Source organism: Lentzea sp., assembly GCF_035525475.1.
Taxonomy (GTDB): Bacteria; Actinomycetota; Actinomycetes; order Mycobacteriales; family Pseudonocardiaceae; genus Lentzea.
On the sequence record NZ_DATLEC010000136.1, the window covers coordinates 1 to 42,165 of the forward strand.

At 70.1% G+C, this 42,165-nt stretch carries 44 protein-coding genes; 19 read left to right on the forward strand and 25 right to left on the reverse strand.

The features are described from left to right. Nucleotides 1-285 precede the first annotated feature (285 nt). The 3 genes from VM306_RS22635 to VM306_RS22645 all read left to right on the forward strand — a co-directional run bounded on the left by VM306_RS22635 (nucleotide 286) and on the right by VM306_RS22645 (nucleotide 3,040). Nucleotides 286-1,158 (forward strand): helix-turn-helix transcriptional regulator, encoded by an 873-nt coding sequence (locus VM306_RS22635; RefSeq protein WP_325518294.1) that lies wholly within the window; start codon nucleotides 286-288, stop codon nucleotides 1,156-1,158. A gap of 84 nt (nucleotides 1,159-1,242) precedes the next feature. Next, nucleotides 1,243-1,863 carry a 2OG-Fe dioxygenase family protein gene (locus tag VM306_RS22640; RefSeq protein ID WP_325518296.1) on the forward strand — a complete coding sequence of 207 codons (621 nt, stop codon included), beginning with the start codon at nucleotides 1,243-1,245 and terminating at the stop codon, nucleotides 1,861-1,863. A 94-nt stretch (nucleotides 1,864-1,957) separates the two neighbouring features. After that, nucleotides 1,958-3,040, forward strand: coding sequence for a serine hydrolase domain-containing protein (locus VM306_RS22645; RefSeq protein ID WP_325518298.1), 1,083 nt, complete (start codon nucleotides 1,958-1,960; stop codon nucleotides 3,038-3,040). On the opposite strand, the gene VM306_RS22650 is transcribed toward VM306_RS22645, so the two are convergent. Both VM306_RS22650 and VM306_RS22655 read right to left on the reverse strand, forming a co-directional pair. Next, nucleotides 3,037-3,153: a helix-turn-helix domain-containing protein gene (locus VM306_RS22650; protein WP_325518300.1), complete on the reverse strand. Its 117-nt coding sequence runs from the start codon at nucleotides 3,151-3,153 to the stop codon at nucleotides 3,037-3,039. The genes VM306_RS22645 and VM306_RS22650 overlap by 4 nt on opposite strands. A gap of 33 nt (nucleotides 3,154-3,186) precedes the next feature. Continuing rightward, on the reverse strand, nucleotides 3,187-3,714 hold the full coding sequence (locus VM306_RS22655; protein WP_325518302.1) for a hypothetical protein: 528 nt from the start codon (nucleotides 3,712-3,714) through the stop codon (nucleotides 3,187-3,189). A 26-nt stretch (nucleotides 3,715-3,740) separates the two neighbouring features. Here VM306_RS22655 and VM306_RS22660 point away from each other — a divergent pair, with 26 nt between their 5' ends. From VM306_RS22660 to VM306_RS22685, 6 genes are all read left to right on the forward strand, one after another. Further along, the gene (locus VM306_RS22660) at nucleotides 3,741-3,887 is read left to right on the forward strand and encodes a hypothetical protein (RefSeq protein WP_325518304.1); all 147 of its coding nucleotides are present in this window, start codon (nucleotides 3,741-3,743) and stop codon (nucleotides 3,885-3,887) included. Between the two features lie 214 nt (nucleotides 3,888-4,101). Beyond that, complete coding sequence (locus tag VM306_RS22665) at nucleotides 4,102-4,227, forward strand: hypothetical protein (RefSeq protein WP_325518306.1); 126 nt, start codon at nucleotides 4,102-4,104, stop codon at nucleotides 4,225-4,227. 616 nt (nucleotides 4,228-4,843) lie between these two features. Further along, nucleotides 4,844-7,204 (forward strand): nitrate- and nitrite sensing domain-containing protein, encoded by a 2,361-nt coding sequence (locus tag VM306_RS22670; protein WP_325518308.1) that lies wholly within the window; start codon nucleotides 4,844-4,846, stop codon nucleotides 7,202-7,204. 40 nt (nucleotides 7,205-7,244) lie between these two features. After that, nucleotides 7,245-7,682 carry a roadblock/LC7 domain-containing protein gene (locus tag VM306_RS22675; RefSeq protein WP_090048835.1) on the forward strand — a complete coding sequence of 146 codons (438 nt, stop codon included), beginning with the start codon at nucleotides 7,245-7,247 and terminating at the stop codon, nucleotides 7,680-7,682. Beyond that, nucleotides 7,679-8,059: a DUF742 domain-containing protein gene (locus VM306_RS22680; RefSeq protein WP_325518312.1), complete on the forward strand. Its 381-nt coding sequence runs from the start codon at nucleotides 7,679-7,681 to the stop codon at nucleotides 8,057-8,059. The genes VM306_RS22675 and VM306_RS22680 overlap by 4 nt, the downstream gene beginning before the upstream one ends. After that, nucleotides 8,040-8,636, forward strand: a complete 597-nt coding sequence (locus tag VM306_RS22685; RefSeq protein WP_325518314.1) for an ATP/GTP-binding protein — start codon at nucleotides 8,040-8,042, stop codon at nucleotides 8,634-8,636. The genes VM306_RS22680 and VM306_RS22685 overlap by 20 nt, the downstream gene beginning before the upstream one ends. Nucleotides 8,637-8,685: 49 nt before the next feature. Here VM306_RS22685 and VM306_RS22690 read toward each other — a convergent pair whose 3' ends face one another. From VM306_RS22690 to VM306_RS22710, 5 genes are all read right to left on the reverse strand, one after another. Next, nucleotides 8,686-10,050 (reverse strand): tryptophanase, encoded by a 1,365-nt coding sequence (locus VM306_RS22690; RefSeq protein WP_325518316.1) that lies wholly within the window; start codon nucleotides 10,048-10,050, stop codon nucleotides 8,686-8,688. A 16-nt stretch (nucleotides 10,051-10,066) separates the two neighbouring features. Next, nucleotides 10,067-11,203, reverse strand: coding sequence for a tryptophan dimethylallyltransferase family protein (locus VM306_RS22695; RefSeq protein WP_414672434.1), 1,137 nt, complete (start codon nucleotides 11,201-11,203; stop codon nucleotides 10,067-10,069). A gap of 336 nt (nucleotides 11,204-11,539) precedes the next feature. Beyond that, nucleotides 11,540-12,496: a lysyl oxidase family protein gene (locus tag VM306_RS22700; RefSeq protein ID WP_325518318.1), complete on the reverse strand. Its 957-nt coding sequence runs from the start codon at nucleotides 12,494-12,496 to the stop codon at nucleotides 11,540-11,542. Beyond that, nucleotides 12,472-13,806: an NAD(P)/FAD-dependent oxidoreductase gene (locus tag VM306_RS22705; RefSeq protein WP_325518320.1), complete on the reverse strand. Its 1,335-nt coding sequence runs from the start codon at nucleotides 13,804-13,806 to the stop codon at nucleotides 12,472-12,474. The genes VM306_RS22700 and VM306_RS22705 overlap by 25 nt, the downstream gene beginning before the upstream one ends. After that, a complete protein-coding gene (locus VM306_RS22710) occupies nucleotides 13,806-14,627 on the reverse strand; it encodes a glycosyltransferase (RefSeq protein WP_325518323.1) in 822 nt (273 codons plus the stop codon). Before VM306_RS22710 ends, VM306_RS22705 begins: the two co-directional genes overlap by 1 nt. 367 nt (nucleotides 14,628-14,994) lie before the next feature. Here VM306_RS22710 and VM306_RS22715 point away from each other — a divergent pair, with 367 nt between their 5' ends. Continuing rightward, a complete protein-coding gene (locus tag VM306_RS22715) occupies nucleotides 14,995-16,305 on the forward strand; it encodes a sugar transferase (RefSeq protein ID WP_325518325.1) in 1,311 nt (436 codons plus the stop codon). Beyond that, entirely contained in the window at nucleotides 16,284-17,519 is a 1,236-nt protein-coding gene (locus VM306_RS22720) for a putative glycoside hydrolase family 15 protein (protein WP_414672435.1), read from the forward strand. Before VM306_RS22715 ends, VM306_RS22720 begins: the two co-directional genes overlap by 22 nt. Here the strand turns inward: VM306_RS22720 and VM306_RS22725 are convergent. Genes VM306_RS22725 through VM306_RS22765 form a run of 9 tightly spaced genes read right to left on the reverse strand, consistent with a single transcriptional unit; the run spans nucleotide 17,500 to nucleotide 27,076 of the window. Next, nucleotides 17,500-18,597: a glycosyltransferase family 4 protein gene (locus VM306_RS22725; protein ID WP_325518329.1), complete on the reverse strand. Its 1,098-nt coding sequence runs from the start codon at nucleotides 18,595-18,597 to the stop codon at nucleotides 17,500-17,502. The genes VM306_RS22720 and VM306_RS22725 overlap by 20 nt on opposite strands. Beyond that, on the reverse strand, nucleotides 18,594-19,652 hold the full coding sequence (locus VM306_RS22730; protein ID WP_325518331.1) for a glycosyltransferase: 1,059 nt from the start codon (nucleotides 19,650-19,652) through the stop codon (nucleotides 18,594-18,596). The genes VM306_RS22725 and VM306_RS22730 overlap by 4 nt, the downstream gene beginning before the upstream one ends. Next, nucleotides 19,649-21,049, reverse strand: a complete 1,401-nt coding sequence (locus tag VM306_RS22735) for an oligosaccharide flippase family protein (protein WP_325518333.1) — start codon at nucleotides 21,047-21,049, stop codon at nucleotides 19,649-19,651. The genes VM306_RS22730 and VM306_RS22735 overlap by 4 nt, the downstream gene beginning before the upstream one ends. Further along, nucleotides 21,046-22,287 carry a glycosyltransferase 87 family protein gene (locus tag VM306_RS22740; protein ID WP_325518382.1) on the reverse strand — a complete coding sequence of 414 codons (1,242 nt, stop codon included), beginning with the start codon at nucleotides 22,285-22,287 and terminating at the stop codon, nucleotides 21,046-21,048. Before VM306_RS22740 ends, VM306_RS22735 begins: the two co-directional genes overlap by 4 nt. 5 nt (nucleotides 22,288-22,292) lie before the next feature. Then, on the reverse strand, nucleotides 22,293-23,132 hold the full coding sequence (locus VM306_RS22745; RefSeq protein ID WP_325518335.1) for a hypothetical protein: 840 nt from the start codon (nucleotides 23,130-23,132) through the stop codon (nucleotides 22,293-22,295). Further along, on the reverse strand, nucleotides 23,129-24,169 hold the full coding sequence (locus tag VM306_RS22750; protein ID WP_325518337.1) for a glycosyltransferase: 1,041 nt from the start codon (nucleotides 24,167-24,169) through the stop codon (nucleotides 23,129-23,131). The genes VM306_RS22745 and VM306_RS22750 overlap by 4 nt, the downstream gene beginning before the upstream one ends. After that, nucleotides 24,151-25,317 (reverse strand): O-antigen ligase family protein, encoded by a 1,167-nt coding sequence (locus tag VM306_RS22755; RefSeq protein ID WP_325518339.1) that lies wholly within the window; start codon nucleotides 25,315-25,317, stop codon nucleotides 24,151-24,153. Before VM306_RS22755 ends, VM306_RS22750 begins: the two co-directional genes overlap by 19 nt. After that, nucleotides 25,308-26,252, reverse strand: a complete 945-nt coding sequence (locus tag VM306_RS22760) for a polysaccharide deacetylase family protein (RefSeq protein WP_325518341.1) — start codon at nucleotides 26,250-26,252, stop codon at nucleotides 25,308-25,310. The genes VM306_RS22755 and VM306_RS22760 overlap by 10 nt, the downstream gene beginning before the upstream one ends. Next, the gene (locus tag VM306_RS22765) at nucleotides 26,249-27,076 is read right to left on the reverse strand and encodes a hypothetical protein (RefSeq protein ID WP_325518343.1); all 828 of its coding nucleotides are present in this window, start codon (nucleotides 27,074-27,076) and stop codon (nucleotides 26,249-26,251) included. The genes VM306_RS22760 and VM306_RS22765 overlap by 4 nt, the downstream gene beginning before the upstream one ends. Before the next feature lie 176 nt (nucleotides 27,077-27,252). Between VM306_RS22765 and wecB the strand changes: the two genes are divergently transcribed. Further along, a complete protein-coding gene (gene wecB, locus VM306_RS22770) occupies nucleotides 27,253-28,359 on the forward strand; it encodes a non-hydrolyzing UDP-N-acetylglucosamine 2-epimerase (protein ID WP_325518345.1) in 1,107 nt (368 codons plus the stop codon). A 46-nt stretch (nucleotides 28,360-28,405) separates the two neighbouring features. Here wecB and VM306_RS22775 read toward each other — a convergent pair whose 3' ends face one another. Both VM306_RS22775 and VM306_RS22780 read right to left on the reverse strand, forming a co-directional pair. Beyond that, entirely contained in the window at nucleotides 28,406-28,726 is a 321-nt protein-coding gene (locus VM306_RS22775) for a hypothetical protein (RefSeq protein ID WP_325518347.1), read from the reverse strand. Nucleotides 28,727-28,794: 68 nt separating this feature from the next. After that, nucleotides 28,795-29,448, reverse strand: coding sequence for a Crp/Fnr family transcriptional regulator (locus VM306_RS22780; protein ID WP_325518349.1), 654 nt, complete (start codon nucleotides 29,446-29,448; stop codon nucleotides 28,795-28,797). 223 nt (nucleotides 29,449-29,671) lie between these two features. Between VM306_RS22780 and VM306_RS22785 the strand changes: the two genes are divergently transcribed. The 4 genes from VM306_RS22785 to VM306_RS22800 all read left to right on the forward strand — a co-directional run bounded on the left by VM306_RS22785 (nucleotide 29,672) and on the right by VM306_RS22800 (nucleotide 32,943). Beyond that, nucleotides 29,672-29,833, forward strand: a complete 162-nt coding sequence (locus VM306_RS22785) for a hypothetical protein (RefSeq protein ID WP_325518351.1) — start codon at nucleotides 29,672-29,674, stop codon at nucleotides 29,831-29,833. A 61-nt stretch (nucleotides 29,834-29,894) separates the two neighbouring features. Beyond that, nucleotides 29,895-30,833 (forward strand): TlpA family protein disulfide reductase, encoded by a 939-nt coding sequence (locus tag VM306_RS22790; protein WP_325518354.1) that lies wholly within the window; start codon nucleotides 29,895-29,897, stop codon nucleotides 30,831-30,833. Then, nucleotides 30,830-32,611: an ABC transporter ATP-binding protein gene (locus VM306_RS22795; RefSeq protein WP_325518356.1), complete on the forward strand. Its 1,782-nt coding sequence runs from the start codon at nucleotides 30,830-30,832 to the stop codon at nucleotides 32,609-32,611. Before VM306_RS22790 ends, VM306_RS22795 begins: the two co-directional genes overlap by 4 nt. Then, a complete protein-coding gene (locus VM306_RS22800) occupies nucleotides 32,611-32,943 on the forward strand; it encodes a S26 family signal peptidase (RefSeq protein ID WP_325518358.1) in 333 nt (110 codons plus the stop codon). The genes VM306_RS22795 and VM306_RS22800 overlap by 1 nt, the downstream gene beginning before the upstream one ends. On the opposite strand, the gene VM306_RS22805 is transcribed toward VM306_RS22800, so the two are convergent. The 3 genes from VM306_RS22805 to VM306_RS22815 form a co-directional block, all read right to left on the reverse strand. After that, nucleotides 32,875-33,174, reverse strand: coding sequence for a helix-turn-helix transcriptional regulator (locus tag VM306_RS22805; RefSeq protein WP_325518360.1), 300 nt, complete (start codon nucleotides 33,172-33,174; stop codon nucleotides 32,875-32,877). The two genes, VM306_RS22800 and VM306_RS22805, sit on opposite strands and share 69 nt — an antisense overlap. Before the next feature lie 131 nt (nucleotides 33,175-33,305). Further along, complete coding sequence (locus VM306_RS22810; RefSeq protein WP_325518362.1) at nucleotides 33,306-34,679, reverse strand: 5'-methylthioadenosine/S-adenosylhomocysteine nucleosidase; 1,374 nt, start codon at nucleotides 34,677-34,679, stop codon at nucleotides 33,306-33,308. An 80-nt stretch (nucleotides 34,680-34,759) separates the two neighbouring features. After that, nucleotides 34,760-35,866 (reverse strand): TIR domain-containing protein, encoded by a 1,107-nt coding sequence (locus tag VM306_RS22815; protein WP_325518364.1) that lies wholly within the window; start codon nucleotides 35,864-35,866, stop codon nucleotides 34,760-34,762. 105 nt (nucleotides 35,867-35,971) lie between these two features. Here VM306_RS22815 and VM306_RS22820 point away from each other — a divergent pair, with 105 nt between their 5' ends. Beyond that, the gene (locus VM306_RS22820; protein ID WP_414672436.1) at nucleotides 35,972-36,508 is read left to right on the forward strand and encodes a GNAT family N-acetyltransferase; all 537 of its coding nucleotides are present in this window, start codon (nucleotides 35,972-35,974) and stop codon (nucleotides 36,506-36,508) included. Here the strand turns inward: VM306_RS22820 and VM306_RS22825 are convergent. Both VM306_RS22825 and VM306_RS22830 read right to left on the reverse strand, forming a co-directional pair. Then, nucleotides 36,447-37,604 (reverse strand): hypothetical protein, encoded by a 1,158-nt coding sequence (locus VM306_RS22825; protein ID WP_325518368.1) that lies wholly within the window; start codon nucleotides 37,602-37,604, stop codon nucleotides 36,447-36,449. The two genes, VM306_RS22820 and VM306_RS22825, sit on opposite strands and share 62 nt — an antisense overlap. 4 nt (nucleotides 37,605-37,608) lie before the next feature. Then, nucleotides 37,609-38,679 (reverse strand): helix-turn-helix transcriptional regulator, encoded by a 1,071-nt coding sequence (locus VM306_RS22830; RefSeq protein ID WP_325518370.1) that lies wholly within the window; start codon nucleotides 38,677-38,679, stop codon nucleotides 37,609-37,611. Nucleotides 38,680-39,055: 376 nt separating this feature from the next. Between VM306_RS22830 and VM306_RS22835 the strand changes: the two genes are divergently transcribed. After that, nucleotides 39,056-39,529, forward strand: a complete 474-nt coding sequence (locus VM306_RS22835; RefSeq protein ID WP_325518372.1) for a hypothetical protein — start codon at nucleotides 39,056-39,058, stop codon at nucleotides 39,527-39,529. Nucleotides 39,530-39,556: 27 nt separating this feature from the next. Here the strand turns inward: VM306_RS22835 and map are convergent, their stop codons facing one another. Further along, nucleotides 39,557-40,339 (reverse strand): type I methionyl aminopeptidase, encoded by a 783-nt coding sequence (map, locus tag VM306_RS22840; protein ID WP_325518374.1) that lies wholly within the window; start codon nucleotides 40,337-40,339, stop codon nucleotides 39,557-39,559. Between the two features lie 122 nt (nucleotides 40,340-40,461). Between map and VM306_RS22845 the strand changes: the two genes are divergently transcribed. Continuing rightward, nucleotides 40,462-41,022: an EF-hand domain-containing protein gene (locus VM306_RS22845; protein WP_325518376.1), complete on the forward strand. Its 561-nt coding sequence runs from the start codon at nucleotides 40,462-40,464 to the stop codon at nucleotides 41,020-41,022. Between the two features lie 73 nt (nucleotides 41,023-41,095). Here the strand turns inward: VM306_RS22845 and VM306_RS22850 are convergent. Next, nucleotides 41,096-42,165: tannase/feruloyl esterase family alpha/beta hydrolase (locus VM306_RS22850; protein WP_325518378.1), on the reverse strand; the 1,070-nt coding region annotated here is incomplete at its 5' end.

The following is a 42,165-nucleotide window of genomic DNA, read 5'->3' on the forward strand; positions in this document are numbered from 1 at the left end:
ACTGGTCGAACAGCTCGTACATCACCCGCCTCAGGTTGCCCTTGGCGGCGTTGGTCCTCGTGGTGGAGTCTTCGATGTCGATCGCGAAGATCACCCGACTTCGGGGTGGTGTAAGAGGTGGGCCGTCCATGCCATCCCCCCGCTGGGATCGCAGCTCGGCCGCGCCGTTCGCGTGCCTGGCTCGCACGCTCAGTTTGAGTGGTAGGTCTCGCGCCCCGCAATTCCCCAGTGCATCCTGGGATTCCCAACTTGGGACCTGGGACAGACCTCGGGGAGGACGGGATCATGACGTCGGTCCAAGGACCAGTCAGACCGCGCAAGCTGCTCGGAGCGGAGCTCCGGAGACTGCGGGAAGAGGCTGGGTTGACGCTGGAGGAACTTGCCGACCTTCTGATGATCTCGAAGTCGAAGCTGTCCAGACTGGAAAATGCCCAGGGCAACCCGACTGCTCGGGACGTGCGTGATTTCATCCGACATTTCGGTATCGAAGGTTCGGTGAAAGCCGAACAGTTCTTGCGCTGGACGAGGGCGGCGAGCAAGAAGGAATGGTGGCACAGCTATCTGCCCGCGATCAAAGGTGGTCTCGATCTCCACGTCGCGATGGAGGCTGAAGCGGCTGTGATCCGGGTGTACACGATTCCTGTGCTTCCGGTTCTGTTGCAGGTCCCTGCGTACACGCGAGCCTTGTACGAGCGGATGGAGCCTTGGCACACGGTCGAGGAGTTTCAGAGGCTTCTCGAGGTGCGGCACAAGCGGCGTCTCGCATTGGAGCACCGCGATGGCATGGCCCGGCTGAAACTCGTGGCGGTGACCCATGAGTCGAGCATCCGGCAGATGGTGGGCAGCTCGGCGATCATGCGCGAGCAGCTCGATCACCTGATCGAGCGGTCAACTTTGTCGAACGTAGAGCTCAGGGTTTTACCTTTCGCGAGCACTCCACCGTTCACCAGCACGTGCATGTGGGCCTACTTCGAGTTCGACGACTCCGAGGGTGATGTGGTCCATGTCGAAACGCACGCGAGCTTCGGCTCGATAGAGACGGCCGAACAGGTTGCCAACTACCGTGCACACCACGACGAGCTGATGCAGAGCTCTCTCAGTCCCGATGAGACGCGGCAACTGATCGAATCCGTGAGGGATGCGGCCTTCGTGGGGTGACCCCTACCCGACACAACGATGAATGTCCGCATGACTCAATCGCACACCGGGGTACGCCAGGAGCTTTCGGTCAAAGGTTTCGTCTTGACGAACGACCGCGAGCTCGGCATGGTCGAGGCGTTTCGCGAGAAGTTCCACCACAGCTACTTCACCGATGAGCACCTCCGCAGCTATCCGAACGACGTGCCGGCTGACAGGCTTCGTGCGCGCGATGTGCTGCGTTACGACCGGTCGGATGGACAAATCGCCGTCTGCGGTCACGATGACATCGGGATCGAGGGGCGTGGTGAACACGCCGGCCGCCGCGAGTTCGTTCGCACCGACCTCGCGGGTGACGAGCACTTCGTCGAATGGGTGAAGGCGATTCTCTCCGTCGTGCCGGAGCGGGAGCAGCAGGCCCGGGGAACCTTCGGTGTCAACCTCTTCCGCACGCGCTCCAAGGTCGTGACCCGCCCGCATCGCGACGGCGAGCAGTTCATCATCGTCTACGTCGTCGACAAGCAGTGCGAAGGCGGCGAAACCAGGCTGCACGACGCTTCCGGCGGCGTCGTCTACCAGGGCACGCTCGAACCGGGCGACCTCATCATCTTCAAGGATTCCGACTTCCTGCACAGCGTGACCGAGCTCGAGGCGAAAGACGGCGAACCCCGCCGAGACGCCCTGGTCTGCACGGTGAACTACCCCGGCACATATCCATTGGCATAGAGGGTTCGGGGCCGGCTCACTGGGGCCGGCCCCACCCCGCACGTGGGGGCTGACCTGATGGCCACGCCCCCGCGGCCACGGCACCGTAGCGATCATGAGATCCCTCCTGATCGCGGCTGTGGTCGCCGTGACCCCCTTACCCCCGCTGAACCCCCAAGCCCTCCAGGCGGCCATCTCCGACCTGGACCACCCCGCGGCCACGTCGGCACAGCTGCGCGTCTCGGGGACGGCCGGCAGGTGGTACGGCACGGCAGGCACCGCGGACCAGTCGCAACGACAGATCCGCCCGGACGACAGGTTCCGGATCGGCAGCGTCACCAAGGTGTTCGTGGCGACGGTGGTGCTGCAGCTGGCCGCCGAACGCAAGATCGACCTCGACGAGCCGGTCCAGCACTACCTCCCTGGCGTGCTCCCACCGAACCTCGAGCCGGTGACCACGGAGCAGTTGCTCAACCACACCAGCGGCATTCCGTCCGAGGTGGACATGCCGGACCTGAGCACACCGGAGAAGGTCCTCGAGCACCGGTACGACCGGTGGGCGCCGGGAGAGCGCGCGGAACACATTCCGGACACCAAGGCCAAGTTCACGCCCGGCACGATGCAGGAGTACCGCGGGATCAACTACGTGCTCGCCGCGATGCTGGTCGAGAAGGTCACCGGCCACGACTACGGCCGGGAGGTCGAGAAGCGGATCGTGTGGCCGCTCGGCCTCGGCAGGACCTACGTGCCGGGTCGCAACGAGACCGCGATCCGCGGGGCGCACGTGCACGGGTACCTCGACGTGCCGGGGCAGGGGCTGGTCGACGTCAGCGACATCAACACGTCCAGGTCCTACGGCGAGGGTGACATGGTCTCCACGACCGGTGACCTCACGACGTTCGCCAAGGCGTTGTTCGGTGGCGAGCTGGTGCCGGAAACCCTGCTGGAGAAGATGTTCACCGTGCCGGACGTGTCCATGGTGGACGGTCGGCCTGCGGCGTACGGGGTCGGGCTGCAGACGTTCACCCTCAACGGTGTCACGGTGTGGGGCAAGACGGGGGAGCAGTACGGCTACAACGCGGGGTTGTTCTCCACTCGGGACCAGCAGCGGCGCATCGCCTACTCGTTCACGCCCACGGCTCGTGACACCGCGCAGCAGCAGATGACGTTGCGGATCGCCAACGCCGCCACGAGCTAATCGCGCAGCTTGATGCCGTACTGCGCCATCTTGCGGTAGATCGTCGCGCGGCCGATGCCCAGTTCGGCGGACGCCTTGGCGATCGTGGCACCCGGCGCGGTCAGGCAGCGCACGATCTCGTCGCGTTCCAGGGGCCTGCGCCCTGCTCAGCCGGTGGCCGCCAGCGCGAAGCCGGTGAGTCTCGGTGCCAGCGCCGAGGCCGCCCACGCCGGCAGCGCGCCGACGTTCGAGACGACCACGCAGGTGTCGTCCTTACCGAAATCCGGGGTCCACGGCCGCAGCCAGCCGCCGACCTCGTCCGGGGCGGGGGTGCGGGCGGTGAGCAGGCGTTCGCGGGGGTGGACCGTGCGGCGGGCGAGGGTCGCCAGCGCCGTCTTGCCCACTCCCGGCCCACCCACGACGGCGACCACGCGGTCCTGGCGCATGACCTCGGCCGCCGTGGTCCACGCCGCCGACAACCGGGGCGGTTCGGTCCTGTCCGCGCAGACGCGGAACACCTCGCCGCGCGGGGGCGGGCGCGCCTTGCGGCCCGTCGCCCTGGCCGGCATCAACGCCGCGGTGGTGCCCGCCGCGGCCTGGGCCGGCGCCAGCAGCAGGTCCGACGACTGCTCGGACCAGGTCGTGAGGTTCACGCTGCCCGCCAGCGCGCCGGACACCGGGTCGAGCACGGGCACCGCCGCACACGTGTACCCGCAGGCCGGTGCAGCAGTGCTCGTCGGCGCGCACCAGTGACGCCGGGCTCACAGCCTGCCACGCGGCGGCCAAGGCGGCGCGGCGGATGCGGCCGGGGGACCGGTGCGTGCTGATCGGCGTCGGCGGCCTCGGGCACATCGGGGGCAGGCCCTGACGGCGGCCGAGGTCGTCGTGGTCGACCGCAATCCCGATGCCGTGGAGCTCGCTTCCTCGATCGACGCCGACCACGTCGTCATCGCGGACGGTTCGCACGTTTCATCCGTTCTCGATCCAACCGGTGGTCACGGTGCGGAAACCGTCATTGATTCGCGGCCGGGATCAACCTCATCGACAATCTCGTGGGGTCCTGCAACAACCTTTGCGAGCTGATGGTGCCGACGGCTCAGGGGAAGGTGGCGCTCCACACGCGGAAGTACCCGCTGGAGTGGTTCCAGGGCGCCCTCGACGACCTGGACAACGGCCGGGTGCGGGGGCACGCGATCCTCACGCCCTGACGTGGCGCAAGCCGCTCGAGCAGTTCCCGCGATGGCCGGTCCACGGTCGGATCGGCCCTCGTCAGCGCGTTCCGGCGGTGCCGTGGGGGAGGGGAGAGGAAGTTGTGATAGAACATTCCACGGACGCTCCTCATGATCGTCGCGACCGGTTCCGCAGCCGCCGTGGTGATGATCACCTTTGAGGAATGGCCGCTTTATCACGTTCGCTCTGAGCAGTCGAGAGACCGGCGTCTTTAGCAAACTGCCGGTGACGGAAAGCAACGCCCGGTCGCACTCCGTCCTGCTCGGACGACTTCGCACGCCCGTGTCACGGGCTCGGTGCAATAGTTGCTACGTTTCTGGTGTTCACTTCGATAAACACCGCTCACGCGCATCTACCTGGGAAAGCGCCGTCCTGTCCACTCGCACAGGACTCAACTCGGGAACGGGGGTGTTGCACAGAGCATCTGACTGAGTACTCTGCTCACACCCCCTCAAGATCATCGCTGTTGATCATGCTCATCGAGCGGTGCTATCTTTCCGTCGCCAATTCGGGTGGTCGTGGAGCGTTGTGAAGCTGAAGAACGTGCCGGACACGAATTACAAGACAATTCGTTCTCGGCTCACTGGTGTCGTGGTGGTTCCCAGCATCGTCCTGTTGGTGATGTGGGCGCTGTTCTCGTCGTACACGGTGTTCGAGGGGCTGTACCTCCAGCTGGTCGCCGCCGGCGTGCGGGACGCCTCCATCCCGGCCGTGCAGTCGCTCGCCTCGGTGCAGAAGGAACGCGAGCTGAGCATGACGAGCCTCAGCAAGCCGGGCTCCGGGACCGCCGCGCTGGTGAAGCAGCAGCAGGAGACCGACGCGGACGTCGCGACGATGAAGACGGCGTTCACCGAGCTCGCGTCCCAGGCGCCGCAGGAGGTCGTCGACGGGATCAACAAGCTCAACGCGCTGCTCGACCAGCTGCCTGAGCAGCGCGAGCGGCTCGAGTCGGGCACGGCGCTCAAGCCGGAGATCTACCGGTACTACAACAGCGTCCTCGACGCCGGTGCCGTGCTGTTCAGCACGCAGGCCCGCATCGTGCCGGACGCCGAGACGGTGCAGAGCGCGCTCGTCGGTTCCCAGTACTTCCTGGCCACCGACTCGATGTCGCGCTCCAGCTCGATCGCCGCCGGCGCGCTGGCGACGGGCAGGTTCACGCCGGAGGAGCACCGCGAGTTCGTCACCCTCGTCGGTGGCTACCGGTCGTACCTCTCCTCCATCGAGCCCTACTCCCTGCCGAACGTGCGCGAGCACTACAAGCAGCTCGTCGGCAGCGCGCAGTGGCAGCAGCTCGTGAACCTCGAGAACCGCCTGCTGCAGAACGCGGAACGGCCGATCGGCAACTCCGTCACCCTGGCCGACTGGGAGTCGGCGAGCCGCGCGGTGTCGGCGGAGTTGACCACGATGGTGCAGGAGCAGTCGACCGGCGCCGTCAACATCGCCATGACCAACGGCGAGAACAAGTTCACCCAGGTGCTGATCGGCAGCCTGATCGCCCTCGTCGCGGTGATCATCGGAATCTTCCTCGCCGTGCGCATCTCCAGCCGGTTGGTCAACAAGGCGTTGATCGTCCGGCTCACCAACCTGAAGAGCGACTCGCTCAAGCTCGCCCACGAGCGGCTGCCGAACATCGTCGAGCGGCTGCGCGAGGGCAAGCACGTCGACGTGGCGACCGAGGTCCCCGCGCTCGACTACGGCAACGACGAGATCGGCCAGGTGGCCGACGCGTTCAACGCCGCGCAGTACACCGCGGTCGCCGCGGCCGTGAAGGAGAGCCAGACGCGTGAGGGCGTGAACCGGGTCTTCCTCGACATCGCCCGCCGCAACCAGGGTCTCGTGCACCGCCAGCTCAAGATCCTCGACAAGCTGGAGCGCGAGGAGGAGAACCCCGACCACCTCGACGCGTTCTTCCAGCTCGACCACCTCGCCACCCGCGCGCGGCGCAACGCCGAGAACCTGATCATCCTGACCGGTGAGCAGCCGGGACGGCAGTGGCGCAAGCCCGTCCGCATGCTCGACGTGGTGCGCGCGGCCGTCGCGGAGACCGAGCAGTACGCCCGCGTCAAGGTGAACCCGGTGCCCGAGGTGGCGCTGGTCGGTGCCGCCGTCGCGGACGCGATCCACCTGATCGCCGAGCTCGTCGACAACGCGACCTCGTTCTCCTCGCCGCGCTCGCAGGTCGAGGTGCACAGCAGCGAGGTGCCGCAGGGCCTCGTGATCGAGATCGAGGACCACGGTCTCGGCATCAAGCCGGAGGACCGCGAGCAGCACAACGAGATGCTGGCCGCCCCGCCGGACTTCGAGGCGATGAGGCTGCGCGGCGAGTCCCGCCTGGGCCTGTTCGTCGTCGCACGGCTGGCCGCCCGCCGCGGCGTCCACGTCGAGCTGCGCGACTGCCCGTCCGGCGGGACGATCGCCCTCGTGCTCATCCCGTCCGACCTGATCGTCGGCGAGGTCGGTGCCGTGGACCCGGCGGAGTCGACGCAGATGCCCAAGCCGACGTTCCGCCAGCAGACGCTGCAGCAGGCCTCGCACCCGACGCTGCAGGGCGACCTGGTGCAGGAGGACTCGTCCAGGCCGACGGAGACCTTCGCCCTGGACGAGTTCTGGGCAGGCGCGGGTGTGGGAAAAGGCCACGGCGCGGTTCAGCCGCGCGAGCCGGAGATCAGCGGTCGTCTCGAGCTGCCGCAGGACGAAGGCCACCAGGCAGCGGCGTGGCCCGCAGACGACCAGGCGGAAGGCGTCGAGACGCGTAAGGACACCAGGCCCGAGCTGCCGCGCAGGAGGCGGCAGCAGCACCTCGTTCCCCAGCTGGCCAACGACGAGGTCCGGCCGATGCCCGACCTCGCGGAGTTCAACGCGGAGGAACGGGCGGAACGAACTCGCGACGGCATGTCGGCCTTCCAGCGGGGCACGCGCAACGCCCGCCAGGCGGACGACGTCGTGGAACCGTGATTTGAACGTGGGACGACTGAACACCGAAAGGGCTACTTCAGTGGACGACAAGACCGGCGGGCACCCCGAGCTCAACTGGCTGCTGGACGACCTCGTCTCCAGAGTGATCGGCGCACGCCACGCCGTGGTTCTGTCCGCGGACGGCCTGCTGCTCGCCCGATCTCCTGAACTGTCCAAGGACGACTCCGATCACCTCTCGGCGATGGCGTCGGCGTTCCAGAGCCTCGCCAGGGGCACCGGACGGCACTTCGGCGGCGGACAGGTCCGGCAGACCATCGTGGAGATGGAGCGCGCTCACCTCTTCGTCACCGCGGCGGGCCAGGGTGCCTGCCTCGCGGTGGTCGGGGACGAGGACGCGGACATGGGCATGATCGCCTACGAGATGAACATGCTGGTGAAGCGGGTGGGCAGCTACCTGTCCTCCGCGCCGAGGACAGCCGCGTCACCGAGGCTCCCCAACGCGCTCGGCCTGTCATGAGCCAGCACTCGGCGGACTGGTGGTACGACGAGGCGGCGGGCCCACTGGTCCGCCCCTACGCGATGACGAGCGGTCGCACCAGACCCAAGCCGGCAGGCGACGAACTGACGCTCACGACCCAGGTCAGGGCTCTCCGCACGACCTCGGACCAGGGCTCGCTGCTCGTGGAGCACCTCGAGATCATCAAGCTGTGCCGGAAACCGCTTTCAGTCGCGGAGGTCGCGGCCTACCTGAACGCGCCGCTGGTCGTCGTGAAGGTGTTGCTGAGCGACCTCATCCAGCGCGGTGACGTCATCACGCGTGACCCGTCGCGGACCGCGGTCCCGATGGACCTGAACCTACTCCAGAAGGTGCTCGATGGTGTCCGTGCAATCTGAGGGGCGGCGCGAGGAACTGCTCGTCCCCTCGTCGGTCAAGATCGTCGTCGCCGGCGGTTTCGGCGTCGGCAAGACCACGATGGTCGGCGCGGTCAGCGAGATCACCCCGCTGCGGACCGAGGAGCTGCTCACCGAGGCCGGCGAGGAGATCGACGACCTCGCCGGCGTCGAGGGCAAGAACACGACCACGGTCGCACTGGACTTCGGGCGCATCACGATCAACCCGGAGCTCGTGCTGTACCTGTTCGGCACGCCGGGCCAGGACCGCTTCTGGTTCATGTGGGACGAGCTGTCCGTCGGCTCGATCGGCGCGGTCGTGCTGGTCGACACCCGCAGGCTCGACGCGGGCTTCGGCGCCATCGACTTCTTCGAGCGCAGGGGCATCCCGTTCGTGGTGGCCGTGAACTGCTTCCAGGGCAGCCACAGCTACACGGCGGACGAGATGCGCCAAGCGCTCGACGTCGCGGACACCGTGCCGCTGGTGCTCTGCGACGCCCGCGACCGCGAGTCGTGCAAGGCCGTGCTGGCCCGCGTGATCGAGCACGCGATGAACCGGCTCGACGCGATGGCCGGCTAGGCAGGACAGGGCGAGGCCGGGCCCCCAGGGCTACCGGCCTCGCGGTGTCTCAGGCCTCGCGAACCTGTTCGAGCCTGCACCGGAACGGCCGCAGCATGACCGGTGCCTCGACCAGCCGGTAGCCGGGAACCCGCTCGGGGTTCTCGGCGATCTTCGCGAGCGTCTCCCCCACGTACTCCAGGTGGCTGCGGGTGTAGACGCGGCGCGGGATCGCCAGGCGCACCAGCTCGAACGGCGCCGGCTTGACCAGCTCGCCGGTCTCGTCGACCTCGCCGAGGTACAGCGATCCCAGTTCGGCGCACCGGATTCCCCCCGCCAGGTACAGCTCCGAGGCGAGTGCGTGACCGGTGAAGCGGCTTGACGGGATGTGCGGCAGGAACCGGGCGGCGTTGAGGTACACGGCGTGCAGGCCCGCGGGCCGGATGCTGTCCACGCCCGCCTGTCGTGCGCATTCGGCGAGGTAGGCGGTGGACTCCGCCCGCTCCCGCAGGTACAGCGGGTCGGTGACCTCCATCAGGCCCTGGGCGCACATGTCGAGATCGCGGCCGGAGAGCCCGCCGTAGGTGCGGAAGCCCTCGGTGGCGATGAGCAGCAGTTCGCACTGCTTGGCCAGATCCGCGTCGTTGAGGGCGAGCATCCCTCCCATGTGGACGATGCCGTCCTTCTTCAGGCTGAGCACGCACCCGTCGGCCAGTGCGAACGCCAGCTTCGCCACATCACGTGGACTGTGGTGGCGGTACTTCTCCTCGCGCTGGGTCACGAGCCACGCGTTCTCCGCGAACCGGGCGGCGTCGAGGATGAACGGCACGCCGTGCTTGCGGCACAACGCGCTCACCGCTTCGAGGTTCGCCATCGACACCGGCTGTCCGCCGCCGCCGTTGTTGGTGATCGTGATGAGCACCATGCCGACGTCCTCGGGCCCGGCCAGGGTCTCCTCCAGGGCGACGAGGTCGATGTCGCCCTTGAACGGCGCCTCGCTGTCGAGGTCCGCCGCGGCGGGCGTCGGGAGGTCGCGGGCCACGGCGCCGACGATCTCCAGGTTCGCGCGGGTGGTGTCGAAGTGCGTGTTGCTGACCGAGATCTGGCCGGGCTTGAGCAGGGCGGTGAACAGGATGCGCTCCGCGGCGCGGCCCTGGTGCACGGGGAAGATGTGCGGGTAGCCGGTCAGGTCCTCCGCCACGTCGCGGAAGCGGAACCACGAGCGGGCGCCGGCGTAGGTCTCGTCGCCGCGCATGCCCGCCGCCTGCTGCTCGGCGGATAACGCACCCGTCCCGGAGTCGCTGAGCAGGTCGATCGTCACGTCGTCGGCGGTGAGGTTGAACTGGTTGTAGCCACCGGCGGCGTACACGCGTTCCCGGTACTCGCGCGTGGTGATGGGAATGGGCTCGACGACCTTGATGCGGTACGGCTCCACGACAACGTTGCCTTTCTCATACAGCTAGAGCGGTGGTGCGCGGAGGCGTCACGTCGTACGCCTCCGAGGACAGGTAGACCGTGACCCCCGGCCGGGGCCTGCCGAGCCGCAGTGACACGTGGGCGATCAGCCCGACACCCTCGCCCAGCGGCCGGCGGACGATGCTCGCCAGCGCCAGCACGAAGGGCTTCGTGTCGAGCCCGCACCGGGTCATCACCGCCAGGACGCGTTCGCACGCCTCCAGGTCGTCCTGCACGTAGTCCCGCACGGGGATGTAGAGCGAGTAGCCGCTCGGTGTGTCGATGTCGCCGGACATGAAGGTGTAGCTCGACATCAGCGGCCGCCGGGTGAACGGGCCGGTGGTGCCGCAGGCGAGCTCGACGACGTCCGCCAGCAGATCCGGATCGACGTCGGGGGCGGCGGAGGCGGCCCTGACCACGTCCGCCACCACGGCGTCGTCGTGGGACACGTAGGTCTTCACGCGCGCCCGGTCGGCGTCCATGAGGTCGAGGGCGAAGAAGGAGAACCGGTCCAGGCCCTCGCGCCGCAGCGCGTGCTCGGCGACGGACGGGTAGGCCGCGCTGAGACCGAGCCGGTCCAGCGCCTCCCGGACGAGTGCGGTCGCGCTCTCACGACCGCGCACGTCGGGGTTGAGGTAGACCTTGATCGCGGGTGCCGCGCCGGGACCGACGATCAGCGAGTACCAGAACGCGAACGCCCCCTGCGGGTCCGGGGGCAGGAACAGGTCGCGCACCAGGTCGAACCGGCCGAGCTGCAGCGCGTGCTCCGCGCTGAACCGGTCGAGCGCGGCGAGCGCGGCGGCGAGGTTCGCCCGGTTGTCCGGACGTTCCGCGAGCGACTCGACGATCATGCGGACGGCCGGCGGTTCGTTTTGGGCCAAAGCCACCGAGAATTCAACGGGCGTGTGGTCGTCGGCGACCTGGGAAGGCCAATGGGGAACCGCGGAGAGTGGCAGCCCGGATCCGGGACCCAATGCCTCTGCCAGCAGTTTCGTCGCGCTTTCCGCGGACTTGGTTAATCCGACGGCACGCAGCAGGTTGTGGAGCTGGCCGAGGGCGAAATCGCGTAATGAGACGACTGGCGCGCTCAAGATGGGGCACTCCTGATCGCCGGGGAATCGGGTGGGGTTCACAATCCGTACGGGGTGGAATGTGAGGTGAATTCTCTCAAGCCACCACATGGGCAGGTCAAGGTCCAAGGGGGTTGCGAGTGACACTCTTCCCTGTGATCAACGTTGCACTGCTTGGCCTATTGACAGGCCCACTCCGCACTGTCCGAGGGTGCAATTGTGTCATTGCATGCACGTGTGCTATGCGTGATCACTTTCGGTTTCGGTGAGTGAGGATCGTGCTGTGAATGGGGTGAGTGGAGTGCGGCCCGAATGGCGCCCGTTTGTCCCGGTGCAAATGAAACGGGGTACATCTGAGTTGACAGATGTACCCCGATATGTGCCAGCTTCCGGTACCGCTCAGTTCAGCGTCTCCGCACACCGGTCCCGGCCGGGACAACTGCGAATCAGCCGCACCTGTGGCGCGGTGTCGATCCGGGACGGCGGGGTCGTCGCGCCGTCAGGCCACTGCACCGAGATCGCGATCGACGACGCGTTGTTGTCGTAGCTCTTCTCCAGCAGCGCGCGGTCGGAGTTCGCGACGTTGACGACGTCGTACACACCGGACCGCACGCGGGTGAGGTCGAGCCACTGGAAGTCGACCTCCTTGCGGTAGTCGTCGCCGGAGCCCACGGAGATCCCGAACATCGTGTCCACAGCGGACGGGTCGTGGTGCCCGCACATGTGGCCGTCCAGGTGCCGGGCGAGCTGCCCGGCCGGCGTGCCGTCGCCGGCGGGCCGGTGGGGGAGGTCGTCGGGGACCCGGTAGCGGTCACCGATGCAGAAGCCGTTCTTGCGGTCGGTCACGACCACGTCGCCGCCGGGGGTGCGCAGCTGGAAGTACTCGAAGTGCAGCAGGTGCCAGTGCTCGTGCGTCGGCGCGGGTTCGTAGTAGGCGCTGGAACGGGTCGTCCGCCGGGCCTCCTCGTAGGTGCGGGCGATCGATCCGTCCACACCGGACTGGATCGCCTGACGCACCTTCATGGTCTCCACGCTCTTGGTGGCGCGGTGCGCGTGCAGCAACAACGGGCCGTCGCCGACGTTGTCGACCGCGGTGGTGAACCGGAGCCGGACCGCGCCTGCCCGTCCGCCGTTGTGCATGCACCTGCCCCGCGGTTCCGACGCGTCGCGCACCAGGCACACGTCCCAGTCGCGGCACGTGCTGGGATCGCCCGCGAACCCGCCGGGGCACCCGATGGGCGCCTGCCTGAGGTCGGGCAGCAGCGGCGCGGGGTCGGCCTGGACCTGCTGGGACGAGACGAGGGTGCTCGCGGTGATCGTCAGCGCCGCGATCACCGCGCCGATTCTGCTGACCATGCGGTGTTCTCCTGGATCGGGGATCTCCTGGCGTCGCGCAGGAGGAGGTCGGTCACGGCGCGGGAGAGCTCGACGCTCGAGTTCCAGCTCGTGACGTTCGGGTAGACGTGGGCCGTGGTGGCGAGCAGCAACGGGGTGCCGGGCACCTCGACGGAGGGCCGCTGGGTCAGGTAGCCGAGCGGGTACACGGGTTCGACGAACGGCGCCTTGAAGACGCGGACCTCGTCGACGTCGTCCGCCGTCAGTCCTGTGTGGATGCTCAGCAGCTGCTCGGTCCACCGCCGCGCGATGCTGCTCTCGTCCTCGCGGTACAGCGCGGACTCGCGGTCGGTGTAGCGCATGACGTACACGAGGTGCCGGTCGCCGTACCGCTCGGAGCCGGCCAGCGGGGTCATCTCGATCACGCCGTCGAAGTCAGTGCCCGAGCGCAGCACCGGCGCCCAGTAGTGCCCGGACAACGGCTTGCGGAGGAAGAACAGCGTGTTGACCACGCCCTGGTACGGCAGCCGCACGTCGGGCAGCCTGCTCGCCAGCTCGTCGTCCGCGATGCTCCTCAGCGTCGGCAGCGGCACGGTGGAGACCGCGCGGCCCGCCTCGAGCACCTCGCCACCGTCCAGCGTGACGGCCACGCGGTCCGGTGTGGCCTCCAGCCGCCGCACGGGAGCCGACGTGCGGACCTCGCCGCCGCCCGCCTCGATGGACGCGCGCAGGGCGTCGATCACGCTCTTGTACCCGCCGGAGGGATAGCCGCGGACGGCCTCGTTGCTCTCCCGCCCGAGCCGCTGCCACACGTACAGGGCGGGCACGTCGCCGAAGGCCGAGCCGAACTTGGCGCCGAACATCGGCGCGAGCAGCAGGCTCCAGATCCTGTCGCCGTACAGGCCGCGCAACCAGTCCTCGGTGCGCACCAGGTCGAGGTCCCTGCCCTGACCGAGCCGGCGCAGCAGCAGGGAGACCACGCCGAACCGGATCCGGTCCACGAGGCTCAGCGGCGTGAACCCCAGGAGGTCCATGGCGGAGTTGAACGACCGGTGGACGCCGTCGACGACCATGCCCATCCTGGTGGGCCGCCAGCCGACGCTCTCCTTCAGCCCCACCTCGTCCAGCAGCGCGAGCAGAGCCGAGTCGGTCGGCATCACGCAGTGGTAGAAGCGTTCGACCCACTGGTCGTGCGAGGAGAAGAACGTCCCGAGGCCGCCCAGCTGGTCGCTCGCCTCGAGCAGCGTCACGGGCAGTCCCGCGCGGACGAGCCGGTGCGCGGTGGCGAGGCCGCAGATGCCCCCGCCGATCACGACGACGCGCTCGGGCATCAGAGCTTCTTGAACGGGACGGGCGTGAGCCGGTCACGCGTGAGCAGCAGCAGGTACTGGCGCAGCGTCCTGCCGAGCTTGAGCTTGCTGGCGCCGGGCTTGCGGTCGTAGCGCAGCTTCAGCGGGATCTCGCTGACGACGGGGCCGCAGTGGCGCAGCTTCATGAGCAGCTCCACCATGCACGCGAACCCGCGCTCCTCGACGAGCCGCTCGCCCCAGTGCGCGGTGGCGCGGTGCAGCAGGCTCGCCCGGTAGGCGCGGAACCCGCTGGTGAAGTCCTGCACGCCGTCGACCTTCAGCGCCCTGCCGAGCACGACGGCGGCGCCGCGGGAGAGCAGCCGGCGGAAGCGCGGCGCCGTCGAGTCGTCGCCGCCCTCGACGAAGCGCGAGCAGATCACGATGTCCGCTCCGGCCACGATCTCCTGCAGCAGCTGGGGGATCACGCCGGGGTCGTGCGTGTCGTCGGCGTCCATGACGACCACGACGTGGTCCGGCTCGGCCACCGCCAGCGCCGCCCGCAGTCCCGACTGGACGGCCTGGCCGAGCCCGAGGTTGACCGGGTGGCGCACCAGCCGGACGTCGAGGCCCCGCACGTCGGCCACGCAGTCGGCCGTGCCGTCCGACGACCCGTCGTCGACCACCCAGACGGTGATCCGCCCGGCGATCCCGACGCCGGCGACGCGCCGCAGCAACCGGGGCAGCGCGGTCGCCTCGTTGTAGGCGGGGAGGACGAGGTGCACGTCGCCGCTGGTGCGGACCGGGTCCTGCGCGAGCGTGGCGCTCTCGGCTGAATGCCGGGTGCCGTGTTCGTCGACTCTCACTCAATGCCCCCTCTTCGGTGGCTCGCGGTTGGTGAGGTGAATTATTGACACGACGTGCTAAAGCTTTTGAGGCGGCCCTGGGCGCGTTCACGCAGTCGGCGCGCTGAAAACTCACCAATTGCGGTCAGCGGGACACTGAAGAGGGAATATTGACACCCGAAGAGATGATTTTTTCCAGCGCACTCACTCTTTCGCGCAAGCGCGCGGTCAAATCTCATTCGATCGGATGATCTTCATGAGGCGATTCTCGGCGGTTGCCGTTCCGGCCGCACCACTCCCGTCACCGGAGGCTGGTCCCAGACGACCGCCGCGGCGCGCCGTTCACACGTCCCAGCGTCGCCAGGACCTGCTCAGCCGGGTGAACGCCGTGGCCGTCCTGCTGGTCGTCGTCGACTGCGCGACGCTCGTGGCGGTGTGCCTGGACGGCGGCGCCGGCCGGCTCTGGAGCGCGGCGGTGGCGGCCGCGGTGCTCACGATCAGGGGAGCGTGGCGGCTCTACCGCAGGCGGCTGTGGCTGTCGTGGCTGCAGGACCTGCCGCGGTCCGCGGCGAGCACGGCGCTGGCGTTCGCGCTGCTCACCGTCATCGGCCTGGTCGTCGGCGCCCCGGCGGCCGGCCTCGCGGCCGCGCAGTGGGCGATGATCATGTTCGCGCTGGTCATCGAGCCGGTCAGGTGGTGCGTGTTCTGGTTCGGCCGGTGGTGCCGCAAGCGGTTCGACCGCTGCGACCGCACGATCGTCGTCGGCGCGGGCCCGCTCGGCGTGAACCTCGCGAACACCATGCTCGAGCACCCCGAGTTCGGCCTGCGGCCCGTCGCGTTCGCCGACTCCGGCCCCGACCCCGACCGCCAGCCGCCGGCGCTGGAGATCGTCGACGGAGACCTGGCCGACGCGATCGTGCGGCTGCGCGCGGGCACCGTCGTGGTCGCCTTCTCGCACACCCGCGAGTCACCGCTGGTGGACGCCGCCATCACCGCCCACCGGATGGGCTGCTCGACGCTCGTCGTGCCCCGGATGTACGAGCTCCACCCGGACGGCCCCGGCGTCGAACGGCTGCGCAGCTACCCGCTGATGCGCCTGGGCACCTCGCCGACCAGCAGGCCCACCTGGTGGGTCAAGCGCGCCGCCGACCTGCTGCTCGCGGCCTTCGCGCTGGTCGTGCTGTCGCCGGTCATCGGCCTGTGCGCGCTCGCCGTGCTGGTCGAGAGCGGCCGGCCGCTGTTCTTCCGTCAGGTCCGCGTCGGCATGGACGACCGCACGTTCGTCCTCTACAAGATCCGCAGCGTCCGGCAGTCCGGGGAGGACGACTCGCAGGTGAAGTGGTCGGTGGTGGGCGACTCGCGGGTCGGTCCCGTCGGCCGGTTCCTGCGCCGCACGTCGCTCGACGAACTGCCCCAGTTGTGGAACGTCCTGCGCGGCGACATGTGCATTGTCGGGCCACGTCCGGAACGACCGGGTTTCGTTCGCGAGTTCTCCGCCATTCACGAGCTATATTGGGCTCGCCATCGCGTTCCGACCGGCCTGACGGGGCTCGCTCAGGTGCACGGGCTGCGAGGTGACACCTCGATCGCCGACAGGTCTCGATACGACAACTACTACATCGCGAATTGGTCGTTGTGGCTCGACCTGAGGATTCTACTGATGACTGCGGGTGAGTTGTGTTGTCGGAGAAATCGCTGATACGTCGATTCGCCGTTGTCGCTCTCGCGCTCCTTTCGAGCGCGTGCACGATCAGCCTCGCCACCGAGCCCGTCGTCACGGGACCGGCGCCGAGGCCGCTGGCGCCGTGCGCCTGGTGGTACGCCATCGGCGACTCGCCGACCGCCTGGGAGATCAAGTCCGCCGCCAAGCACTACGACGTGGTGGTGCTGAACGCGTGGGAGACGGCGCACATGCGCAGGCTCCACGAGCTCAACCCCGAGGTGAAGGTCCTGGTGTACAAGGACTTCTCCAGCGCGCGCAACTACCCGGGAGCGGTCGAGGGCAAGCGCGACGCCCGGTACCTGCCCACCGGCGTCGGGTACTTCGCGGCCGAGAAGGGCCACCCGGAGTGGTTCGCGACCAGCACGAGCGGGCAGCGCATCGAGTGGGGCGGCTACCCGCTGCACTGGCAGATGGCGGTGTGGGACCCGGCCTACCAGAAGGCCTGGGCGGACGCGGTCGTCGGCGAGGTGCTCCGCGAGGGCTGGGACGGCGTGCTGGCGGACAACGACTTCAGCTCGCTCAAGTACTACTCGTCGGCGGTGGTCGCCGGCACCGCCGACACCGCGGCGACGGACCGGTTGCTGCGCGACGGCCTCGACGGCATGCTCGAACTCGTCGGGAACGCCCTGGAGAAGTCCGGGAAGATGCTGGTCCCCAACGTCTCGGAGTCCCAGCTGACACCGGGCCGGTGGGCGGCGCACTCGCGGTACGCGGGTGCGATGGAGGAGAACTTCGGCCTGCGCGGCGACGACGGCACGGGCGAGCTGATCACGTTCCAGGGCAACCAGTTCAAGGAGCAGCGGGCCCAGGCCGCGCTCGGCGAGTCCTGGTTGCTCCTGGTCACGCACACGAAGTCCGACCAGGAGGAACGCGTCGGGTACGCGTCCGCCGCGCTGCTCGCGAGCCCGCACACGTGCTGGACGAGGGCCAGGCCCGACTACAAGAGCCCGTACTGGTCGCTGTACCAGGACGCACGGCTCGGCGAGGCGGTCGAGCCGGCCACCCGCCTGGCCAACGGCATATGGAACCGCCGCTACAGCAACGGCTGGGTGGCCGTGAACCCGACGAAGACCTCGGCTCTGCTCACGCCGCCGGTGGGCCTGCAGACGCTGAAGGGCGAGCAGGTCCCTGCTCAGCTGGACCTGCCGCCCGCGGACGCCGTCGTGCTGGTCAACGCTCCGAAGTGGTGAGTTCGAGGTAGAGGTCGAGGTGGCGCCGCGCGCAGACCTCGGCGGTGAACCGCTCCCGTGCGCGTGCCGCCAGCCTGGCGCCCGTGGCGCCGGGGTCGGGATCGGCGAAGAGGTCCTGCAGCCGCGCGGCGAGCGCGGTCACGTCGCCGGGCCGCGGGCAGTCGTCGCCGGAGACGCCCAGCATGTCCGCCACTCCGCCGGTGTCCGTCGCGACCACGGGCTTGCCCGCGGCCATGGCCTCCGCGACCACGAGCGGCTGCTGTTCCATTGTGGACGGCAGCACGAGCGCGTCGTGCTCCAGCATCAGCTCGGGCACGTCCGACCGGAACCCGAGGAACCGCACGCGGTGGCCGAGGCCCCTCCTCGTGACCCTGCCCTCCGCCTGAATCCTCTGCGGACCGTCGCCGACGACCGTGAGGGTCGCGTCCGGCGGCATCGTGGTCTCCAGCGCGTCCAGCAGGGTGAGCAGACCTTTGCGCTCCACGAGCAGGCCCACGAAGATCAGGCGGCGGACGGGTCCGGCCGGCGGGTCCGTGGCGCCGACCTCGACGCAGTTGTCGATGTGGGTCATGCGGTGCGGCGGCACGTACAGCCTGTCTCGCAGGAACCGCCCCATCTCCCTGGCGGGCACGACCGTCCGGTGCACGACACGGGCGACGGCGGCGTCGGCGGCCAGCACCGCCCGCGTGTACGCCGGAGGCGGGGTCGCGCCACGCACACCGCGGAACCACGGCTCGTCCACGTCGTCGGGCACGCCGTGGTAGGTGTGCACGATCTTGGTGCCGGTGGTCGCGAGGCCCGCGCTCACCAGCCCCGACCGCCGGTCCTGGGCGTGCACGACGTCCGGCCGCCACGCCCTGAGCGCGGCGCGGGCCAGTCGTGCGGCGCGCACGTCCCCCTTGCGCGGGACGAGGATCTCCTCGAAGAACGGGTCGACCAGCTCGGCCCCCCGCCGCGGTCGCGGACCGAAGACGCGCACCTCGGCGTGGTCGGTCTTGGCCAGGGCGGCGGCCAGGCGCACGGTGACGTCCACCGGGCCACCGCTGTCCTGTGTGAGCAGGTAGGCGATCCGTGTCATCGTCGTCCTTCCACCAGCTTCTCGGTGAGGGTCGTGATCTGGGAGGTCATGCGGTCGCGGTCGAACAGCGCCTCGGCGCGGATCCTGCCGCGCTTGCCCTCGGCGGCCGCGAGCTCCGGGTCCGCGAGCCGGAGCGCAATCGCTTGCGCCAGTGCGGTCGTGTCCTGGGGCGGCACCACTTCACCCGCGTCGCCGAGGCTCTGCCGCACGCCTTCGACGTCGAACGCGACCACGGGCCGTCCGCAGGCCATGGCTTCCAGCGGAACCAATGCCATGCCCTCGGCCCGTGACGGCAGGACCACGACATCGGCTTGTGCGTAGAAGTCGGCCGGGGTGTCGCTGTGACCGTGCCAGTGGACGCCGGGGTGGTCCTCGGCTCGGAGGGTCTCGGCCATCGGGCCGTCGCCGACCAGCAGGAGCCGGGCGTCCGGCACGCGGCGCAGCACCAGGGGCCAGGCGGCGAGGAGCAGGTCCTGGCCCTTCTGGTGGGCCAGGCGTCCGACGCAGACCGCGGTCGGGATGTCGTTCTCCCTGGAGCGCGGGACCAGGTGGCGCGTGTCGACGCCGTTGCAGACGACCTCGGCCGGTGCGGTCACCCCCGCTTCGCGACCGGCTTCGAGCTCGTCGTCGCTGACGCACACGAGCAGGTCGGTCCAGCGGGAGGCCTTCGCCTCCCAGAGCCTGCAGACGCGGCCCAGCAGGCCTTCGGCGATGCGGAACGACCAGAGGTGGGGCTGGAACAGCGTCGGGGTGCGGCCGCGCAGGACGAGCCGGGCGAGTCCGGCCTTGGAGCTGTGCAGGTGCACCAGGTCGGGGCTGATCGTGGCGAGCGTCTTGCGGAGTGCGGCGAGTTCCAGCGCGGTGCGGGGGCCGGGGGAGCGCGTGGCGTGCCACGGGTGGACCGGGATGCCGGCCCGGCGCGCCTGCTCGGTGAGCCAGCCCGGTGGGCAGGCGATGCGGGCGTCCCAGCCGCGTTCCCGCTGGGCCCGTGCCAGGGCGAGCACCACGACCGCGACCCCGGCCTCGACCGGCTGCGTCACGTGGACGACTTTCACCCGCGCCCCTCCAGTCCGATGAGGACGGTCCGGTTCAGCGGCAGGACGACGGCGCAGTAGGCGGCGGTCAGCACGAGCCCGGTGACGACGAGGCCCGTGATCGTGGTGCTCGCAGGGAGGGCGCTGTGCACCGCGAGGCTGACGAGCCCGCCCGCGACCACCGTCGTCACGGGCCGGGCGAACCGGGGGAGCGCGAGGCCGTTGCGGGCCAGCACCAGCCAGGTCACCGGGACCAGCAGCCACACCACGGCCACCTGGGTGAGGGCGACCGCTTCGGGGCCGTGCTTCGTCGTGAAGACCAGCGCCGTCAGCAGTGCGGCGAGGTGGGCGGCTTCGAGGGCGAGGTACTGCCGGGCGTGTCCGGCGGCCCTGATCCCCTGGTACCAGACGTGCAGCAGGCTCAGCCCGAAGCCGTAGCCGCAGAGCAGGACCAGGGTCCTGGCCGCGTCCGCCCACTGCTCGCCCAGCACGACGATCCCGTCCGCGGACAGCGCCACGACGACGTACAGGCCGCCGGTCACCACCAGCGTCGCGACGGTGAACCGGTGCAGCGTCGCCGGGAGCTCACGCCTCCGTCCACTTCGGACGAGGTCGGCGCAGGTGGGGAACAGCACACCGCCCAGGACGACCGCGACCATGATGTACGGCACCCAGGCGATCCGGAACGCGAGCGAGTAGCCGCCGACCGCCTCCTGGCCGAGCACGTGCCCGATCGCGAGGTAGTCGATGTTGATCAGCATCACGGCGATGAGGGCGCCGGGCCCGACCACCGCCGTCCACCGCACCGCCTCCGCCGCGCTGTCGCGGTCCCAGCCCGGACGGATGCGTGCTCCCGCGACGGCCGCGAGGACCGGTTGCGCGATCGCCGTGCAGAGCAGGCCGATCACCAACGCCGTGGGGCCGGTTCCGCGCACTGCCAGCGTCACGGTGACCGCGGCTCCGAGGAGCATGCCGCCCGCGTCGGGCAACATGCGGCGCCGGAAGTCGAGTTCGCGGTGCATCAACGCCATCTGGACGCCGCCCGCCGCGGTGAACGGCAGGGTGAGCGCCGCGAGCCGCAGCATCCCGGCGGCCTCGGGCGCGCCGAGCGCGCGGGCGATCGGGTGCGCCGCGATGATCACCGCGGCGGCGAGGACGGCTCCGGCGCCGACGCTCAGGGTGAGGACCGTGCCGGCGAGCCGGAGCGGGTCCCGCTCGGTGCGGCTGACGATGTCGTAGACGCCCATGGCCTGCACGACCTGGCCGATGTTGACCACGGAGACGACGAGGGCGACCGCGCCCAGGTCGGCCTCGGTCAGGAACACCGCGAGCGCCAGGGTCACGACGATCTGGCTGCTCTTGCTCACGAGGTTGACCGCGAAGAGCCAGAGCGAGCCCCGCACCGCCACGTCGGTCATGCGGAGCGCCGGGTGTGTCGCACCGCGAAGACGACGAGCACGACCCAGGCGGCGACGATCGCCAGGCCGTCCAGCGTGACGCTCGCCCTCGTGCCGAACAGGTCCCTCACCGCCGTGTCGACGAAGTACAGGTGGGCGAACGGAACCGCGAGCAGCAGCGCGGCGCACCCGGCCCACCGCCAGTGGCCCTCCTCGCGGCGCCTCCAGCACAGGACCGCCAGCGCGACCAGGGCGGGAACCGCGATCAGCACGTCGCCGGGCTGGTGCACCAGCGCGACCACGATGCCGAGGCACGTCAGGACGTCCGCGACCGCGGACCCGTCGCCGGTCCCGTCGAGCTTGCGGGCGAGGAGCGCGGTCGCCGCGAGAACACCGCACAGCGCCAGGAGTTCGGCGGCAGGAGGCAGCCAGCCGGTCGTGCGGAAGAACACCGCCGGGAGGTCGACGCGTTGCGCCGCCATCGAGTCGACCGCGCCATATCCGGTATGGCTGGCCCACGCGAGGTTGCGGGAGATCACGTCGAGGAACTCGCCGACGCCGCCACCGCGGACCACGAGCAGCGCGGCCACGGGAAGGCTCGCCACGGCGGCGATCGCGGTGCCCCTGAGCGCGACCACCCTGTCGCCCCGCACGAAGAGGACCACCGCCAGCGGCAGCCCGAACTGCGGCTTCAGCCACGCCAGCGCCAGCGCCGCCGACGCCCAGCCGGGGTTCGACGCGCGCAGCAGCAACGCGCCGGCCACGCCGACCGCGATCAACGGGTTGACCTGGCCGATGTACATCTGCGCCTTGCCGACCTGGCTCGTCACCAGCAGCGTGGCGATCACGACCGTGCCGGCGACCAGCGGCAGCCGTGCTCCCCGCGCCGCCATCACGGCGAGACCGACCAGCAGCACCAGGCAGGCCAGCGCGAACGCCACCGCGCCGACCCGGTAGTCCGGCAGCGCGAACGGCAGGTGCAGCACGAGGTGGTAGGGCTGGTAGAGGTTGAAGTTCTGGCGCACCGGCCAGTGGTCGAACATCACGGCGGGGTCGTAGGGGTTGCCGCCGCCCAGGAACTCGCGGATCGGGAAGTACAGCGCGTCCCGGAAGTCCTGCATGCGTTCTTCCGGCAGGGTCGCCTCGGTCGGCAGCGGCACCTCCCACGACGGCCGCAGCGCCCGGAAGGCGCCGGCGGCCCCCACGAGTGCGACGAGCCCTGCCAGGATCGACCTGGCGAGACCGGAGCGGGTGGTCATGGTGATCACGCCAGCACCACCGCCACGACGACGGACGACTCCGGCAGCACCGCGAGGACCGTCGCGAGGTCGTTGCGGCCCTTCTCGACGACCGCGATCACCGCCGTGCCCTCCGCGGGCTCGGACGCCTTGTCCGGCAACGTCCGCGCGAGTTGCTCGGCCCGGTCGGCCAGCTTCGGGGTGACCGCCAGCACGCGCACCGGTCGTGCGGCTGCCATGCACAACGCCGTGAGCCGTTCGGTGAGCGCCGGGTCGTCGTCCCGCGCGATGACCACGGGGTGGTCGATGCCCGCCTTGGTGAGAGCCGACCGGGCCGTGTTCCCCCGTCGCAGCACGCCGACGGCCACGCCCGCGATCACCGAGGCGACCAGCGCGAGGCCGGTGGCGAGCCGCCAGTCCGGGCTCACCGTCGCCGTCTCGGGCCGTGGGTCGACCAGCCGGAACCGGGCGGCGGGCGCGAGCAGGTCGGCGTCGATCACGGCCTTCGCCACCGCCGACACGGCGTTCGCGGCGTGCTCGGCCGAGTCGGCGCGCACGGAGATCCGGGCGACACCGGACGCCGGCACCAGCTCGACGGCGATGGCGTCGGCGAGGCGCTCCGGTGACGTGCCCGCTTCCCTCGCCGCCGCGTCCAGCACGGACGGGCTGCGGACCAGCTGCACGACCGCGGGCGCCGCGAGCGAGGTGACCTCGCCGAACTGGGCGCTGTCCGGTGTGGACGGTGTGGCCAGCAGGGCGAGCCTGCCCTCGCTCACGCCGTCGCGCGCGGCGACGGCCAGCAGCACGAGCGCGCCGACCGCGACGGCGGCCAGCACTCCCTCCAACACAGCTCTGGGAGTCTTCATCGTCCCTCCAGGACGGTACGGAGCAGTTCGTCGTAGGACTTCATCAACGTGTGCGCGTCGGCCCTGGCGTCACGCGACGCGGCGACCGACCGCGCGGTGGGGGAGTAGAGCAACCCGCGCAGCGCCTTGGCGGTCTGCCCGGGGCTCCTGCGCGGCACCAGCACCCCGCCGCCGCCGGCCAGCACCTCCCGCACACCGTCCACATCGGACGCGATGACGGGCCGTCCCGCCGCCAGCGACTCGAGCAGCGCGATCGGCATGCCCTCCCAGTCGCTGGTGAGGACCGTGACGTCCGCCGCCTCGAGCAGGTCCCGCACGTCGGTGCGCGTGCCCAGGAACCGGACCCCGCGCAGCCCTCGTGCCTTGGCTTCGAGATCGGCGCGCAGGCTTCCGTCCCCTGCCAGCCACAGCTCGGCGTCGCCGGTGACCAGCGACCACGCGTCCAGCAGCACGTCGTGGCGCTTCTGCCGTTCCATGCGGGCAGGGCACAGCGCGACCGGCACGTGGGGCGGGGTGCCGATGGCTCGTCGCACGGTCGCGCGGTCCGCGCCGGCGGGTTCGGGGAAGACCGCGTTGGGGATGACCACCGCGGAGCCGAGCCCGGCGTCGTGCAGTCGTTCCGCGGCGGCGTCGGCGACGGTGACCACCGCGTCCGACACCCGCTTGAGGACCTTCACGGCACCGGCGACGTCGGCCTCGGCCACGCCGTGGAACACCGTCACCAGCGGGCGTCGTGGCGCCGCGATCCTGGCGGTCAGGCTCGCGGAGACGTTGTGCGCCAGCACGACGTCGGGCCGGAACCGGGAGACGGCCCGGCGGGTGGCCCAGGCCGCACGGGCGATCCCGAGCAACGACCTGCGGGCAACCGGCACGTCGAACACGGGAATCCCTCTGTTCCGCAGTGCGTCGGCGCGGAAACCGCCGCCGCTCGCCACCGCGGACTCCCAGCCGACGTCACCGCCCGCGCCCGCCATGCCGGCCACGAGCGCCTCGGCGCCACCCGCGCCCATCTCGCTGATCACGTGGAGGACGCGCATCGACTCTCCTTCAGGGCTCGCCGCTCGATCGCGACCGCGAGGGCGACGAGCGACCACAGGGGCAGGTAGTACTGCTCGGACAGGAAGAGCGAGGCGACCAGGACGGCGATCAGCGCGGCCTGCAGCGCCACCGCCTCGCGCCGGTTCGTCCGCACGGCTCGTTCCGCGGCCACGAAACCGAGCGCCACCAGCGCGATCAGCACCGCGAAGCCGGGCAGTCCGAGCTCCGCGGCCACCTCGATGAACAGGTTGTGCGCCACCGGGGTCTGCTCGTCGATCTCCGCGTTGCGCGACGCCGCCGCGTACTCCTGGCGGAACCCGCCCGGTCCGACGCCGAGCAGCGGGTCGTCGGAGAGCATCCGCGCGGCGGCCTGCCAGCGCAGCATCCTGGTGTCGGCGTTGGTGCCCGCGATGTGGCTCTTCTCCTGGAAAGCCCGCGACAGCTCTGCCTGGGCGGCCTGCGCGAACACGAGCGCCGCCAGCCCGGTGACCGCGGCGGTGACGACCACCGCGCGAACCGGCAGACCGCGCCGCGCCACCAGCCAGGCGAGCGCGCACGCGAGCGCGATCCCACCGCCGCGGGAGAAGGTCGCCGCGGCACCGGCCACCAGCACCGCGCCGAGCAGCAGCGACACGATCCGCGACCGGCCCTTCGCCGGCAGCGCGACCAGCAACGGCAGCGCGGCCACGAGGAAGAACGACAGGTCGTTGGGGTCCTCCAGCGGACCGGTCGCCCGCAGTCCGCCGCTGATGAGGCTGACCAGCCCGCCGGACGCGGCGACGACCGCACCCGCGACCGTCGCGGCGAGCAGCGCCTTGACCGGAACCTCGCGCGCGGCCACGTCGGCGAGCACCACCGTGATGACGAGGAACGGCACCCAGCGGACCAGGTACTCGAGCGTGAACGGTTCGGCGACGTGCACGGCCGAGGTGGCGAGGAGGACCACCGCCAGCAATGCGACGAGCAGGTGCACCGGGTGCGGTGCGGGCAGCCTGCGGTGCCTGACGAGCGAGACGACCCAGACGCCGACGAACGCGGCGGGCACGACCTTGGCCAGCTGTCCGTTCACCTCCAGCAGGTAGCCCTCCAGCGGGGCCAGCGCGACCGTGCCGCAGGCGAGGACGCGCAGCAGCGCCGTCATCCACATGCGACCGGATCCCGTTCGCGCAGGCCGGTTCCGACGACGCGGGCGACGTGCTCGCCGGTGCCCACGACGTCGAAGTGGCGGCGCAGCAAGGACAACACCCACTCCAGCAGCGCGACCTTCTCGCGGCCCGGCACCGCCATGCCGGGGAAGAACTCCATGCCGGGCGCCTCGGTGGCGGTGAGCACGTCGGTCGGGTGCAGCAGCAGCGACGGGGAGACGTCGGTGGCGCGGCACAACCTCAACGCGGTGCGGAAGTACCCGCGTGCGAGCCGCGGCGAGATCTGGTGCAGCTGCAACAGGTACGCGCCGTGGATCGGCACCCTCAGCAGCGGCATCGTGGTGACCGGCAGCTCGACGAGACCGTTGTCGCGCCAGCGGTAGGCCTTGTTGGGCGCCTTGACCTTGCCGAAACCGCCGAAGAGGTCGCCGGCGTTGGTCGACGAGCCGGCGGTGCGGTTGTGGTAGACGCGGGCGAGCGGCCCGATCCACGTGGGCAGGACGCTGGCGTCGTAGGTGTACCCGCGTCCCTTGAGCACGTCGAGCAGCTGCGGCGTGACGCTGTAACCGGGGCCGCGGAACCCGACGGGCCGCGGTGCGCCGGCGGCGGTGATCGCCTGCTCGGCGCGCGCCACCTCGTCCTCGAGCTCGTCGGCGGAGTACCTGTGCAGCCACGGCTCGTGCCAGAACGAGTGGTTGGCGACCTCGTGCCCGGCCGCCGTGATGGCCGCGACGGCCCCGGCGCCGTCGTCGCGTTCGGCGTCCGCGCCCACGACGAAGACCGTCGTGGTCAAACCCTGTTCGCCGAAGACGTCCAGCAGCCTCGGCACCGCGGACGGAAGGAAGCTCGGCCTGCGCTCCCACGCCGGGTCGCCGTGGGTCTTGAGGTACGCCCAGAGGTTGTCGAGGTCCAGCGACACGCTGGCGACCGGGTTCACCGTTCACCTCCGGCGTCGACGAGCTCGCGCGCGGGCCGCGCGGCGGAGCCGAGCACCAGCACGCCGGACACCACCAGCAGCACGCCCAGGACGACCCACCACTCGCGGCCCGGCGTGATCCGGTCGCCCATCAGCGCGAGGCCCGCGACCGAGCTGATCACCACCGTCGTGGCGTCCATCGACGCCACCGCGGACGTGGCCGACCCGCGCTGCAGCGCCGTCGCCAGACAGGCCTGCCCGGCGAACGCGGCGAGCACCATCACCCAGGTCAGCGGGTGCAGGAGCAGGTCGGTCACCGGCTTCCCGGCCACGTTCCTGGCGGCCACGGCGACCACCGCGAAGGCGAGACCGGCCAGCACGGGCGTCGCGCCCTTCAGCACGCGTGCCAGCGGGAGCACCACCAGTGTCAGCGCTCCGAGCACGGTCACCGCCGGCACCAGCGGGAGCTCCTCCGCGATCGACGGCGCCGCCGCACCCGTGAGCAGCAGCAGGCCGCACGCCATCACCACGAGCACCGCGATCTCGACGCGCCGGATCCGCCAGCCGAGCAGCGGCACGCCGATCACGGTCGCCAGCCCGACCGCGGTGGAGGACCCCGCCTGCACCAGGTAGAGCGGCAGTTCCGCGCGCGCCAGGAAGGCGAACGCGAACCCGCCCAGCTGACCGCTGAACCCCAGCAGGTACAGGCGGTCCGAGGCCAGGCGGGCGAGCAGCCCCACGCCGGTGCCGGGACGGTCGTCGGCCCTGCGCGCGGCGACGGTCTGCGCGACTATCCCCAGCCCGTACAGCACGGTGGACACGGCAAGCGCCAGATGACCGGACACGCGGAACTCTCCGTTGGTTTCGGCGAAACACGCTTCGGCGCGCGCCTCAGATGAGCGCGCACACTACGACACGCCTCTGCCGCAACACTTTCGAGCGATATCCCAGGCAACGCTTTCGAGTGAACGTGAGCGGTGAACGCCGGGAAACGTCAAGATCGATGAAGTACCTTGCCGCCGTGCGGGAAACGAACACCGTGACGATCGTCTGCGGAACCAGGCCCGAGCTGATCAAACTCGCGCCGCTCGTCGACCACTTCGGCAGCGCGTGCACCATGATCTACACCGGCCAGCACTACGACCGCTCGATGTACTCGCTCATCCGCCGTGATGTGCCGGAACCGGGCGGTTTCCACGAGCTGCGCCTGGGCGGCCTGCGCAGGGGCGACCAGCTGGGCCGCGCCGTCGCGGCCGTCGACGAGGTGCTGGCGGTGGAACGCCCGGCGGCCTTGGTCGTGCAGGGCGACACGACGTCGGCGCTCGCGGGAGCGCTGGCGGCCAACGCCTGCGACGTCCCGCTGGTGCACGTCGAGGCGGGCCTGCGCAGCTACGACCGCGCGATGCCGGAGGAGCACAACCGCGTGGTGATCGACCACCTCGCGGACCTGTGCTGCGCGCCGACGTCGTTGAACCGCCACAACCTCCTCGCCGAGGGGGTGGCGGACAGCCGCGTCGTCGTCACCGGCAACACCGTCGTCGAGGCGCTGGCGCAGGCGTTCCCGAGCGCCGGCGAGGAGGACGCGGTGCTGTCCGGCCTGGGCCTGACGCGCGACCGCTACGTGCTGGCGACGATCCACCGCCCGGAGAACGTGGACGACGCGGGCAACCTCGAGACCATCCTGCGCGAGCTCGCCGCGCTGCCGCTGCCCGTCGTCCTGCCCCTGCACCCGAGGACCGCGGCGCGGGTGAGCGCGTTCGGGCTGGAGGGGGTGCTGCGGGGCCTGCGGGTGGTCGAGCCGCAGCCGTACCGCACCTTCCTGGCGCTGGCGCACGGATCCGCCGTCGTCGTGTCGGACTCCGGTGGCATCCAGGAGGAGGTGAGCGTGCTCAAGCGCCCCGTCGTGGTCGTGCGCCGCAGCACCGAACGGCCGGAGATCGAGGGCACGTTCGGCACCCTCGTCCCTCCAGGCCCGTTGGTGGGCAACGCGGTCCGGTCGTGGCTCGACGACGTCGCGGCTCATCGCCTGGCGTTGCGGGAGATCGCTTCGCCTTACGGCACCGGCTCGCCGTCCTCGCGGATCGCCCTCGCCGTGCGGCAGATGGTCGGCCAGCCCGTCGCGGTGTGATGAGGGTGGTGTGGCCGCGCCCCCCTACGCCGCGGCCACACCGGGATCAGAGCCGCACCAGGTTCGTGCGGTGGTCCGGTCCGATCCCCTCGGTGGGACTCTGCTCCGGCATCGACGAGCGCAGTGTCCGCCCGCTCGTGAGAACCGACTGCCATGTGTCCCACACGGCGATGAGCGCTGCCGACAGCACCACGGCGACGGCCACGGCGAGCACGCCGCTGTCGTTCAGCAGCACGATCGCGGCGACGATGGCCCACAGTTCGACAGCGGTGAAGATGACGGCGTACACCACCCGTTCCGTGTGCTTGCGCCGTGCACGCTGCATCTGCTTGCGGGAATGGGTTTCCGGCAGGACCTGGCGCTTCATGACGGCTCCTGGGTGAGTGTTCTTCGTCTGTGCCCCAAGGAAACGCCTGTCGCGCCGGAACGTGTGCGTCAGATGCCACACAGCGCGCGCAATTCATCCTCGCGAAGAATCTCGATGCTCGTGCGGCTGGTGGCGATGATCCCCGCGTCCCTGAGCGTTTTCAACGCCCGCGCCAGCGTTTCCCTCGAAATTCCCGCGATGCCCGCGAGCTCGCGCTGGCTGAGCGGCACGGTGGCGATCATGTCGTCGGCCCCGCGGTGGGCCAGGTCGAGCAACACCGCGCCCACCCGGAACAGCGACGGCCCCGTCCGCAGGTCCTGCTGCTCACCCGTGGCCCTCTGCCGCGACACCACGACCCGCAGCATCGCCCAGGCGATCCCGGGGTGCGTCTCGCACAACCGCTTCAGTACGAGGGCGTGGATCACCATGCCGCTCACGGGATCCACCGCCGTGAGGGTCGCCGAGCGGCGCCGGCCGTCGATCGCCGAGAGCTCCCCGATGATCTCGCCGGGGCCCCTGACCGCGACCACGGTCTCCTCACCGGTGAGGGCGAACCGGCTGACCTTGACCCGGCCGTGCGACACCAGCAGCACGTTGCGCGAGTTGTCCCCCTGGTGGCAGATCACGGACCCGGACTGGAACAGCACGCGCGTCGCCGCGGCTTCCAACGCCGTGCGATCGCGTTCGTGGAGCATCCCCCAGAAGGACTGGTCGGCCCGCATGCTTCCATGATTCACGCACCTGGACCCCGGTCGATGCCCCGATCGATCTAAATCTCACGCCGTCCACCACTCCTGGCCTGGAATTCTCCGGCGGGAGCGGCGTTCGGCCGCACGGGGGAGCGGCGTCCGACCCCGTCCGAGACCGTCCGACCCTCCTTCCGCTCACCGCCGTGCCGGGCGAGCGTGGAGGGCGTTCTGTTGGTCGACTGGGAGGAGCGGACCCGTGAGGCGATTCGCGAAGCTGGCCGGTGAGCGGCTTGTCGGACTCGTGCTGCCGAAGATCGATGCCGGTGCCTGCGTGCCGGAGCACGGGCAGTGTTGCAAGAAGGGCTACCGCTTCAACTGCAACGGCATCTGCTCTTCGGTGAGCAGCACCTGCAAGTGACGCAAGGGGGTGCCGGCGGGCGCGTTCCGCCGGCACCCCGCATCCGTCGCGGGAGGCCGAAGTGCTCGATCTGTTCGCTCGTGTGCTGCTCGTAGTCGTTTTCGTCGCGGCGTTCGTCGGCAAAGTGCGCACCCGTCAGGGGTTCGCGGAGTTCCGCGACTCGATTGCCGCGATCGTGCCGCGACTGCCCTCGGAACTCGTGGCCATCGTGATCCTGGTGGGCGAGGCGGTTGCTGTCGTGCTGCTCGCCGTTCCCGGAACGCGGCTCGGCTACGCGGCCGTGACGGCGTTGCTCGCGGTGTTCTGCGGCGGGATCGTCCTGGCGATGTACGGCAAGGAACCGGTGCGCTGCAAGTGCTTCGGTGCCGGTGGAGATGTGCTGGGACCCAAACACCTCGCGCGCAACGGGGCGTTGATCGGTGTCGCCGCCCTGGGGGCCTTCGTGCCGACACCTGGTTCATGGGAGGAACCGTTGACCCTGCTCACGATCGCCGTCGTGCTGCTCGCCGTCGTGGTGGCGCTGCACGTGTTGTTCACGTACGGGCTGGTGGCCAGGGTGCGGGAGTTGCAGGAACGCGAAAGCCCGGCGCGCGACACGAACCTGCCGAAGCCCGGCATGGTGGTCGAACCGTTCGCGGTCACCGACACCGACGGTCGCGCGTTCACCGAGGCCGATCTCGACGGTCCGGTGCAGGTCGGCTTCTTCTCGGTCGGCTGCGGGCCGTGCCGGACGCTGACGGATGCGTTGCTGGGCAACCCACCCGCCGCCCGCTTCGTCTCCATTGTGGACGGCGATCCGAGCGCTCCCGATGCCACGCAACGACTGGTGGAGAAGGTGAGCGGGCTCGGACGAGTGGTGGTGATCGGCACCGATGACCCGGTGTTGTCGGCGTTCGAAGTCATGGCGTTCCCGACCTTGGTCCACACGCACGGCGGTGTCGTCACGGCGTCCGGCATCAGGCTCGACGACTTCGCCGGTGTCCCGGCGCCGGTGGCATGATCCGCAACGCCGCGGCGGCGCTGGCGTTGCCGTTCAGAGCCGCGCCGCTGATCACCGGCGCGACCCTGGCGCTCACGGTGCTCGCCGGCGCGGCGCCGGCGGCCGGTGCATGGATGACGATGCTGCTGGTCGACGAGCTCACGTCGCACACGGCGAGCGTCGGCCGGGCGGCGTTCCTGGCGATCGCCTCGGCGGTGACCGGGGGCATCGCCATCGCGTTGCTCTACCTCTGCGGGTACCTCGGTGAGGTCGTGCGGCACCGGGTCGCGCTCACGGTCGAGAGCAGGCTGTTCCGGCGGGTGGCCACGCTGCCGGGGCTCAGGAGGATCGAGGACCCCGCCTTCCACGACCGGCTGCGGCTGGCGGAAGAGGCGGCCCAGGAGGCGCCTGGCACCGTCTCGCAGTTCGCGCAGGAACTGGTCCGCTCGATGGTCCTGCTGACGAGCTTCACCGGCGCGTTGCTGCTGGTGTGGCCACCGATGACGCTGCTGCTGCTCGCGTCGGTGATCACGGCGGTCTTCGCGAGGCTGGCGACGGCGCGGCGCGAGGCGGCGACGGAGGAGGCGTGGGTGGCGACCGATCGGCGGCGGTTGTTCTACCGGGCGTTGCTCACCGACGTGCGGGCGGCCAAGGAGATCCGGCTGTTCGGGCTCGGGGAGCTGTTGCACGCCAGGATGGTCGGCTCGCTCAGGACGGTGTCCGGGGCACGGCTCGAGGCGCAGCGCAGGGGTACGGGAGTGCAGAGCGCCCTGGCGTTGCTCGGGGCAGCGGTGGCCGGTGCCGGCACGGTGGTCGTGGCGCTGAACGTCGTGCGGGGGCAGTCGTCGGTCGGTGACCTCGTGCTGTTCCTCGGCGCTGTCGCGGGCGTGCAGACCGGGTTGTCCGGTGTTGTGCTGCAACTGGGGGAAGCAGGTCGGGCGGTGCGGCTGTTCGGGCACTACCTCGACGTCATCGGCACCGAGGACGACCTCTCCCGCGGTGCGGGAACACCCCGACCGGGCGCGATCGAGCTGCGGGACGTCTGGTTCCGGTACGAGGAAGACGGGCCGTGGGTGCTGCGCGGGGTGAACCTGACGATCCCGGCGGGCAGGGCCGTGGGACTGGTCGGGGTGAACGGCGCGGGCAAGAGCACGCTGGTGAAGCTGTTGTGCCGCTTCTACGACCCGCAACGGGGAACGATCACGTGGGACGGCGTGGACCTGCGCGAGCTGGACGTCACCGCGCTGCGAGAACGGATCGGCGTGGTGTTCCAGGAGTTCATGACCTACGACCTGACCGCGGCGGAGAACATCGGCATCGGCCAGGTGGACCGGCTCGAAGACCGGGCGCGGATCGCCGGGGCGGCGAGAACAGCCCGCATCGCCGACACCGTCGAGGCCCTGCCGAACGGGTACGACACGGTGCTGTCCAGAACCCACGCGGACGAGGAACGACCGGGCGTCACGCTGTCCGGCGGCCAGTGGCAACGAGTGGCGCTGGCACGCTGCCTGATGCGCACCGAGGCCGAGCTGATGATCCTCGACGAACCGACGTCCGGCCTCGACGCCGAGGGCGAGCACCGGGTGCACGAGACGGTGAGGCAACACGCCGAGGGCAAGACCAGACTGCTGATCTCCCACCGGATGGCCGCGCTGCGCAAGGCGGACCTCATCGTCACCCTGGCCGGCGGGCGGATCGCCGAGCAGGGTGACCACGACGAGCTGATGGACGCCGACGGTGAGTACGCCCGCCTGTTCCGGTTGCAGGCGGGCGGCTACCAGGACGTGAGGGTGAGCTGATGTGGGTCAGGGTCACCGTGCGGGGCAACAGCATGTCCCCGACCCTGCGCGACGGCCAGGAACTGCTGGCGCGCAGGCTCTTCCGCCGTCCACGACGTCATGAGGTGATCGTGTTCCGGGTCCAGGACCCCGAGCTCCCTCACCGGGTCAAGAGGGTGGCCGCCGTGGCGGGCGACCCGATACCGGAGTGGCTCGCGCCGGCCATGCCGGACGTGCGACGCGTGCCGGACGGCTTCGTCGCGGTGGTGGGGGACAACCCGCGTTCACAGGATTCCCGTCAGCTGGGTCTGATCCACTGCGGTGACGTCGTCGGCACAGTGCGCGGCACCTGACCGCCTGCACGCCGCGACCCACCGCAGCCGCCAGCGAGCGGTGTCCCCGCCGCAGGCCCTCGCGATGGCCAGAACCGTGTCGAGCCGCGGAAACCGGCGCCCGGTCAACGCGTCGTGCACCGTGCTGCGGGCACACCCGCTGCGGCGCGCCAGTTCCCGGTAGGACAAGCCGACCAGCAGACGCAGCTCGTCCAGGTCGATGCCGAGCTGCTTCCTGCCCCCTGTGGTCATCGAGACTCCCGTTGTCGTCGGTCCTCCGTTGCTCTCTCCGCGATCAGCCCACCCGCATGGATACCCGTGATGGCGCCGCCGCGCCACAAGATGATCATGGTCACCGTTGACAGGAATCGACCATCTGGGACTCAGCAGGCCTGCCGGAAGGCTTCGTGGAGCCGGGCGGAGAGGTCGCCGGCGGCTTCGCGCGCCTGGTGGAGCAGGGAGGGGATCGGCACCTCGCTCTCGGAGAGCACCCTGATGTGGGCGGCCGTGCAGAAGCCGGTGGACCGGCCGATCTCGGCGAGCCCCGCGGCGGGCTCGAGCCCGGCGGCCAGGGCGACCGAGGCCGCCGACGGGAGGCCGGGCATCTCGGCGAGCCGCAGCAGCGAGCGTTCGAGCTGCTCGGTCAGGGCGTCGCGGTCGAGCACCGGCCCGCGGGCGTTGTAGGGCAGGAGCGGCAGCCACACCGACCGCTGGCCGCTGAGGTGGACCGCGAGCCCGCTGTGCCCGTCAGGGCTCGGCACGGAACGCACCCACGCGGCCCTGTCGCCGACGTCGGTGGCGACTCTTTCCGTGCCGGTGAACAGCCCGCACGCCCTGCCGTGGTCGGAGAGGTGGCCGAGCAGCTGTCCCAGCCGGTGCGCCTCCAACCGTCCGTAGTCGTCCAGCGGCACGAGGTGGACTTCCAGCGCGCAGCGTTCGGCCGCCGACCTGCTGTCGGTGAGGTCGGTCCGCCACGTGACGTCGACGGGCCGGCTCACCCGGCGTGCCGGTGTCCTGGGTGCCGCAGGCGCCGAGGCGAGCAGTTCGGCGGCGACCGCGAGGGTGAAGGCGGCGGCGTGGCGAGCCGCGACCGCCTGCCACCCGTCGCCGTCGGTCTCGTACTTCCGCCCGTCGGCCTTGTCGCTGATGCCGCGCACCGCCAGGAACGGCGCCCGGTTCAGCTGGGCGGCCTTCGCCGTGCCCGCGCTCTCCAGTTCGATGGCGGCGGCGTCCTCGAAGTGCTGCCGCAGGTGGTGGGCCAGGGGTGACTCACGCGCGTCGAGCACTACTTCCCCCGCCGCGATCGGCCGGAATCGCACCGCCGGGGCGGTGGGAAGCCGCCGATGCCACGTGCCGTCGCGGCTGACGAGGCGTGCGATCTGTTCGAGCTCGTGGTCGGCGTCCCACGCTTGCGGCCGGGCGCCGAAGCCCGCGAGCTGCTCGAAGCCCCCGTGGTAGCCGTAGATCTTCGTGGCGACGACGACGCTGCCCAGTTCCAGGTCGTCGTGCAACGCCCCCGCGATCCCGGTGAACAGCACGGCGCGCGGCCGGAACTCCGTGATCGCCCGCTCGGCCAGCACCGCGGCGGAGCCGTTCCCCGCTCCCACCGCGGCCAGCGCCACTCGTCCGCCGCGGATCCGGCCGATGGTGAACCGCGTGCCGGCGGCGTGGCGATGCCCCGCGGGTTCCTCGATGAGGTCCCGGACCGCGGCGTGTTCACTCTCCAGGGCCGTCAGCACGACAACGGTATCGGTCACCCTGATCCTGTTCTGGCGGTGCGCTTCTGCCGGAAAGCTACCTTCTGGTGCCCGCTCTTCCTTGGCCTGTCAGGTTTTTGTCAAGGAACAGGGATCAGGCAGAGCTGCCGGAAGATCGTCGTGAGAGCTTCGTGCTCGCGGCGCGTGTAGCCGAGGAACTGGATCCGGCGCAGCCTCGTGCCCGGATGGTCGACGACGTGGTCGAGGGCCGCCGAGACCATCGCCTCGGCGGTGCCGGTGACATCGGCACCGGCACCGCCGGTGCCCAGCAGGGGGAACAGCACGCTGTACCACGGCAGGCCCTCGAGCTCCTCCACCGCGGCGAGAACGTTGCGCACGCACCCGCCGACGTCACCCACCTGCCGGTAGCCCACGCCGGGCTCGCCGTGCACCGCGGCCACGTGGACCACGTGCCGGACGTTGTTCGTGCGAGCGAGTTCGCCGCTGGTCGTGGTGAACACGCTGCCGGGCGCGACCGGCCGCCGCACCGCCTGGGCTTCGAGCTCGGCCGAGACGGGGTCGTCGACCATGCGCCCGCCCTGGTCGCGTTCGGCTCCCCAGAACCGGATGATGCCCGACACGCTGAAGTCGGTCGGCCGCGCCATGACCATGTCCGTGTTCTCGCTGTTGACCCAGACGTCCGCGGTGGTGCACCTCAGGATGTCTCCCGGCACGATCACGAACTCCGGGCCGTCGGCGAGCCGGAACGACTGGGACGCGCCGGACGCCCGCGTGTCGTCGGCCATGTGCGGCAGCAGGTTGCGCAGCTCCTGCACGAGATGAGCCATGTCGTGCTCGATGGTGTAGTGCCTCAGCCTGAGGTGCTGGCACCGCGCCAACGCCTTGATGCCGTCCGGGAGTTCGCTCTCGTCCGGCACCTCCGCGTTCTCGACGAGAACCGGGATCACCCTCATTCCACGGGAGAACGCATCGCTTATCTCCCGCTGCACCCAGTCCGTCTCCGGTGCGCCGAGCAGGCTCCGCCAGCTCGAGCCGATGACGGCTATCAGGATCTCGCACCGGCTCAGGGTGTCGAAGACCCGGTCGGCGAAGTCGTCGCCGAGGCGGATCGAGCGGGAGGCGAGGAAGACCTGGCTGGAGCCCAGGTGCCCGGCCAGCGCCTGGTGGACCAGCGTCGCGTATCCGGGCTGGTCCTGGACGCGGTAGTTGACGAACACCGAGGCCATGCCTCCAGGGTACGGCGACCGGGGAGATGATCGTCCACTTCGGACTGACGGCCTTCGCGCCGTGGATCACCCTGCCCGGTTCGGTATCGTGGACGCGGGGGTGGCATGCGCGACGTGACCATCAGACGGGCCCGGCCCGACGACCTCCCGTCGCTGACCCGGCGGCTGGGGCAGGAGCCGTACTTCGCCGAACGCCTGGATCGGCAGGCGAACGGGCGAGGCGTGCTCCTCACCGCGTGGCACGCCGAGGTGCTGGTCGGCGTCGTCTACCTCTGGCTGGAGGAGGCGGAGGAGCCGGAGATCCTCGAGCACCTGCCGGAGACGCCGCTCATCACCCACCTGGAGGTCCACCCGGAGCACCGGGGTGCGAAGGTCGGCACCAGGCTCATAGCCGCGGCGGAGCGGATCCTGGTGGGCGAGGGGCACACCAGGGTGGCGCTGGCGGTCGAGGTGACCAACGCCGCCGCCGCGAAGCTCTACGCGAAGCTGGGTTTTCGGGACTGGTCGCACGGGCGGGTCAAGTGCTACTCACCCGGCGACGTCAACGGGCACCGGCGTGTGGAGATCTGCGAAGTGATGGTCAAGCCGCTGGACGGCTGGGCAGGTACGTGCTCTGGAACGTCCAGCCCAGATGAGCGATGACCTTGCCCAGCTCGTCCTTGCCGTAGCTGTGCCTCCTGCCCGGCTGGAGGTGCGCGACGTGGTCCTGCCAGGTCTTCCGGTCGGCGCGCCACGCCTGCACGTAGGCCTCGCACCACTCGGGCCGGATGTACCGGGAACGTCCCAGCGCCGCCGTCAGCGAGCTGACCTTCCTGGCCCTCCGTTCGGAGTTCCGTTCCGTCTGCCGCACCATGTCGACGGTCTCGCGGATGAAGTCCTGCCGCATCGACAGGTACCGGCTCCAGAAGCCGGCGTTCGCGTCCCCCAGCGGCCGGTCCTCGTCCAGGAGCCAGTAGAGCCCCTCCGCGAGAACGTCGCCGAGCTCCTCCATGCGGGCTCGCTCGTCGTCGGCGAACGGGTCGTACGGTTTCTGGACCGCGACGCCCGTGACCGCGGTCGGCCGCAGCTTCTCGCCGTTGAGCAGGAAGAACCAGTCCTCGTTGTAGATGTTCGGGAAGAACGAGGACGTCTCCCTGGTGTGCACGGCCAGGGCGCCGCCGCCGATGAACTGGTCCTGCGCTCCGCCTGCCTCGCGGTAGGCGTGGCAGACCACGGAGTTGTCGGGATGGCCGTGGATGTTCAGGCCCGCTCCGGCGTAGCGGTCGGTGAGTGCGGCCGCCCTGCGGAGGTCGCCCGGATCGGGGATCTCGATGTCGTCGTCGAGGAAGACGATCCGGTCCCAGCCCGCGACCCGCGCGACCAGGAGCCCGAGATTGCGTTTGCGGCTGATGTCGTTCCGCCGCTCGAACCTGGTGTTCTCCAGTTGCGCACAGGTGCGGAAGTGCGGCAGCGCCGCCGGCGGAAGGGCGTCCACGTCGATCGCGAGCACTTCCACGTTCGCTGCCGACGCACGCGTGGCCACGGCGGCGGCAGACGTGAACTTCTTGCTGCACAACGCGACCAGGACGCAGTTCAGGCTCGCCGCGAGGCTGATCGCGTGCTTCATCGCCCGTGGTGGGCGGATGGTGGGGACGATGATCGCGTCGACGTGCGCCTCGGGCGAGGTTTTCAGCGCTGTGTGCAGCAGCCCGCGGTGTGAGCCGTGGTGGTGCTCGGAGTGGTGGGCGGCTATCGGCAAGTGGTCACTCGGCCCAATCGTGGAGGAAGTACTCGGGGACGGTCCAGTCCGGGGTCACGACCTCTCCTGACACCACCATCACCCGGCTCAGGATGCTGAACGTCTGCTGCTCAGCGAGCCGGCTTTGGGCGTAGGCGTTGTTGCGATCGCGGAACCGGGGGTCGGTCAGCGCCCGGACGGCGCCGAGAACCCCTCGGGAGTAGATGCCGTTGCACATCGTGACCGTGCGCTTCCGGTTGAACGGGTTGGGCGACCGGTGGAAGTGCGCGACGTCCTGTTCGAGCACCTGGCGGCCGTCGACCCCGCGCAGTCTCGGGTAGAAGGTCTCGACGACCTCGCCGTTCTCGACCACCTCGAACCCGCCCGAGTCCGCGTCGTCAGGCCGTTCCTGCTGCCGTATCGGCAGATCGATGCGTTCGAGCATGTCGGCCGTGACGTGGTTCCAGTCGACTCCGCCGAGGAGGACCAGGTGGCTGGTGTACATGTCCGCCGGGAGACGGCCGGAGCCGGTCAGCACGGACACCCGGTTGACGGGGTTCATGGCGCGGATGTGCCCGTGCAGCTCGAGCAGCGAGTCGAGGTCGGAGAACCGGTACAGGGCCGCGTAGTCGGGATCGTCCGGGTTCGTGGCCAGGCGCTCGGGCAGCAGCCGCTTCGGCAGTTCGGAGCAGACGATGGTGATGTCCTCGCCGACCGGGAAACGCCACAGGTTGTCCGTGAACGGCGCCGCGCTCTCGGCAGGAGCGTCTCCCTGCGCCCTGTCCCGCAGCTCCATGAGCTCGGTGAGCAGCGAATCCCTGACCGCCTGCTCGCCCTCGGTCAGCTCGGACACCAGCTGGAACGGTCGTCCGTCGACGGACCGGCTGGTGGCGAAGAAGGCGGCGTAGGCCTCCAGGCGGTGCGGAGGAGGCAGCACCGGGTCGCTCGGCCGTTCCCAGGAGGAGATCAACGGGACGCTGACGTCGAACGCCTGGCTCAGCTGCTCCTGGGTGATGCGCTTGCCGGGCCAGTGCCGCACGCGCAGTGCGCGCAGCCGCCGCGCCAGCTGCAGTGCGGGTTCCTCGGCGGAGGTCACGCCATCACGTCCTTCAGCTGAACTTCAGTGCAAGGATCAGGCAATACTCGTACATCGCACGCGCCAACGCCAGGGTTACAGGTGAGCTTCAGTCACCCGTTGGAGTGTAGATGCCTACTGGCTTGGCTATTGCTCGGACTTCAGTTGAGCCTTTACTCTGAACTATAACAATTTGAAAAGATCAACTGAAGTTAACTGAAGTTCACTCGCTCGTTCGGGTGACAACCGCCAGTGCCTCGAAAGCTGGACGAGGGTCAGGAGGCGGGGAGCCATGAGTGCCCTGTCGATACAACCGTGTCAGCGGATCATCGTTGCTGTGGGTATGGCGGCGACGGCGGCTCGTGGCAACCACGTGATGGGTCAGCTTCGCGATGCCATGGTCAGGCTGGTCGATCGGGCGCTGCTGGACACCGAGGTGATCCCGGAGCTCCGCGACCGGTACGTCGACCGGGGCGGCTGCCTGATGGTGCTGATCCGCCCGACGGACCGGATCCCCAAGACCTGGCTGCTGACCAAGTTCGTGCCGCGGCTGAGGGAGCTGCTCGAGACGCACAACTCCGTGCAGCTCTACCCGTTGCGGCTCAAGCTCGTGATCCACCCCGGTGACGTGACGTTCGACGAGCTGGGCTGGTTCGGCGAGGACATCGACATCGCCACCGGTCTGCTGACCGCCCCCGCGCTCGAGGGGCGGATCGAGCACCTCGTGCTCGTCGTGTCGGACCAGATCCACCGCTCGGTGATCCGGCAGGGGTACGACGGGATCGACGAGCAGGCGTTCGTGCCCCTCCCGCGGGTCGAGGTGGCCGGCGAGGAGTGCAGGGGCTGGGTGCAGGTGCCGGACGCGTCCTGACGTTCCCGCACCGTCCACAACGGACTGTCAGGCCGCGCCCTCCGAGCGGCGGCGGGTCAGGACCAGCGGGCCGTCCTCGGTGATCGCCACGGTGTGCTCGGAGTGCGCGGTGCGCGAGCCGTCGGCCGAGCGCAGGGTCCAGCCGTCGTCGTCGAAGATGATTTTGTCGGTGGTGGCGGCGAGCCACGGTTCGATGGCGATGGTCAGGCCCGGCTTGAGCCTCATGCCGTGCTTGCGGCGGCCGTTGTTCGGGACGTGCGGCGCCTCGTGCATGGTGCGGCCGAGGCCGTGGCCGCCGAACTCCAGGTTGCAGCGGTAGCCGTAGTCGGCCGCCACCTCGCCGATCGACGCGGAGATGTCGCCCAGCTTGCCGCCCGGCTGCGCGGCCTTGATGGCGGCTTCCAGGGCCACCTCGGTGGCCTCGATGATGCGCCGGTCCTCGTCGCGCGGGGTGCCCACGATGACCGACACCGCCGAGTCGGCCACCCAGCCGTCGATGCTCACGGCGATGTCCATGCTCAGCAGGTCGCCGTCCTGCAGGACGTAGCTCTTCGGGAGGCCGTGCAGGACGGCGTCGTTGACGGAGAGGCAGATGACGTTGCGGAACGGGCCCCTGCCGAACGACGGGGAGTAGTCCCAGTAGCAGGACTCGGCGCCGCGCTCGGTGATCATGTGGCGGGCGTGGTGCTCCAGATCGAGCAGGTTCACGCCGACCGCGGCCTTGGCGGAGAGCTCGTCGAGCACCTCCGCGATGAACTGGCCGGTGACGTGCATGCTCGCGATCTCCGCGGGCGACTTGAGCTCGATCAACGTGTTCCTCCATCAGGGATGCCGGTATAAGAATAACGGGATCGCGGAGACGGCTGAACAACACCACCCAGGAGGGGGACGCGCGTTGCGCCGGCCAGGTCGCGCCACGACAGTGCGTGGTCATGAAGCAGGTGCTGCAGCACAGGATCGACTCGACCTTCGCCCACTACGACGTCAACCGCGACGGCGTCATCGAGCTCGCGGACGTCTACGCGCTGGCCAACCGGCTGCTGCAGGCGTTCGGGGAGCCGGCGTCGTCGGAACGGGGCCGCGAGCTCGTCGAGGCGTACGACCGGTTCTGGGAGATGCTCGCCGAGCACTGCGACACCGACCGCGACGGGCGGATCGGGCCGGCGGAGTACCGCGAGGCGATGATCGAGGCGTTCGTCGAGGGCGGGCCGATCAACGTGGACCTGCTCGAGATCGTGCAGTCCCTGCTGGACATCGTGGACACGAACGGTGACGGGCGGGTCGACGCGGACGAGTTCCAGGTGCTGTTGAAGGCGCGCGGGCTGAGCGAGGAGGACTGCGGGACGGCGTTCACGCACCTCGACGTCGATGGCGACGGGGCGATCAGCGTCGACGAGTACGTCATGGCCGTGCGGGACTACTACACGAACCCGGCCGAGGACACTCCCGGCAGCTGGCTGTACCCGAGGTCGTTGACGGGCGTGTCCCGGTAGGGCACCAGGACTGGAAGTACGTGCGCGAGAGCTCTGGCCGGGGAGGCCAGAGCCCTGTCGCACAGCCGAACGATCACCGGGTGCAGCGGTAGCTCGAGGCCACCTCCGGATCACCGTGGACGTAGCGGGACACCTGCGGATACGGGCAGAGGTCGCGGGTCGCGTCGGCCGTGGCCGCGGTGAGGGTGGCCGGCGCCTTGCCGCGTTCGACCCAGTCGACGAGCTGGCCCAGGGCGTTCGTGGGCTGGGGACCGTTGCCGCCGGAGCAGTGGTCGACGCCGGGCGCGGTGAACAGGCGGTAGAAGCCGTCGACGTGGCCCATCTTCTTCTCGACCCGGTCGCGGTAGGCCAGCGTGCCGCCGGGCGGGATCAGCTGGTCGCTGGTGCCGACGAACGTGATGAGCTTCCCGCCGGACTCGCGGAACCGCGACAGGTCGGGGTCCGAGGTGCCGATGACGTCGTCGAACTCGCGGACCGACTGGCGGAACAGGTCGCGGAACTGCCGGTAGGTGAGCTTCGAGGTGTCGAAGTCCGGCTGCTTCAGCAGGAAGCTCCGCACCCACAGCGCGGCGACGGGAAAACCGGGGCCGGTCGCGCCGGGGAGCGTGCCCGCGAGCCAGACCGGGTCGGCGCCCTTCGGCAGGCCTGGCCAGAGCTGCCTGCCGCGGTCGTCGGTGGGGCCGTCCCAGATCTTGCGCATGACGTCGGCGTCCTCGCGCGAGACGGTGACCTCGGTGCCCTCGCACAGGATCTTCGTGCCGACGAGCCGGCGCGGGTCGTAGCCGCAGCGGTCCGGGCGGTCGACGATGCCGTCGGTGACGCCGTCGTTCGCGTCGCACGCCTCGATCGCGGCCTTGCGGAACGCGTCCAGCACGCAGTTGCCGACGACGTGACCGTCTTGGTACTGCACGGTTTGCGGCCACAGGGTCGCGACGGCGAACCGCGTCCGGTTGACGGCGGGCGCGTTGGCGAGAACGCCGTCGAAGTCGTCGGGGAAGTTCTGCGCCTCGGAGTAGCCCTGGCGGCCGCCGAGCCGTTGTTGAAGAGCTAGCCACGATCCGGGAAGGGCGACTTCCTGCGAGTACCGCGTTCCTCGACAAGCACGACTCGTACTTCGTCGACTGAGCGGTGGGGCACCCGGCC

Bases quoted from the DNA above. Each gene is read 5' to 3' on its own strand.
- VM306_RS22635 (WP_325518294.1), top strand. From the start codon at position 286: ATGACGTCGGTCCAAGGACCAGTCAGACCGCGCAAGCTGCTCGGAGCG.
- VM306_RS22645 (WP_325518298.1), top strand. From the start codon at position 1,958: ATGAGATCCCTCCTGATCGCGGCTGTGGTCGCCGTGACCCCCTTACCC.
- VM306_RS22665 (WP_325518306.1), top strand. From the start codon at position 4,102: ATGGTGCCGACGGCTCAGGGGAAGGTGGCGCTCCACACGCGGAAGTAC.
- VM306_RS22680 (WP_325518312.1), top strand. From the start codon at position 7,679: ATGAGCCAGCACTCGGCGGACTGGTGGTACGACGAGGCGGCGGGCCCA.
- VM306_RS22685 (WP_325518314.1), top strand. From the start codon at position 8,040: ATGGTGTCCGTGCAATCTGAGGGGCGGCGCGAGGAACTGCTCGTCCCC.
- VM306_RS22700 (WP_325518318.1), bottom strand. From the start codon at position 12,496: ATGGTCAGCAGAATCGGCGCGGTGATCGCGGCGCTGACGATCACCGCG.
- VM306_RS22705 (WP_325518320.1), bottom strand. From the start codon at position 13,806: ATGCCCGAGCGCGTCGTCGTGATCGGCGGGGGCATCTGCGGCCTCGCC.
- VM306_RS22725 (WP_325518329.1), bottom strand. From the start codon at position 18,597: ATGACACGGATCGCCTACCTGCTCACACAGGACAGCGGTGGCCCGGTG.
- VM306_RS22735 (WP_325518333.1), bottom strand. From the start codon at position 21,049: ATGACCGACGTGGCGGTGCGGGGCTCGCTCTGGCTCTTCGCGGTCAAC.
- VM306_RS22740 (WP_325518382.1), bottom strand. From the start codon at position 22,287: ATGACCACCCGCTCCGGTCTCGCCAGGTCGATCCTGGCAGGGCTCGTC.
- VM306_RS22745 (WP_325518335.1), bottom strand. From the start codon at position 23,132: ATGAAGACTCCCAGAGCTGTGTTGGAGGGAGTGCTGGCCGCCGTCGCG.
- VM306_RS22750 (WP_325518337.1), bottom strand. From the start codon at position 24,169: ATGCGCGTCCTCCACGTGATCAGCGAGATGGGCGCGGGTGGCGCCGAG.
- VM306_RS22755 (WP_325518339.1), bottom strand. From the start codon at position 25,317: ATGTGGATGACGGCGCTGCTGCGCGTCCTCGCCTGCGGCACGGTCGCG.
- VM306_RS22775 (WP_325518347.1), bottom strand. From the start codon at position 28,726: ATGAAGCGCCAGGTCCTGCCGGAAACCCATTCCCGCAAGCAGATGCAG.
- VM306_RS22780 (WP_325518349.1), bottom strand. From the start codon at position 29,448: ATGCGGGCCGACCAGTCCTTCTGGGGGATGCTCCACGAACGCGATCGC.
- VM306_RS22795 (WP_325518356.1), top strand. From the start codon at position 30,830: ATGATCCGCAACGCCGCGGCGGCGCTGGCGTTGCCGTTCAGAGCCGCG.
- VM306_RS22800 (WP_325518358.1), top strand. From the start codon at position 32,611: ATGTGGGTCAGGGTCACCGTGCGGGGCAACAGCATGTCCCCGACCCTG.
- VM306_RS22805 (WP_325518360.1), bottom strand. From the start codon at position 33,174: ATGACCACAGGGGGCAGGAAGCAGCTCGGCATCGACCTGGACGAGCTG.
- VM306_RS22815 (WP_325518364.1), bottom strand. From the start codon at position 35,866: ATGGCCTCGGTGTTCGTCAACTACCGCGTCCAGGACCAGCCCGGATAC.
- VM306_RS22820 (WP_414672436.1), top strand. From the start codon at position 35,972: ATGCGCGACGTGACCATCAGACGGGCCCGGCCCGACGACCTCCCGTCG.
- VM306_RS22835 (WP_325518372.1), top strand. From the start codon at position 39,056: ATGGTCAGGCTGGTCGATCGGGCGCTGCTGGACACCGAGGTGATCCCG.
- VM306_RS22845 (WP_325518376.1), top strand. From the start codon at position 40,462: ATGAAGCAGGTGCTGCAGCACAGGATCGACTCGACCTTCGCCCACTAC.